Consider the following 51,200-nt stretch of genomic DNA (forward strand, 5'->3'; position numbering starts at 1 on the left):
GGCTGGGGCGGGCCGTGGCCGCGGGTGGCGGTCTGGCACGGCACGGGCGACACCACGGTGGTGCCGGCGAACGCGGCCGAGTCGCGTGACCAGTGGACGGACGTCTGGGGTACGGGTCAGACGCCCGCGGAGACGACGGCGCTGCCGGGCGGCACGACGAGGGCTTCGTACCAGGACGCGTCCGGCCGCCCGGTGGTGGAGACGTACACGGTCTCGGGCATGGGCCACGGCCTGGCCGTCGACCCGGGTACGGCGCCCGGGCAGTGCGGCACCGCGGGCACGTACTACCCGGACCGCATCTGCTCCAGCTTCTACACCGCGCAGTTCTGGGGCCTGCTGTGACACCGGCGCCCGGCGGGCCCGGCCGCCCGGCCGGGCCCGTCACCTCGCCGCCGCGGGCGGGGAGAGCATGGCGTGCACCTTCACCGCCAAGTGCGCCTGGAGCCCGTGGTCGCCATGCCGCCACTGCGGGGTGTGTCCGTTCTATTTACAGTCCCGGATCGAGTTCGGCGCCAGCAGAATGTGCATGGCCCACCGGGTTGAGAGGGGCTGAAGGATGTCGCCAGTGGCTCGGTGGTGGCGGTCATGGATCTTCTGGCGGATGGACTCCGGTTCCTCCGGCGAGGGCCCTGCCCCCGCTGCGGGTCGAGGGCCGCGTCGATCCGCGTCTGCTGGTAGGCGTTGGATCACTGCCTCATGACACTGCCGCCACGGCGAACGGGATGTCCGCGAGCGACGCGTAGCCCTGCTCGCCGTGCACCGTCTCCGCCTTGGGGTGCACCGGCACGATGCGCTTGCCGAAGCGCTGGAGCACCCGCGCCACGGCGTAGGCCGCGCGTGAGGTGTTGTTGGACAGGCCGACCACCGCCCAGGTGTCGCAGGTCGAGGTCAGGATTCTGCGGATGGTCTCCTGGTCTGCGTACATGATCCGTCCAACACCGCCGGCCGGGCCCCGATTCCTCCGGTCGGCCCGGCGCGGGCGCGGGCGGCGGCGGGGCTAGGGTGGCGGGATGCGCGAGGGGTATCAGACCGTCGCCCGGGAGGGCGTGCACGAGACCGAGGTGAACCGCTCCCGGTTCGTGTGCACCCTCGCCCCCGCGGCCACCGAAGCCGAGGCGCAGGCCGTCCTCGCCCGGGTGCGCGCCGCGTACCCGGACGCCACCCACCACTGCTTCGCGTACGTCATCGGCGCCGACGCCGGGGTGCAGAAGTCCGGCGACGACGGCGAGCCCGGCGGCACCGCGGGGCTGCCCATGCTGCAACTGCTGCTCCGCCGCGAGCTGCGCTATGTCGTCGCCGTCGTCGCCCGTTACTTCGGCGGCACCAAGCTCGGCGCCGGCGGGCTCATCCGCGCCTACGGTGGCGCGGTCGGCGCCGCCGTGGACGCGATGGGCACCGTCACGCGGCTGCGGATGCGGCTGGTCACCGTCACCGTCGACCACGGGCGGGCCGGCAAGGTGCTCGGCCACCTGCATGCCGCCGGGCGCGCCGTGCGCGGCGTGGCGTACGGCGAGAACGCCGAGATCGACGTGGCCGTACCCGCCGGGGAACTCGACGAGTTCCGCTCCTGGCTGGCCGACGCCACCGCCGGAAGCGCCGAACTCCGGCCCGGCGACGAGGTGTACGGCACCGGGTGAGACGGCTGGTGCCTGCGCGGGTGTCGTACCGCGCAGATACAGTCGGGCGTCATGCGCTTCCTGCACACCTCGGACTGGCACCTGGGCCGCTCGTTCCACCGGGTCAGCCTCCTCGACGCCCAGGCCGCGTTCCTCGACCACCTCGTCGCCGTGGTGGCCGAGCGCGGCGTCGAGGCGGTGCTCGTCGCCGGGGACGTCTACGACCGTGCCCTGCCGCCGCTGGCCGCCGTGGAGTTGTTCGACGGCGCGCTGCACCGGCTCGCGGAGCTGGGCGTGCCGGTCGTCATGATCTCCGGGAACCACGACTCGGCGCGCCGGCTCGGTGTCGGCGCCGGGCTGCTGGACCGCGCGGGCGTCCATCTGCGCACCGACCCGGCGGGCGTCGGCGAGCCCGTCCTGCTGCGGGACGACGCCGGGGACGTGGCGTGCTACGGGCTGCCGTACCTCGAACCGGCGCTGGTACGCGAGGAGTTCGCCACCCCCCGCGGCGGTCACACCGCCGTGCTCTCCGCCGCCATGGACCGGGTGCGCGCCGACCTCGCCGCCCGCCCGGCCGGCACCCGCTCCGTCGTCCTCGCGCACGCCTTCGTCACCGGCGGTCATGCGTCCGACAGCGAACGGGACATCACCGTCGGCGGCGTCGCCTCCGTGCCCGCCGCCGTCTTCGCCGGCGTCGACTACGTCGCGCTGGGCCACCTGCACCGCTGCCAGACCCTCGCCGAGCGCGTGCGCTACTCGGGCTCCCCGCTCGCGTACTCCTTCTCCGAAGCCGCCCACCGCAAGTCGACGTGGCTGGTGGACCTCGACGCCGACGGCGGCGTCACCGCCGAGCGCGTCGAGACGCCCGTGCCGCGGCCCCTGGCGCGGCTGCACGGCCGGCTGGCGGACCTGCTCGCCGACCCGGATCTGACGCCGCACGAGGGCGCCTGGGTCGAGGCCACGCTCACCGACGCGGCCCGGCCGCACGAGCCGATGGCCCGCCTCGCGGAGCGCTTCCCGCACGTCGTCAGCCTCGTCTTCGCCCCCGAGGCCGCGGACGGCACGGCCGGCGCCGCGTCGTACGCCGCCCGTCTCAGGGGCCGCGACGACCGCCAGATCGCCGAGGACTTCGTGGCGCATGTCAGACCCGGCGCCGCGGCGACGGCGGACGAGCGGGCCGTGCTGCACGCCGCGTTCGACGCCGTGCGGACCGCCGACGCGCGCGAGGAGACGGCCCGATGAGGCTCCACCGGCTCGCGGTCGCCGCCTTCGGCCCCTTCGCCGGCGCGCAGGAGGTCGACTTCGACGCCCTGTCCGGCGCCGGCATCTTCCTGCTGCACGGCGCCACCGGCGCCGGCAAGACCTCCGTCCTCGACGCCGTCTGCTACGCCCTGTACGGCGGCGTGCCCGGCGCCCGCCAGGGCGGCGCGCTGCGCAGCGACCATGCCGAGCCGCACACCCCGACCGAGGTCACCCTCGACTTCACCATCGCGGGCCGCCGGCTGGAGGTCACCCGCAGGCCCGCCCAGCCGCGCCCCAAGCGCAACGGCACCGGCGTCACCACGGAGCGGGCCACCAGCCTGCTGCGCGAGCGCGACCCGGCGGCCGGCGAGTGGCGTGGCCTCAGCCGCTCGCACCAGGAGATCGGCGAGGAGGTCGGCCGCCTGCTGGGCATGACCCGCGAGCAGTTCTGCCAGGTCGTGCTGCTCCCGCAGGGCGACTTCGCGCGCTTCCTGCGCGCCGATGCCGAAGCCCGGGCCAAGCTGCTGGGCCGCCTCTTCGACACCGGCCGCTTCGCCGCCGTCGAGGACCACCTCGCCGAGCTGCGCCGCCGCTCCCAGGAGGCCGTCCGCGACGGCGACGAGCGGCTGCTGCACCTGGCCCACCGCATCCGGCAGGCCGGCGGTCCGGCCGCCGGCGGCGACCCGGACGGCTGGTCACCCGACGCCGCCAAGCCGGGCGAGGCCGATCTCGCCGGCGGCGTGCTCGCGTACGCGGCCGTCGCCCGCGCCACCGCCCGCGAACTTGCGGACGCCGCGGACCTGTCGCTGCGTACCGCGGAGTCCGCCCACGCGGCGGCGGACGGCCACCTTCAGGACGTCCGCGAACTCGCCCGGCTGCAGCGGCTGCACGCCGACGCCCGGCAGCGGCAGCAGGCGCTGGCCGGACGGCAGCAGGAGCGCGCTGCGCTCGGCGAGAAGCTGCGCCGCGCCCGGGCCGCCGCCGCCGTGGCGCCCGCCCTGGACCTGCGCGACCAGGCCGCCGCCGCGGCCCGCCGCGCCACCGGGGCCGAGGAGGCGGCCCGCGCCGCGCTGCCCGGGACCGTCGCCGGCGGCGGCCCCGAGCAGCTCGCCGCGCACGAGGCCCGCAGCCGGCAGGAGCTGGGTGCCCTCGACGCCGCCCGCGCCGCCGAGGCCCGCAGCGCCGAGATCGCCCGTGAACTCACCGTGCTGGACGAGGAGTCCCGCGCTGACGAGGGCGTGCAGCGCGAGGCCGCGGGCTGGCTCGACAACTGGGACGCCCTGCGCGGCGGCCTCCAGCGCCGCGTGGACGAGGCCCAGGGCGCGGCCACGCGCGCGGAACAGCTCGCCGCCGAGCACGAGAGCGCCGGCCGCCGCCTCGACGCCGCCGAGCGCCGCGACGACCTGGACGGCCAGGCGGACGAGGCCCGGCGCGCGCACCTCGACGCCGGCGAGCGCGCCGGGCAGGCGCACGAGACCTGGCTGCGGCTGAAGGAGCGGCGCCTGGACGGCATGGCGGCCGAGCTGGCCGCCCGGCTCGCGGACGGCGAGCCCTGCCCCGTCTGTGGCTCCGCCGCGCACCCGGCCCCCGCCCGCGCCGACGGCGCCCACGTCGGCGAGCGCGAGGAGAACGAGGCCCTGGCCGCGTACTGCGCCGCCGAGCGCGTCCGCGAAGAGGCCGCCCTGCGGCTGGACTCGCTGCGGCAGGCCCGTGACGCCGCCGCCGAGGCGGCGGGCCAGGAGAGCCGGGACGCGCTGGCCGCCGCCGTCGAGCAGGTGGCCGGGGAGCTGCTCAGGGCCCGGGAGCTGGCCGCCGGCGCCCTGGCCGTACGCGAGCAACTGGACCAGGCGCACGAGGAGCACGCCCGCCGCGTCCGCGCCCGGCGGCAGGCCGAGAGCCGCGCCGCCGCCCGCGCGTCCCGGGCCGACGCGCTGACCGCCGAGCGGGCGGCCCGCGACGCCGAGGTGGAAGACGCCCGCGGCGGTGCCGCCGGTGTCGAGGAGCGCGCGGCCCAACTGACCTCGCTGGCCGACCGGCTGGCCGTCGCCGCCCGCGCCGCCCGCGAGGCCGCGGCAGCCGCCGACCGCAGCAAGGACGCCGACGCCCGCGTCGCCGACGCCGCCTACCGCGCCGGCTTCGAGACCCCTGAGGAGGCCGCCGCCGCGCTGCTCGAACTGGCCGCGCTGCGGGAGGTGGAAGCGCGGCTGGAGGAGTGGCAGGCCGAGGAGGCGGCCGTGGCCGAGGCCCTGGCCGAGCCGCGTGCCGCCGCGGCTGCCGCGCGGCCACCGGCCGCCGTCGCCGCCGCCGAGGAGTCGTTCGCCGCCGCGGGCCGCCGGCTGCGTACCACCGCGACCGCCCGTGACAACGCGCGCGAGCGGTGCGACGCCCTGGCCGGGCTCTCCGCCGAGGCCGCCGACCGGGTGCGCCGGCTCGCCCCGCTGCGTACGCGGCACCACCGGGTGTCCCGGCTCGCAGCGCTGGCGGCCGGCACGTCCGCGGAGAACGAGCGGAAGATGAGGCTGGAGTCGTACGTGCTGGCCGCCCGGCTCGAACAGGTCGCGGCTGCCGCGACGGCCCGGCTGGCGCGGATGTCGTCCGGCCGGTTCACGCTGATGCACTCGGACGAGCGGACGAGCGGGCGGGGGCGCCACGGCCTCGGGCTGCACGTCGTGGACGCCTGGACCGGCACCGAGCGGGACACCGCCACCCTCTCCGGCGGCGAGTCGTTCTTCGCCTCCCTCGCCCTGGCCCTCGGGCTGTCCGACGTGGTCGCCGAGGAGTCGGGGGGCGTCAGGCTCGACACCCTCTTCATCGACGAGGGCTTCGGCAGCCTGGACGAACAGACCCTGGACGAGGTGCTGGACGTCCTCGACGCGCTGCGCGAGCGTGACCGCACGGTGGGCATCGTCAGCCACGTGCCGGAGCTGCGCCGGCGGATCCCCGCCCAGCTGGAGGTCGTCAAGGGCCGCTCGGGCTCGTACGTACGGCACCGCACGGCCGCCGACCGCTGACCGGCCGCACGGCTCCGGGCCGCGGAGAGGCATACGGCCGCGACCCCGCAGGGGTCACGGCCGCCGCCTCACGCCGGGTTCACCCGGGCTGCCCGGATTGATCCGCGCTCACCCGGGCTCACCCGGATTCACAGCGCCGACAGCTCGGCTTCCAGGTCGTCCAGCCCGAGCGAGCCCTGCGACAGCGCGGCCATGTGCCACGCCTTGGCGTCGAACTCCGCGCCGCGCGCCTTGCGCGCTGCGTCCCGGCCGCGCAGCCAGGCCCGTTCACCGAGCTTGTAGCCGATGGCCTGCCCCGGCATCGACAGGTAGCGCGTCAGCTCGCTCTCCACGAAGTCCGCGGGCCGCCCGCTGTGCATCCCGAAGAACTCCTGCGCCAGCGCCGGCGTCCACCGCTCGCCCGGGTGGAAGGGGGAGTGGCCCGGGATCGGCAGCTCCAGGTGCATGCCGATGTCGACGATCACGCGCGCGGCGCGCATCATCTGCGCGTCCAGATAGCCGAGCCGCCGCTCCGCGTCGGTGAGGAAGCCCAGCTCGTCCATCAGCCGTTCCGCGTACAGCGCCCAGCCCTCGCAGTTGGCGCTGACCCAGCCGAGCGTCGACTGGTAGCGGGAGAGCTGGTCCTTGACGTACACCCACTGGGCGAGCTGCAGATGGTGCCCCGGCACGCCCTCGTGGTACCAGGTGGAGACCAGGTCGTAGACGGGGAAGCGGGTCTCGCCCATCGTCGGCAGCCAGGTGCGCCCGGGGCGGGAGAAGTCCTCGGCGGGCGGCGTGTAGTACGGCGCGGCGGCGCCGCCGGGCGGGGCGATCCGGGACTCCACCCGGCGCACCGGCCCGGCCAGGTCGAAGTGCGTGCCGTCGAGGGCCTCGATGGCCTCGTCCATGATCCCCTGCAGCCAGTCGCGGACGGCGTCCACGCCCTCGATGTGGGCGCCGTGCTCGTCCAGGTGCTTCAGCGCCTCCCACGGGGTGGCGGCGCCGGGCAGGATCTTGGCGGCCTCGGTCTTCATCTCGCCGAGCAGCCGGTGGTACTCGGACCAGCCGTACGCGTACGACTCGTCCAGATCGAGGTCCGCGCCGTTGAAGAAGCGCGACCAGCGGGCGTAGCGTTCGCGCCCGACGACGTCGGGCGAGCCGGCCGCGGCGGGCGTGTACACGTCGCGCATCCAGTCGCGCAGGGCGCCCACGGCGGCGGTGGCCTCGCCCGCCGCGGCGTCCAGCTCCCCGCGCAGCGACTCGGGGCCGGCGGCGGTCAGGTCGCCGAACCAGCCGCGGCCGTCGCCCGCCCACTCGGTGAGCTGGCCGGTGAACGTCGCGGTCGCCCGCGGCCCGCCGAACAGCCCCTTGCCCACGCCCTCGGCCAGCGACTGCCGGTAGCCCTCGACCGCCGCCGGGACCGCCCGCAGCCGGGCGGCGATGTCCGCCCAGTCGTCCTCGCGGGCGGTCGGCATCAGCGTGAAGCACTCGCGCATCAGGTGCACGGGGGAGTGGATGTTGCTGACGGCCCGCAGGCCCTCCTCCGCGTCGTGGACGGCGAGTTCGGCGGTCAGCCGCTCCCGCAGCAGCCGTCCGCACCGCCGCTCCGCGTCGGTGTCCGCGCCGGGCAGCCGCTCGGCCTCGTCGAGGGCCGCAAGGGTGGCGCGGCCCAGCTCGGCTACGGCCTGCTGGCCGTCGGGGGAGAAGTCGGGGAGGGTACGGGAACTCTCCGGCACGCCGAGCATCGTGCCGCTGATGGGGTCGAGGTCGATCAGGTCGTCGACGTAGGCGTCCGCCACCTGCCGGGGCAGTCGCTGGTTCGTGGAGTCGGGCATGCGGGCCATCCTCGTACACGGGGGCAGGCGGCGTCATCACCGAAACGGCGTCACGCCTGCGGAGGCAGCAGCGGACCGCACTCCCAGTGCTGGAAGACCAGCCGCGTCTCCACCCGGACCACCTCCCGGCGGGAGGTGAACTCGTCCAGCACCAGACGCTGCAGGTCCGCCGCGTCGCGTACGGCGACGTGCAGGAGGTAGTCGTCCGGCCCGGTGAGGTGGAACAGCGCGCGGGACTCGGGCAGCGAGCGGACCCGTTCGACGAACGGGCCGATCAGGTCGCGGCGGTGCGGACGCACCTGCACCGACAGCAGCGCCTGAAGACCGCGGCCGAGCCGCGCCGGGTCGAGCGCGAGCCGGTGGCCGGTGATCACGCCGGCGCGGCGCAGCCGGGCCACGCGGTCCAGGCAGGTGGACGGCGCGACGCCCACGGCGGCGGCCAGATCGCGGTTGGTGGTCCGGGCGTCGTTCTGCAGCACCCGCAGAATCTCCAGGTCCACCGGATCGAGAGCAGGCGAATCGGCCATCGGCCGAACGTAGCACGGGCCTCACCCGCACCAGCCCGTACCAGCTTCAGCATCGGGGCATGGAGATCCCGACGCGTTCACTCGCCACCGAGGCCGTGCACGCGGGCCGCGACGACCTCGCCGCCCTCGGCCTGCACGCCGCCCCGCTCGACCTGTCCACGACCTACCCCTCCCGTGACAGCAAGGGCGAAGCCGCCCGTATCGACGAGTTCGCCGCCACCGGCGCTCCGCTCGAAGGACCGCAGGTCTACGGCCGGCTCGGCAATCCCACCGTCGCCCGCTTCGAACAGGCCCTTGCGCGGCTGGATGGCACCGAGTCCGCCGTCGCGTTCGCCAGCGGGATGGCCGCGCTCAGCGCCTGCCTGCTGGTACGGGCCGGCCTCGGCCTGCGGCACGTCGTCGCCGTCCGGCCGCTCTACGGGTGCAGCGACCACCTGCTCGACAGCGGGCTGCTGGGCACCGAGGTGACCTGGACAGAACCGGCGGGCGTCGCCGACGCCATCCGCCCGGACACCGGCCTGGTGCTCGTCGAGACCCCGGCGAACCCCACGCTCGCCGAGACGGACGTGAGGGCCGTCGCGTACTCCTGCGGCTCGGTCCCGCTGCTCGTCGACAACACCTTCGCCACCCCCGTCCTGCAGCGCCCCGCCGAGCACGGCGCCCGGCTGGTGCTGCACAGCGCCACCAAGTACCTCGGCGGCCACGGCGACGTGATGGGCGGGGTCGTCGCCTGCGACGGGGAACTGGCCGGCGCGCTGCGCCGGATCCGCTTCTCCACCGGCGGCGTGCTGCACCCGCTCGCCGGCTACCTGCTGTTGCGCGGCCTGTCGACCCTTCCGGTACGGGTACGGGCCCAGTCCGGGGCCGCCGCCGAACTGGCCCGCCGGCTCGCCGGCCACCCGGCGGTGACCCGGGTGCGCTATCCGCGGCTCGGCGGCGCGATGGTCGCCTTCGAGGTGCGCGGCGACCCGCACGCGGTCATCGCCGCCGTGCGGCTGATCACCCCGGCGGTGAGTCTCGGCAGCGTCGACACCCTCATCCAGCACCCGGGTTCGATCAGCCACCGCATCGTCGACCCCGCCGACCGCCGCTCTGGCGGGATCGGCGAGCGGCTGCTGCGGATGTCGGTCGGGCTGGAGGACGTGGACGACCTGTGGGCGGACCTGAGCGCGGCGCTCGACGCCGCCGCGGACCCGCGGGCGGAGGGGACTGACGGCGCTGACACCGCTGAAACCGCCGCCGTCAGCGGTGCCCGGCGGGACGCGCCGCGGGGCTGAGCCGCTCGTCCAGATGGGCGGTGACGATCAGCGTCGCGCCGTCCACCTGGTACTCCAGCGGTACGCCCGCCTTGCGTACGGTGGCGGCCAGGGCGGCGTCCAGCGCCCGCGCCACCACGTACACGGTGCCGTAGCCCATGCCCGCCGCCGTCGCCAGCAGCCGCCGCAGCAGGTCCGTGCCGAGGCCGCGGCGCTGCCAGGCGTCCTCCACGAGCAGCGCCACCTCCGCCTCGTCGCCGTCCCACAGCAGGTGGCCGAGGGCCACCAGCCGGCCGCCGGCCGTCTGCACCGCCAGCGTCCGGCCGAAGTGCGGGCTCAGCAGGTGCCGCAGATAGCCGTCGGCCTCGCCCGGCGGGCCCTGGTAGCGCATGGCCAGCGTCCGCCGGGAGCAGCGCCGGTGCATCGCCACCGCGGCGTCGTGGTCCTCCGGCCCCGCCTCGCGGACCGTGAGCAGGCGGGTGGCGCGCGGCCCCGTCGCGTCGCGGCGGCGCGGCGGGCGCACCCGCGGGCGGCGGTCGGGCAGGGGGTGGTCGCCCGGCCGGGCCACGGCGGCGGCCGGGTACGGGCCCGGCGCTGCGGGCACGCGGCGCGGGCCCTCCGTCGGTGCGGTGTGATCGGCCATGAACTCCAGCTTTCCGGACGGGTATTGCGTGATCAAGAACGAGCTGTGGCCGGATGGTAAAGGGCGAATCGGACCCGTGGGGTCGGTTTTCAGCCGTCGTTCGTGAGCCGCCGCAGTACCCGGCCGCAGCGCCGTGCGTACGCGCGCTGGAAGACGCCCAACAGCGGCCCCATGGTTGCCACCCACCGCGCGGCCGGCCGGCTGTACGCCGTGACGGTCAGCCAGACGGCGCCGTCCTCCGCCCGCTCCACGACGAACGCCTCCTCACCCGTCTCCGGGTGCCCCGCCAGCGTCCCGTACCCGAAACCGGCGCGCCGCTCGCCCTGCTCCGCCCACACCACGCGGCAGGGCGCGAGGATACGCAGCGGGCGCCGGCCGAGGCCGACGACGAGCCGCACGCCGGGCGCGGCGCGCGGCTCGTCCGCGTCGATGGTGACCCCGACCGCCCGGTGCATCCGGAACGTCAGCACCGCCTCGGTGGCCGCCCGGTACGCCGCCGGGCCCGAGCCGACGCGGGTGCGTACCGCGAAGGCGTCGAAGCCCGCCAGCGTGCGGCCCTCGCGGGTGGCGCCGACCGGGGCGTACGTGAAGTCGTCCACGTCCCGCAGCGTACGTGCCGTCCGGCGGCCCGCCGCCGGACGGCACGCAGCCGCTCCGGCTACTGCCCCACGAGCCCCGGCCGCAGCACCTTCGTGAACAGCACCGCGCCGCCCTCCTCGCGCAGCCGCACCGTCAACTCGCGGCTGCCGCCGTCGATCTGCACCTCGCCGTAGAACTGGAAGCCCTGGCTCGGCGCCACGTTGGCCGTCTCCGGCGCCTTGAGGAACACCCGCTCAGGACCGAACGTGCCGTCCAGCGCGCTGCCGGGGAACGCGCCCGCGTGCAGCGGCCCCGTGACGAACTCCCAGAACGGCGCGAAGTCCGTGAACCCCGCCCGCGCCGGGTCGTAGTGCTGCGCCGAGGTGTGGTGCACGTCGGCGGTCAGCCACACGGTGCCCGTGATCCGCCGGTGCTTGATGTGCCGCAGCACCTCGGCGATCTGCAGTTCCCGGCCCAGCGGTGCGCCGGGGTCGCCCTGCGCGACCGCCTCGACGTTCGTGCCGTCGAGCACCACCAGGCCCAGCGGCATGTCGGAGGCGATGATCTTCCACTCCGCGCGGGAGCGCTCCAGCTCCCGCTTCAGCCAGGCCAGTTGCTCGCGGCCGAGGATGCCGTGGACGTCGTCGGGGGCGAGCCCGTCGGAGTTGGCGTTGCGGTACGTGCGCATGTCCAGCACGAAGACGTCGAGCAGCGGGCCGTACGAGACCCTGCGGTAGATCCGGCCGGCGCCGTCGGCGCGCAGCGTGGGCACCGGGAAGTACTCGGCGAACGCGCGCCGGGCGCGGGCCGCGAGCACGTCGGCGCGGCGCTCCGTGTAGCGCTCGTCGGTCAGGATCTCGCCCGGATACCAGTTGTTGACCACCTCGTGGTCGTCCCACTGCGCCACGATTGGCACCTGCGCGTTGAAGCGGCGCAGGTTCCCGTCGAGCAGGTTGTAGCGGAAGTTGCCCCGGTACTCCGCGAGCGTCTCGGCGACCTTCGCCTTCTCCTCGGTGACCAGATTGCGCCACACCGTGCCGTCCGGCAGCGGCACTTCGGCGCTCAGCGGCCCGTCGGCGTATACGGTGTCGCCGCTGTGCAGGAAGAAGTCCGGATCGAGCCGCTGCATCTCGGAGAACACGCGGTAGCCGCCGCGGTCGGGGTTGATGCCCCAGCCCTGGCCGGCGACGTCGCCGGACCAGACGAAGCGCACGTCCTGGCGGTTCCCCGGGGCCGTACGGAACGTGCCCGTGACCGGTTCGCCGGAGCGGCGCGGGTCGGCCGCGTCCTCCAGCACCACCCGGTAGTGCACCTGCTCGCCGGGCGGCAGCCCGTGCAGACGTACGGTGCCGGTGTAGTCGGTGTCCGGGCCGAGCAGCGGTCCGGGGCGGCGCTGCACCGTGCGGAAGGACTCGGTCGCGGAGGTCTCCACGACCATCCGCGCCGGGCGGTCGGCCCGTACCCACACGGTGCCGCCCTGGGCCGTCACATCGCCCACCTGCACGCCCCACGCGGCCTCCGGCCGGCCCGCGAGCGCCTGTGCCGGAGCGCTGCCGGACAGCGCGGGCACCGCCAGCGCGGCGGATGCGGCGAGGCCGCCGCGCAGCACTGAACGGCGCGCGGTGCCGCCGGTCGCTCTGTCTCCCGTGTTCACGTGGTCTCCCGTCGACGTGCGGATCTTCGTGCGCCGTCAGACCTACCGGCATGTGTTGCCCATGACACGAACGACAAGTGAACAACTGCCCTGGGACACGGGGGAAGTGCGCCGCGCGGGGAGGGGATCCACGAGCGGCCGGGATTGGACAGGTGGGCATCTCATCAGGTGATATGGAGGGGTGGCATACGGCACCGAAGTCGACGTCTTCGAGGAGCACCGATCCGTCCTGATGGGCGTGGCGTACCGCATGCTCGGCGCGTTCGCCGACGCGGAGGACGTGGTGCAGGACACCTGGCTGCGCTGGTCGGCCGCGGACCGCGACCGGGTCCGCGACGCGCGCGGCTATCTGGTGCGGATCGTCACCCGCCTCTCCCTCGACCGGCTGCGCCAGACGCAGGCCCGGCGGGAGGCGTACGTCGGCTCCTGGCTTCCGGAGCCGCTGGCCACCGACGTCCGCGGCGACTCGCTGCCGGACAGCTCGGAGCGCGCCCTGCTCGACGAGTCGGTGACGCTGGCGATGCTCGTGGTGATGGAGTCGCTGTCGCCGCTGGAGCGGGCCGTCTTCGTGCTCCGGGAGGCGTTCGGCTTCCCGTACGCGGAGATCGGCGCGATGCTCGACCGCTCCGACGAGGCCGTGCGCCAGCTCGCCGGCCGGGCCCGGCGGCATGTCACGCAGCGCAAGCCGCGCTTCGACGTGGACACCACCGCGCAGCGCGACATCACCGAACGGTTCCTCGAAGCCGCCTCCGGCGGCGACATGGAGGGGCTGATGGCGCTGCTGGCCACGGACGTGGACGTGGTCTCGGACACCGGCGGCAAGGCGAAGGCGCCGAGGCGCGTGATCGAGGGCGCCGAGCACACCGCACGGCTCTTCATCGGCGGTTCGCGCGGCACCACCTACCCGGTGCCGGAGCCGCAGTTCGTCTTCCGCGAGATCAACGGCCAGCCCGGGCTGCTGGTCCTGTCGAAGGGCGAGCCGGACACGGTCATGGTGCCGCAGCTCCGGGACGGCCGGATCGCGCGTATCTACGTCATGCGCAACCCGGACAAACTAGGCGGTGTCCGCATGTGACGAACGGCCGCTAGAGCCCGCCGGCGACCCGCAGCACCGCACCCGTGGTGTACGACGCCTCCCCGGACAGCAGCCACGCCACCGCGCCGGCGATCTCCTCGGGTTCCCCGGGCCGGCGCATCGGCACCCGCTCCGGGTTGCGCCACGGGCGCTCGGGGTCGCCCATCGCCGCGTGCATGTCGGTGACGGTCATCCCGGGCTGCACGGAGTTCACGCGCACGCCCTCGGGGCCCAGCTCCTTGGCAAGCCCGAGGGTCATGGTGTCCACGGCGGCCTTGCTCGCCGCGTAGTGCACGTACTCGCCGGGGCTGCCGAGGGAGGCGGCGCCGGAGGAGATGGTGACGATCGCGCCGCCGCCGCCCCCGTGCCGGGTGGACATCTCGCGCACCGCGCGCCGGGTGCAGATGAAGGTGCCCATGACGTTGACGTCCAGCACCCGGCGCATCACGTCGAGGGACGTCTCGTCGAACCGGCCCAGCGGCCCGGTGATCCCGGCGTTGTTCACCAGCCCGGTGACCGGCCCCAGCCGCTCGCGGGCGGTGTCGAACAGCGCGTCCACCTGCTCGGCGTCGCTGACGTCGGCGCGTACGGCCACACACGCCACCCCTTCGGCCCGCGCCTCGGCCGCGACCCCCTCCGCCGCGGCCTCCGCCCGCTCGTAGACGAGCGCGACGGCGTGACCGGCGCGGGCCAGCCTCCGCACGATCGCCGCGCCGATGCCGCGGCTGCCCCCGGTAACCACTGTGACCTGGTCCATCGCTGCCTTTCCGCCGTCCATCGGATCGCCGGACGGACCGTACCGCAGAGGCATTGGTCTTGACCAAGTCCGGGTGGCGTCCTACTGTCGGCGAGAGATACTGCAACAACCTTTCATAAACAACCGCGCATAAAGGCGGCCAGGCCGACGGGGATTGCGAGGATCAGGTGGGGACCACGCAGCCGGACACCGTGACCGAGCTGAAGTACTGGCATCTCAAGGGCGTCATCAGCGAGGCGCTGGAGTCCGAGTTCTCAGTGGGGGAGATCCTGCCCAACGAGCGCGAGCTGGCGGCCCGCTTCGGCGTCGCCCGCGCGACCCTGCGGCAGGCGCTCGACCAGCTGGAGCTGGAGGGCCGGCTGCAGCGCAGGCGCGGCGTCGGGACGACGGTCGCGCCGCCGCGCGTCGGTGTGCCGGTGGGCTCCCCGCGGCAGATGTGGCCGGGTGAGGGCGACGACGGCTGGGAGGCCGTCGACGCCGCCGCGGTCGCCCCGCCCGCGGCCGTCGCGCGCATGCTCGGCACGGACGCGACGGAGCCGGTGCACCGGGTGCACCGCTCGCGCAGCCGCAACGGGCAGCCGGTCGCGGCTGAGCTGATCTACGTGCCGGGTGTCTCCGCGCCCGGCTTCAGCCGCGGCGACACCTCCGCCGGCGCCATCCGCGCCCGCGCCGTGCTGCGCGAGCTGTACCGGCTGCCGCTGGAGGGCCAGGACCGCACCGTCGAGCTGGGCTCGGCGCGCGCGGAGGACGCCCGCGAGCTGGACCGGCTGCCGGGCGCACCGGTGCTGGTGGTCACGACGCGCTACGTCTCCGGGGGGCGCACCGCCGCCGTCGCGGTCTCGACGTACCGCGCGGACACCTGCCGGCTCACCCTCGACGCCGACGAGCCGGTGCTGGCGAGCTGAGCCGCCGCCCCCGTCGTACGGACCGGGCGGGCGGCTCCGCGCGGAGCGGGAGAACGCAGGCAGCAACTCAGGCAGCGGGGTGGGCCGGGCGCGCACACCCCGCCCGGCCGGTCCGTCACCGGCGTGCCGTGACCGTGCTCTCCACGGCGAACAGCTCCTCGTCGAGGTGGTCCAGGGCCAGCCGCAGCGCGCCCGTGGCCACCGCCGCCTCGCCCAGCAGCGACAGCACGACCTCCGGCGGCCTGAGGCAGTAGCGGGCCAGCTCGGTGTGGAGCGGCTCCAGCACGTCGTCCACGCCCGCCGCCCAGCCGCCGATCACCACCAGCTCCGGGTCCAGGGCCAGCACCAGCGCGGCGACGTCGTGCACCAGCCGCTGCATGAACCGGTCCACGGCCCGGCGGGCCCGCTTGTCGCCGCCCTGCGCCAGCGAGAAGACCTCGGCCACCGCCGGCTCGTCCAGCGGGTGCAGCGGCTCCCCGGTGACGCTCAGCAGCTTCTCCGGCGTCGCCTCCCGGCCCAGCAGGTGCAGTGCCCCGATCTCGCCCGCCGCGCCGCCGAAGCCGCGGTGCAGCCGCCCGCCGATCAGCGACCCGGCGCCCGGGCTCAGCCCGGCGCGGACGAAGACCACGTCCGCCGAGTGCCGGGCGGCGCCCTTCCAGTGCTCGGCGACGGCAGCGGTGTTCGCGTCGTTCTCCACCAGCACCGGGCAGCGGAACGAACGGCCCAGCCGCTGGGCGAGGTTGATGCCCGTCCAGCCGGGCAGCGCCGCGCTCAGCCGCACCATGCCGTCCGCCTCCACGATGCCGGGGCTGCCGACGCCCACCGCGCGCAGCGTGCTGCGCGCCACGCCGGTCCGCCGCAGCACCTCCTGCACCACGGTCCGCACGGCCGCCAGCCGGTCGTCGGCCTCCGCGGTCTCGGCCACGGTGCGCGACGCCGAGCCGCGCAGCCGGCCGTCGAGGTCGGAGAGCAGGACGGAGACCCGGTGCGGGCCGATCTCGATGCCCAGCAGATGGCCCGACTCGGCGTGGAAGCGGAACGTGCGGGCGGGCCGGCCCTGGCGCCGCGTCGTGCCCTCCTCGGCGGCGGCCTCCACCACCAGGCCACTGGCGGCCAGGCCCTCCAGTACGCCGTCCAGGGTGGGCCGCGACAGCCCGGTGGTACGCACCAGCTCGGTCAGCGTCGCCGGGCCCTCGTCGCGCAGCGCGCGCAGGACGACGGCGGAGTTGATCCGCCGCAGCAGGGACGGATCCCCGCCGGTGAGCCGAGCCAACGTCAGCCTCCCTGAGCGTGCTTCGGATAGCGGATCGTATCCGCTATCCGCCCGCGCCGGGAGCGACAAAGCCCGACTCGTACGCTGTGATCACCGCCTGTGTCCGGTCCCGGGCTCCCAGCTTTGCCAGCAGCGCACTGACGTGCGATTTGACCGTCTCGGTGCCGAGCACCAGCTCCGCGGCGATCTCGGCGTTGGTCAGGCCGCGGGCGATGAGCCGCAGCACGTCGCCCTCCCGGTCGGTCAGCCGCGCCGCCGCCACCGCCGCCCGCGCCTCCTCGTTGCCGCGCCCGGCGGCCAGCGACCGCAGCGCGGCCGGGAACAGCAGCGACTCGCCCTCGGCGACGAGCCGCACGGCGTGCACGATCTCCGCCGGCCGGGCCCGCTTGAGCAGGAAGCCGTCGGCGCCGGCGCGCAGCGCCCCGTACACGTACTCGTCCTCCTCGAAGGTGGTCACGACGAGGATCTTCGGCGGCGAGGGGAAGGCGCGCAGCACCGCGCGGGTGGCCTCGATGCCGTCCATCAGCGGCATCCGTACGTCCATCGCGACGACGTCCGGCGCCAGCGTGCGCACCAGCGGGATCACCGCGGCGCCGTCGGCCGCCTCGCCGGCCACCTCGATGTCCGGCTGTGCTTCGAGGATCGCCCGCAGTCCGGCGCGGACCAGGGCGTCGTCGTCGACGAGGAGGACGGAGACGGGCACGGCGTCACTGTATCGGCAGCGTGACCCGCACCCTCCACTCGCCGTCGCGGGGTCCGGCGACGGCCTCGCCGCCGAGCAGCGCGGCCCGTTCGCGGATCCCGCGCAGCCCGCTGCCGCCGGGTCCGGAGGCCGCGGCCGCCGCTCCGGCGCCCGTGACCGGAGTCGCCGCCTCGGCGGCCAGCTTGTTGCACACCTGCAGTTCCAGCCCGGTCGCCGAGGCCGTGATACGTACCGTGACCGGCACCGGGCCCGCGTGCCGGAGCACGTTCGTCAGGCACTCCTGCACGATGCGGTAGCCCTCACGGGACACCGGCCCCGGCACCGTCTCCAGCGGGCCCTCGATCTCCGCGCTGATCGCGGCGCCGGCGCCGCGCGCGGACGCCACCAGCCGCTCCACCTCGGCCAGTCCCGGCCGGCGGGACGGCGGCGTGCCGTCCTTGCGCAGCAGCCGCAGCACCCGCTCCAGGTCCTCCAGCGCCTCCCGGCCGGTGTCCTCGATCGCGGTCAGCGCCCGCTCGGTGAACTCCGGCGACCCCGCCGCCCGGGCGGCCCCCGCCTGCACCACGGCGACGGTCAGGGCGTGCCCGATGGTGTCGTGCAGCTCGCGGGCGAGCCGGTTGTGCTCCAGCAGCCGTTCGGTGCGCTCCTCCAGCGCTGCCAGCCGCTCGGCGGCCGACGGGCCGAGCAGCCGGAGTGCCAGCGCCGCGATCAGCGTGCCGAACGCCCAGCCGACCACCAGCAAGGCCGCGACCGCGACCGGGACGAGCAGCGGGTACGACCCGTGCCATGCGCCGGGCAGCGGCACGACCTCCGCGTCGAACGACCGCCACAGGTCCGCGGTGGTCAGCGCGGTGGTCAGGAAGACGCCCTGGACGGCGACCACGGCGGCCAGCAGCCCCAGCCACATCCGCAGCACCAGCCAGACGAACACCCGGCCGCGGTCGGCCCACGAGACGGCCGGCGTGTGTGCGAGCCGCGGCTCCTGTTGCCCCTGTGCGCCGTGCGGGCCGGGGAACAGCAGCAGCCGGGCCTGCATCGTCTCCAGGACCCGGGTGGCGGGGATGGCCGCGGCGACGGCGAGCAGCGGCACCGGGGCGACGGCGAGGACGCCGTAGCTGACCAGGGGCGGCTGGTTCTCCGTACCCCAGATGAAGGCGCCCAGCAGTGCCAGCGTGGCGGCGATGAACAGATGCAGCCACCGGGTGTACGTCACCGCACGCAGCACCGGTCGCAGCGGGCGGGGGAGGTTCCGGGCAGCACGTGGCACGCCGTCCATCGTGCCAGCGCGGCGCGGGTGCCGGCTCCCCCGTACGGGGGAGGGCGAACCCGCGCGCGGGGGAGGACCCGGTACGGCCCCGGCCGGCAGCGTGGCCCGTATGACAGCACCAACAGCCATCGAGGTCCGCGAACTGACCAAGGACTACGGGGACGTCCGGGCGCTCGACGCCGTGACGTTCACCGTCCGGCCAGGCCGGGTCACCGGCTTCCTCGGCCCCAACGGCGCCGGCAAGTCCACCACCATGCGTCTGGTCCTCGGCCTGGACCGGGCCACCTCCGGCACCGCCACCGTCGGCGGCCGTCCGTACCCGGAGCTGACCGACCCGCTGCGCCACGTCGGCGCGCTGCTCGACGCGCAGGCCGCCCACGGCTCCCGCTCCGGCCGCGATCACCTGCGTGCGCTGGCCGCGAGCAACGGCCTGCCGGACGCCCGCGTCACCGAGGTGCTGCGGCTGACCGGGATCGAGTCTGCCGCGGGCCGGCGGGTGCGGACGTACTCGCTGGGCATGCGCCAGCGCCTCGGCATCGCCGCCGCGCTGCTCGGCGACCCGCCGGTGCTGCTGCTCGACGAGCCGTCCAACGGGCTCGACCCCGAGGGCATCGTGTGGATCCGCGGGCTGCTGCGCAAGCTGGCCGGCGAGGGCCGCACGGTGCTCGTCTCCAGCCATCTGATGGCGGAGACCGCGGCGTTCGCCGACCACCTCGTGGTGCTCGGCCGCGGCCGGCTGCTCGCCGACTCGCCGCTGGCGGAGTTCGTCGAGGGCCAGACCGGCCTGGAGGAGGCGTACCTCCGGCTGACCGCCTCCGCGGCGGAGTTCACCAGCGAGACCGGGGAGGTCTGAGAGATGAATGCCACCGCCGTTCTCCGCGCCGAGTGGATCAAGATCACGACGCTGCGCGGCACCGTGTGGTCGCTGGCGTGCGTGCTGCTCGTCACCGCCGGCTTCGGGATCCTCGCCAGCGGTGTCCAAGGCGGCGCCGAGACCGTCGACGGCGACTTCGACCCGCTCTTCTCCGTCCTGACCGGGGTGGGCCCAGGTCAGATCGCCGCGATCGTCTTCGGCACGCTCGCGGTGTCGTCCGAGTACCAGAGCGGGCTGATCCGCGCCACGCTGGCCGCCGTGCCCCGGCGCGGACTGCTCTACGCCGCCAAGCTCGCCCATGTCGGCGGGCTCACGTTCGCCGTCGCGCTGCCCACGACGCTCCTGTCCTTCCTGGTCGGCGGCGCCGCGCTCGGTGACCGGGCCCTGGGGCTCGGCGACGACGGCGCGCTGCTCGGCGTGGTGGGCGGCGCCGTCTACCTCACGCTCATGGCGCTGCTCGCCGCGGGGCTCGCCGCCGTGCTGCGCAGCGGCATCGCGGTGCTGGGCATCCTGATCCCGTTCGTGCTGGTGGTGTCGATGGTGCTCGGCGTCGGATCGTCGGCGGGAGTCGCGGACTACCTGCCGGACCGCGCCGGGCAGCAGGTGCTCTTCGCCGACCCGCCGACGGACGTCCCCCCGCTCGCCGGCCTGGCCGTCACCGCCCTCTGGGCGGGGGCCGCGGTGCTGGCCGGCTGGTGGACGCTGCGCCGGCGGGACGCGTAGCCGGGGAGCACAGGAATGCTACGGGGCCGGGGCGGGCCGCGTCACAGGATCGCCCCGGGCGCGTACCCCGCCGCCTCCGGATGCCGCTTGACGACCTCCTCGACCCGTGCCGTCACCGCCGCCACCTGCTCCTTTGCCGCGCCGGTGAACGACAGCCGGTCGGCCATCAGCGCCTCCAGCCCGGCCCGGTCCAGCGGGATGCGGTCGTCGGCGGCGAGCCGGTCGAGGAGTTCGTTGCGCTCGGCGCCGCGCTCGCGCATCGCCAGGGCCGCGGCGACCGCGTGCTCCTTGACGACCTCGTGCGCCTCTTCCCGGCCGACCCCGGCCCGTACCGCCGCCATCAGCACCTTGGTGGTGGCCAGGAACGGCAGATAGCGGTCCAGCTCGCGGGCGATCACCGCCGGGAAGGCGCCGAACTCGTCCAGCACCGTCAGGAACGTCTCCAGCAGCCCGTCCAGCGCGAAGAACGCGTCCGGCAGCGCCACGCGGCGCACCACCGAGCAGGACACGTCGCCCTCGTTCCAGGTGTCGCCCGCCAGCTCCGCGGTCATCGAGGCGTACCCGCGCAGGATCACCATCAGGCCGTTCACGCGCTCGCAGGAGCGGGTGTTCATCTTGTGCGGCATCGCGGACGAGCCGACCTGGCCCGGCTTGAAGCCCTCGGTGACCAGCTCGTGGCCGGCCATCAGCCGGATCGTCTTCGCCAGCGACGACGGCGCGGCGGCGACCTGCACCAGGGCCGCGACCACGTCGTAGTCCAGCGAGCGCGGGTAGACCTGGCCGACGGAGGTGAAGGCGCGGGCGAAGCCGAGGTGGCCGGCGACCCGGCGCTCCAGCTCCGCCAGCTTCGCGGCGCCCTCGGTGCCGCCGCCGAGCAGGTCGAGCATGTCCTGCGCGGTGCCGACGGGGCCCTTGATGCCGCGCAGCGGATAGCGCGCGAGCAGGTCCTCCACGCGGCCGTACGCGGTCAGCAGCTCGTCAGCGGCGGTGGCGAACCGCTTGCCCAGCGTGGTGGCCTGCGCGGCGACGTTGTGCGAGCGGCCGGCCATCACCAGCGCGGCGTGCTCGCCGGCCAGCCGGCCCAGCCGGGCCAGCACCGCGACGGCGCGGTCGCGCACCAGCTCCAGGGACTGCCGCACCTGAAGCTGCTCCACGTTCTCGGTCAGGTCCCGGGAGGTCATGCCCTTGTGGATCTGCTCGTGCCCGGCGAGCGCGTTGAACTCCTCGATACGGGCCTTCACATCGTGCCGCGTGACCCTCTCGCGCTCGGCGATCGAGGCGAGGTCGATGTCCTGAAGCACCCGCTCGTAGTCGGCGACGGCGCCCTCGGGCACCTCGATCCCCAGATCCCGCTGGGCGCGCAGCACGGCGAGCCACAACTGCCGCTCCAGGACGGCCTTGTGCTCGGGGGACCAGAGGGCGGCCAGCTCAGCGGAGGCGTAGCGGGCGGCCAGGACGTTGGGGATGCGCGGCTTGTTCACGTGGGGAGATTCTACGGGGCCGGGCGGGCGGGGTGCGGACGGCGGCCGGTGGGGGCCGTACGGGGGCGGGCGGGTGCGCCCGCGCGCGGGGCAGGCGTCAGGCGTCGTACGGCAGCAGCTCCGGGCGCTTCGGCGCGCGGCCGTCGCCGGACGAGCGGCCGGTGAGCCGGCGGTGCACCCACGGCAGCAGGTGCGTACGGGCGAAGCGGACGTCCGCGGCCCGGCGGGTGAGCCACGGCGGCTGCGGCCCCGGCGGGGGCAGCGGGCCGGCCCAGTCGCAGGCGGGAGCGCCGCCCAGCGTCTGCCACACGGCCTCGCCGACCCGGCGGTGGCCCTCGGGCGTCAGGTGCAGCCGGTCGTCGGCCCACAGGCGCACGTCGCTGAGCACATCGGCGCCGTAGAGGTCGACGACCAGCGCGCCGTGCCGCGCGGCGAGGTCGTCCACGTGCGCGAAAAGCCGCTCCATCCGCGGCCTGACCCGCTCCAGCACCCGGCCGTCGCGCCCCGGGCTGCGCATCAGCACGAGCTGCTTGCAGCTCGGCGCCAGCCGCGCCACGGCCTCTTCGAGCAGGCCGCACACCCGGTCCATGTCGCAGCGCGGCCGGATCGCGTCGTTGAGGCCGCCGACGAGGGTGATGACGTCGGCATCCATGGCGGCGGCCCGGTCGACCTGCTCGTCGAGGATCTGGCGGATGAGCTTGCCGCGGACGGCCAGGTTCGCGTACCGGAAACCGGGCTGCGCAGCCGCGAAGCGGGCCGCGAGGAGGTCGGCCCAGCCGCGGTAGGCGCCGTCGGGCTGCAGGTCGGACATGCCCTCCGTGAAGGAGTCGCCGACCGCGACGAAACTGGTGTAACGGGCATTCACGTCCATCGATCCTACCCGCCGCCCAGGGCTGCCCCTCCGGCGGCCGGGCGCAGGTCAGGACTCCAGGCCGACCAGCTCGCGCAGCACGTCCTCCATGGTCACCAGCCCCGTCACCCGGTCCTCCGCGCCGGTGACCGCGGCCAGGTGGGTGCGGCTGCGGCGCATGGCGGTCAGCACGTCGTCCAGCGGCGCGCTCGCGCGCACCCGGGCGATGCGGCGCATGGCCGTGCGGGGGAAGGGCGTCTCCCGGTCGGCGGCGCCGAGGGCGTCCTTGACGTGCAGATAGCCGAGGATGCGGCCGTTGTCGTCCACCACGGGGAAGCGGGAGAAGCCGGAGTCCACGGCCAGGGCCTCCAGCGCCTGAGGGGTGACGCCGACGGGCGCGGTCACCACGTGCCCGGTGGGCACCACGACGTCGCCCACCGGCCGGCGGCCCAGCTCCAGGGTGTCGCGCAGCCGCTCCGCGGAGCGGTCGTCGAGCAGCGCCGCCTCCGCGGAGTCCGCCACCATCCGGGCCAGGTCGTCGTCGGAGAACGACGCGGCGATCTCGTCGCGGGTCTGCACCCGCAGCAGCCCGAGCAGCCCGTTGGCGAAGGCGTTGACGGCGAAGACGACGGGGCGCAGCGCGCGGGTGAGCGCGACCAGCGGCGGGCCGAGCAGCAGCGCGGAGCGCACCGGGTCGGCCAGCGCCACGTTCTTCGGCACCATCTCGCCGAGCAGCATGTGCAGGTACGTCGCCGCGGCCAGCGCGATCGCGAAGGAGATCGGGTGCACCAGCCCGTGCGAGATGCCCACGGCGTCGAAGAGCGGCTCCAGCAGGTGCGCGATGGCCGGCTCGGCGACGATGCCGAGGACCAGCGTGCACAGGGTGATGCCGAGCTGCGCCGACGCCATCAGCGTGGAGACGTGCTCCAGGCCCCAGATCACGCGGTGCGCACGGCGGTCGCCGTCCTGGGCGTACGGCTCGATCTGGCTGCGCCGCACCGAGATGAGGGCGAACTCCGCGCCCACGAAGAAGGCGTTGAGCACCAGCGTCAGCAGGCCGACGAGCAACTGGACGAGCGTCATCCGGGCTCCTTCCGCCCGGTCGCCGCACCGCCGCCTCTGCCGCCTCTTTCCCTCTTGCTGCCGGGGTCGCCGGTGCCGGGGCCGCCCGCGCCGTCGCCGTCGGGCTCCGTGCCCGGCGGCGGGGCGTGCAGCAGCACGCGCGCCGCGCGGCGCCCGGCCGCGTCCACGACGTCCAGCCGCCAGCCCCCGACGTCCAGCGCATCGCCGTCGACGGGGATGCGGCCCAGCTCGGTGGCGACCAGCCCGGCCAGCGTCTCGTACGGGCCCTCGGGCACCCGCAGGCCGATCTCCGCCAGTTGGTCGGGGCGCACGCCGCCGTCAGCGTCGAAGAGCATCCGCCCGTCGGGATCCGCGCCGCTGCGCAGCAGGTCGGGCGTCTCCAGCGGGTCGTGCTCGTCGCGCACCTGACCGATGACCTCCTCCACGACGTCCTCCATGGTGACCACACCGGCGGTGCCGCCGTACTCGTCGATCACGACCGCCATGGAGCGCTTGTCCGTGAGCCTGTCCATCAGATGGTCGACGGGCAGCGTCTCGGGCACCAGCACCGGGTCCCGCAGCAGCCGGGTCAGCGGGTGGCGGGCGCGGCGGTCGGCGGGGACCCCGAGGACGTCCTTGACGTGCACGTAGCCGAGGACGGTGTCCAGGCTGCCGCGGTAGACGGGGAAGCGGGACAGGCCGGTGGCGCGGGAGGCGCTGACGACGTCCTCGACGGTCGCGTCCGCCTCCAGCGCCACGACCTGCATCCGGGGCGTCATCACGTTCTCCGCGGTGAGGTCCGCGAGCCCCAGGGTACGGACGAACAGCTCGGCGGTGTCGGCCTCCAGCGAGCCCTTCTTCGCCGAGTGCCGGGCCAGCGCGGCCAGTTCCTGCGGGCTGCGCGCGGAGGCCAGTTCCTCGGCCGGCTCCAGGCCCATCAGCCGCAGCACCCGGTTGGCGGTGTTGTTCAGGTGGCGGATGAACGGGCGGAAGACGGTGCTGAACGTGCTCTGGAAGGCCGCGACGCGCTTGGCCATCGCCAGCGGGCGGGAGATGGCCCAGTTCTTGGGCACCAGCTCGCCGACGACCATCAGCACGACGGTCGACAGCGCCGTGCCCAGCACGAGGGCGACGCTGGAGGTGGCCGACTCGGGGACGCCCACCGCGCGCAGCGGGTCGCGGAGCAGGGCGGCGATGGACGGCTCGGCGAGCATGCCGACGACGAGGTTGGTGACGGTGATGCCGAGCTGCGCGCCGGAGAGCTGGAAGGCCAGGCTGCGTACGGCCTGCAGGGCGCCGGCCGCGCCGCGGTCGCCGCGGTCCACGGCTCGTTCCAGCTCGGCCCGCTCCACGGTCGTGAGCGAGAATTCGGCGGCCACGAACACGCCGCAGGCCAGGCAGAGTGCCAGGGCCAGGGCCAGCAGCAGCACTTCCGTCATCGGGTCACCTCCGTCTCATGATCACGCAGGGCCGCGGCGGTCGCGCGGCGACCGCGGTCAGCCGGCCGCAAGCGGCTTGACCCAGCGGCTCCACTGCTCCTGGCGTACGTAGCCCCCGGCCTGCCAGGCGCGGTGCGCCCGCTCGTTGCGGTTCAGCACCATCGCGTCCGCACGCCGGCCGCCGAAGGCGGCGAACCGCCGCTCCGCCGCGGCCAGCAGCGCCGTGCCGACGCCGCGGCGCCGGTGGCCGGGGTGCACGGCGAGCCGGTACAGGTGGCAGCGCCAGCCGTCGAACCCGGCGATGACGGTGCCTACCAGCTCCCCGCCGCGCTCGGCCAGCAGCAGCGCGCCCGGGTCGCGCTCCAGCAGCCCCGTGACGCCCGCCTCGTCGTCGCTGACGGATGTGCCCTCCGCCGCCGCCTTCCAGAACGCGAGTACGGCCGGCACGTCTGCGGGCTCCGCGGCCCGGATCTGGAGATCGTCCATGACCGGCATCCCATCACCGCGGGCCTGCCCGCGTCGACCGGATTCGGCTCGGGCCCGGGCCACTGCCGCCCGGCCGTGGTCACTCGTGCGCGATGGCCGCCAGGACATTGAGCCGGGACGCCCGCAGCGCCGGGAGCAGGGCGGCCAGCAGGCCGACCAGCACCGACCCGATCACGACGGCGAGCTGCATCGTCCAGTCGATCGCGAAGGCGCGCATGCCCTCCAGCGCCAGCACCTCGTGCACGCCCGCGCCCCACGCCAGGCCCAGCACCAGGCCGAGCAGCGCGCCGAACACGGCGATCACGACGGACTCCAGCCGGATCATCCGCCGGGTCTGGCGTCTGGACAGCCCGATGGCGCGCAGCAGGCCGATCTCCCGGGTCCGCTCCACCACCGACAGCGCCAGCGTGTTCACCACACCCAGCACCGCGATGACGATCGCCAGCCCCAGCAGCGCGAAGACCAGATAGAGCAGGACGACGATCTGCTCGCGTATCAGCTCCTTGAAGTCGGCCTGGTCGCGGACCTTGACCTGCGGGAAGTCCTCAAGCCCGCGCTCCAGCGACGACCGCAGCCTGTCGACGTCGGTGCCGCCGGCGGCGTTGACGAACACGACCGCCTCCTGGCCGCCGGGCAGGTACTCCTCCAGGGTCTCCATCCCCAGGAAGAACCCGCCCGCCGCGCCGAACCCGCCGCTGGTCTCCTGCTTGGTGAGCGCGCCGACGGTCAGCTCCGCCTTCTTGCCGTTGAGGAACTGCACCTGGAGCGTGCTGCCGAGACGAATGCCGTGGTCGCGCGCGAACTGCCGCTGCAGGCCCACGTGCCCGGGCGCGAGCGCGGCGCCGGTGTCCCCCGCGGCATACTCCAGCCGGCTGACCTGGTCCAGCTCCTTGTCGAAGGCTCCGGCGCTGGTGCTGGTCTTCTCGCCGTCGGGCAGGGTCACCCGCAGCGGCGCGAACCGCTGGCGGACGACGAGGCCCACGCCGTCCGCCTCCTTGACCCGCTCGGTGACCTCGCGGGGGAACGGGCCGAAGTTGTCGCTCTGCACGAGGAAGTCGGCGCCCAGCGTCCGGTCGATCTCCTCGTCGAAGGACTTCGTCATCGAGGCGGCGGCCACCGACATGCCGCCGACCAGGGCCAGGCCCACCATCAGGGCCACGGCCGTCGCACCGGTGCGCCGCGGGTTGCGCAGCGCGTTGCGCTGGCTGAGGGCGCCCACGGAGCCGAAGATCCGCGGGAACCAGCCGCCCAGCACCCGGATCACCGGCCGCACCAGCAGCGGCCCGGCCGCCACCACGGCGAGCATCGTCAGCACCACGCCGCCCACCAGGTAGACGGCGGAGTCCCGGGTCCGGTCGGCCGTGGCGCACAGGTAGAACGACACCGCCCCGAGGACCCCGAGGACCGAGCCGAGCACCGCCCGCACCCGCATCGGCCGGCCGACCTCCGAGATCTCCAGATCGGCGAGCGCGGCCATGGGGGAGACCCGCGCCGCGCGCCGGGCCGGCAGATACGCCGCGACGAACGTGACGCCCACGCCCACCGCGTACGCGAAGACCGGAGTGACCCAGCTCACCACCATCTCGGCCGCGTCCAGGTTCATGCCCAGCAGGCCCATGGTCTCGATGAGCCCCGCGGCCAGGCCGATGCCGCTGAGCAGCCCGAGCGTGGAGCCCACCAGCCCGAGCAGCAGGGCCTCGGTGAGGACCGAGCGGCGGACCTGCCGCCGGTCCGCGCCCAGCGCGCGCATCAGGCCCAGCTCGCGGGTGCGCTGCGCGATGAGCATCGAGAACGTGTTGACGATCAGGAAGATGCCCACCAGCACGGCGATCCCCGCGAAGCCGAGCATCACGTACTTGATGATGTCGAGGAACGTGCCCAGCTCCTCCGCCGCCGACTTCGCCTGCTCGTCGGCGGTCTGCACGGTGTACTTCCCGTCGAGCGCCTGCTTGACGCGCTTCTTCAGCTCGGCGTCCGACACCCCCGGTGCCGCGTCCACGGACACCGAGGTGGCCAGTGCGATGTCCTTGAGCTCGGGGTTCTCCAGCAACTGGCGCTGCGCGGCAGCCGTGTCGAGATAGACCACCGTCGCGCCCGGGTTGGTGGTGGTGAACTTCGCGATGCCGACGACCTCGACCTTGAACGCGCCGGGCTGCGCGAGGACGTTGAGCGTGTCGCCGATCTCGACGTGCTTGCGGTCGGCGGTGTCCTTGTCGAGCAGCGCCTCGCCGGCGCCGTCCGGCTCGCGGCCGTCCGACAGCTCCACCGGGCTGCGCTCGGAGACGTACCAGTTGCTGGCGATCGTCGGGGGGCCGGTGGTCCGGCCGAGCGGCTCGTTCTCCGCGTCGGTGACGGTGAGGTTCTCCACCTCGACGTCGAGGTGGACGTCCTGCACCCCCGGCACCTTCGCCACGTCCTCGCCGACCGACGCGGGCAGCGTCGGCACCAGCCCGGAGGAGAAGCCGTGGTTCTGCTCGAACGCCTCCTTCGGGGAGACCGCGACGTCGGCGGCCGTGGAGGCGAAGAGCCGGTCGAACGTGCGGCTGACGGTGTCGGAGAAGATGAGGCTGCCGGAGACGAACGCCACCGACAGCACCACGGCCAGCGCCGACAGCAGCAGCCGCCCCTTGTGCGCGAAGAAGCTGCGCAGAGTCGCCTTGAGCACGCCGCCTCAGCTCTTCCCGATGCCGTCGAAGCGCTTCATGCGCTCCAGCACCGCCTCGGCCGTAGGCTGCGGCATCTCGTCCACGATCCGGCCGTCGGCCAGGAAGAGGACCAGGTCGGAGTGGGCGGCGGCACCCGGGTCGTGGGTGACCATCACCACCGTCTGCGCCAACTGGTCCACCGCCTCCCGCAGGAAGCCCAGCACCTCGAGGCCGGAGCGCGAGTCGAGGTTGCCCGTCGGCTCGTCGGCGAAGATCAGCTCGGGCCGGGAGGCCAGCGCCCGCGCGCACGCGACCCGCTGCTGCTGGCCGCCGGAGAGCTGCGAGGGCCGGTGGCCGAGCCGGTCGCGCAGGCCGAGCGTGCCGATCACCCGGTCCAGCCACTCGGGCTCGGGGCTGCGGCCGGCGATGTCCATCGGCAACGTGATGTTCTCCAGGGCGTTCAGCGTGGGCAGCAGGTTGAACGACTGGAACATGAACCCGATCCGGTCGCGGCGCAGCCTTGTCAGCTCCCGCTCGCCCAGGCCGGTGATCTCCGTGTCGCCCAGCCAGACCCGCCCCGAGGTCACCGTGTCGAGCCCGGCGAGACAGTGCATCAGCGTGGACTTGCCCGATCCCGACGGGCCCATGACCGCCGTGAAGCGGGCGCTCTGGATCTCCACGTCCACCGCGTCGAGCGCCACGACCGCGGTCTCGCCGCTGCCGTACGTCTTCGTCAGCCCGTCGGCCCGGGCCGCGACCCCGGCCGGTGGTCCCGCGTCGCGTCTGTCGATTGCCGCCGGTGTGGACAATGCCGTTCCCCCATCGGGCCGTGATCCGGGCGCTGGGCGCGCGTTCGTGTCTCCCCGCCGTGCGCCGTGCGTGCCCGCGGGGACCTGCCAGGCCGCGCGATCGATCAGAGCGCGCCGCCTGCCAGCGAGACTAGGCCGCCGCGGAACCCCGCGCATCCCTCCCGGGTGGCACCTGTGGATAACCCGCTACTCCCGCGGGAGGACCGCCTGCTCCTGTCCGCGGCGCAGCGGTGGTCAGCCTCGGAGCGCAGTGCCCAGGACGTGGTACGAGGCCGGGGTGGGAGGGCCCTTCTCCGGCATCCGCACCCGCCGGAAGGCGCCGAGCTCGAAGCCGGCGGCGGTCAGCTCGCCGAGCACGTCGCGGCCGGAGTGGCAGCCGCCGAGCAGCAGCGGCCACACCGTGCGGTCCGCCGCCCGCTGCACCGCCCGCATCACCCGCCCCTCGGCCCGCCCGTGCTCGTAGAACCGCAGTTCCCCGCCCGGCCGCAGCACCCGGCGCACCTCGGCGAGCGCCTGCGGCACGTCGGCGACCGAGCACAGCACCAGCGAGGCGACGGCGGCGTCGCACGACCCGCTTTCGAGCGGCAGCGCCTCCGCCGTCCCCGGCATCACGTCCACCGGCACGTCCGCGCGCAGCGCCGCCGCCGCGGCGAGCTGCCGCAGGTGGCGCTCCGGCTCGATCGCCACCACCTCCGAGACCGCGGCCGGGTAGTGCGCGAAGTTCAGCCCGTTGCCCGCGCCGATCTCGACGACCCGGCCGGAGAGGCCGGTCAGGAGTTCCCTGCGCAGCTCGGCGACGCCGCCGCGCTCGTCGGCGGTGACGCTGAGGCGGGCGTAGAAGCGCGCGAAGTACGGGTGGTGCACGGTGTCCTTCGCGGCGCGCGGCGGTGACGGCATACCGGCCTCCAGAAGAGCGGGGTCAGTGCGATTGTCTCCTCTCGTACCCGGCCGGGGCCTGCCGGGCGCGGAACTCGTCCGCGTCCCAGTGCCCGCCGAGGGCGGGCGCCAGCCACCCCGGCGCCGCCGCGCCGAACGCCTCGGGACCGTACCCGCCGACGCCCTCCGGCACGGCGCCCAGCAGCGGCACCCGCGCCGTGGCCGGCAGGTCCGCCAGGTTGCACCGGGCCGCCAGGTCCGGCGCCGCCGGCCAACTGCCCACCACCGCGCCCGGGCATGCCAGGCCGCGGCGGCGCAGCGCCTCGGTGGTCAGCTCGGTGGCGTTGAGCGTGCCGAGCCCGGCGGTGGCCACGACCAGCACCGGCGCCGCCACCAGCCGGGCCACCTCCGCCAGCGTGCCGCCCGCGTCGTCCAGCCGCACCAGCAGCCCGCCCGCGCCCTCCACGAGCACCAGGTCGTAGTCGTGCCCCAGCTTCTCCACCATCCCCGCCGCGTCCGCCGCCGTCAGCGGCGGCAGCCCCGCGCGGCGGGCCGCCGTCGCGGGCGCCAGCGGCTCGGGGAAGCGGGCCAGCTCCACGGCCTGTATGCCCGGAACCAGGCGCGCCGCCTCGGCCGCGTCGCCGGGCTCGTCGGGCGCCACCCCGGTCTGCGCCGGCTTGAGCACGGCCACCGAGCGGCCCCGCGCCATCGCCGCGGCGGCCACGGCTGCGGTGACGATCGTCTTGCCCACCCCGGTCGACGTGCCGGTGACCACGAGCACACTGCTCATCGCGTCGCCCCCTCCCGCCGGTCAGCCGGCCGCCGCCGCGGCGCGCACGGCGGTGCAGATGCGTGCGATGTCGGCGTCCCCTGTCACGTACGGCGGCATGGTGTAGATCAGATCCCGGAACGGCCGCAGCCACACCCCCGCTCCGACCGCGGCCCGGGTGGCGGCGGACAGGTCCGCGTGGTGGTCGAGCTGTACGACGCCGATGGCGCCCAGGACCCGTACGTCCACCACACCCGGCAGCTCCGCCGCCCCGGCCAGCCCCTCCCGCAGTCCGCTCTCGATGCGCTTGACGTCCTGCTGCCAGCCGCCGTCGGCCAGCAGGTCGAGCGAGGCCAGGGCGACGGCCGAGGCCAGCGGGTTGCCCATGAACGTCGGGCCGTGGGCGAGCACCGGAACCTCACCCGCCGAAAGGCCCTCCGCGATGCCGGGTGTGCACAGCGTCGCGGCCATCGACAGATAGCCGCCGGTCAGCGCCTTGCCGACGCACATCACGTCCGGCGCGACGCCCGCGTGGTCCGCGGCGAAGAACGCGCCGGTGCGGCCGAAGCCGGTGGCGATCTCGTCGAACACCAGCAGCACGCCGTGTGCGTCGCACGCCTCGCGCAGCACCCGCAGATAGCCGGGCGGGACGAAGCGCATGCCGCCCGCGCCCTGCACGACCGGCTCCACGATCACCGCGGCCAGCTCGTCCGCGTGCCGCGCCACCAGGCCGCGCAGCTCCCGCTCGTACGCCCCGTCCACCGGCGCGTCGAAGCCCGCGGGCGGCACCCCGGCGAACACCTGCTGCGGCAGCACGCCGGACCACAGTCCGTGCATGCCGCCTTCCGGGTCGCAGACCGACATCGGCTGCCAGGTGTCGCCGTGGTAGCCGCCGCGCCACGTCATCAGCCGGCGCTTGGCCGGCCGGCCGCGTGAACGCCAGTACTGCAGGCACATCTTGACCGCGACCTCGACCGACACCGAGCCCGAGTCGCTGAGGAACACGTGCCGCAGCGGCTCCGGCGTGACCTCCACCAGCCGCGCCGCGAGCCGCACCGCCGGCTCGTGGGTGAGCCCGCCGAACATCACGTGGCTCATCCGCTCCAACTGCCCGCGGGCGGCGGCGTCGAGTGCCGGGTGGCGGTAGCCGTGGATCGCCGACCACCACGACGACATCCCGTCGACCAGCTCGTCCACGCCCCACGCCGGCTCGGCCAGCCGCAGCCGTACGCCGTCGGCGGAGTCGACGACCAGCGGCTCCTGCCGGCCGGGCATGGGCCCGTACGGGTGCCAGACGTGCTCGCGGTCCAGGTCGAGCAGGCGCCGGGGCGGCAGCGGCTCAGGCATTGGGCGGCAGCTCCGTGCCGGCTCCGCGGCGGCGTACGGCGACGAGGTCCGTACGCGCCGCCTGCGCCGCCCGCGCCGGCCCGGCCGCGGGCGCGGCGGCCGGTGCGGTCCCGTCGTCCGGCACCGGCGCCTGGGCCCGGTGCGGCGGCAGCGTCGTCGTCCCCGCCTCCTCCACCTCGAACCCGGCGTCCGCGATCATCTCCAGGTCCGCCTTGCCCGCCTGCCCCTCGCTGGTCAGGTAGTCGCCCAGGAAGACCGAGTTGGCCAGATGCAGGGCGAGCGGCTGCAGCGTGCGCAGGTGGATCTCCCGGCCGGCGGCCAGCCGTACCTCCACGTCCGGGCAGACGAACCGCACCATGGCGAGGATCTTCAGACAGCGCTGCGGCGTGAGGGCCCACTCCCCGGCCAGCGGGGTGCCCTCGAACGGGATCAGGAAGTTCACCGGCACCGAGTCCGGGTCCAGCGCGCGCAGCGCGAAGACCACGTCCACCAGGTCCTCGTCGCTCTCGCCCATCCCCGCGATGAGCCCGGAGCACGCCGACAGCCCGGCAGCCTGCGCCTGTTGCACGGTCTCCACCCGGTCGGTGAAGCCGTGCGTGGTGCAGATGTCCGCGTAGGTCGCCTCTGAGGTGTTGAGGTTGTGGTTGTACGCGTCCGCGCCCGCCGTCTTCAGCCGCTCCGCCTGGCCGTCGGAGAGCAGCCCGAGGCAGGCGCACACCTCCACGTCCGCGTGCCGCTCCTTGATGGCGGCGATGGTCTCCGAGACCCGGTCGACGTCCCGGTCCGTGGGCCCGCGCCCGCTGGCGACCAGGCAGACCCGCTTGGCGCCGCCCGCCACCCCGGCCGCCGCGGCCTCGGCCGCCTGGTCGGCCTTCAGCCACGTGTACTTGAGGACCCCCGCCTCGGAGCCCAGTCGCTGCGAGCAGTACGAACAGTCCTCGGGGCACAGCCCCGACTTGAGATTGACCAGGTAGTTGAGCTTCACCCGGCGGCCGAAGAACTCCCGGCGCACCTTCCCGGCCGCGGCGACGACGTCGAGCACGTCCTCGTCCGGGGTGCGCAGCACGGCCAGGGCCTCGTCACGGGTGGGCGCCTCGCGCCGCAGCCCCTTGTCCACCAGCGTCGAAAGCAGGTCCATGGCGCCGATCCTCGCCCACCGCACCCGTCCGGGCCAATGGGGTACCGCACAACCGCCGTCCACGTCTTCTGTGCTCATCGCCACACCACCGCGCGCCCGCGCACGCACTACGGTGCACAAACAGACCGCCGAGCCGAGGAACCGCATGCCCCGACACGCCTTCGACTGGATCGACGCGCAGGCCGAGGAGCGGCGGCGCGCCGGTCTCGTACGCACCCTGCGCCCCCGTGCGCACGACGCCCGGCTGCTGGACCTGTGCGGCAACGACTACCTCGGCCTCGCCCGCCACACCGAGGTCACCGCCGCCGCGGCGGAGGCGGCCCGCCGCTGGGGCGCGGGCGCCACCGGCTCCCGGCTCGTCAGCGGCAGCACCGCACTGCACGCGGAGCTGGAGGCCGAACTCGCCGCCTTCTGCGGCTTCGAGGCCGCGCTCGTCTTCTCTTCCGGTTACGCCGCAAACCTCGCCGCCGTCACCGCTTTGAGCGATCGCGGCACCCTCGTGGTCTCGGACGCGGGCAACCACGCCTCCCTCATCGACGGCTGCCGGCTCTCCCGGGCCGACGTCGCCGTCGTGCCGCACGCCGACGCCGACGCGGTGGCCAAGGCGCTCGACGGCTTCGCCGGGCACGCGCTGGCGGTCTCCGACGGCGTCTTCTCCGTCGACGGCGATGCCGCGGACCTGCCCGGACTCGCGGCGGTCTGCCGCGCGTACGGGGCCGGGCTGCTGGTGGACGACGCGCACGGGCTCGGCGTGCTCGGGGCCGGCGGGCGCGGCTCGCCGCACGCGGCGGGCCTGGCGGGCGCGGATGACGTCGTCGCCACCGTCACGCTGTCGAAGGCGCTGGGCAGCCAGGGCGGCGCGGTGCTGGGCCCGGCGCGCGTGATCGCGCACCTGGTCAACACCGCGCGCACGTTCATCTTCGACACCGGCCTGGCTCCGGCCGCCGCGGGCGCCGCCCTCGCCGCGCTGCGCCTGCTGCGCCGCGAGCCGCAGCGGGCGGCGGCGGCCCGGCAGGCGGCGGCGGCGCTGCACGGCGGGGTGACGGCCGCCGGGCTGACGGCCGTACGCCCCGACGCCGCGGTGGTGTCGGTGCGGGCTCCAGCGCCCGAGGCGGCCGTGGCGTGGGCGGCGGCGTGCCGCGAGGCGGGCGTGGCGGTCGGCTGCTTCCGCCCGCCGTCGGTGCCCGACGGCATCTCGCGGCTGCGCCTGACCGCCCGCGCGGACCTGACGGAACAGCAGGTGGCCACCGCGGTCGACACCGTCGTCCGCACGGCGCCCGCAGACCCGGTGAGCGCGCGTTAGGCGTACGCCACCCGCGCGCCTCCGGCGAACTCGCCGTCCTTGACCGCCGCGACGAACGCCTGCCACGCCTCGGCCCGGAACAGCAGCGCCGGCCCCTCCACGTGGGTGGAGTCCCGCACGGCGAGCAGCCCGGCGGATTCCGGCCCCACGGGATGGGCCGCCTCGACGCAGTTGTTCGCCCCCGTGCTGTGCGAACTGCGCCGCCAGTGAAGGCCGTCGAGTGCCGTACTGGAGGAGACGTACCGAGGCATGGGCGTCATGGTGCCTCCCTTGCACCCGCGCCGAGCGCGGCTATGAACGACATGGACTCCTCGTGCGAAAGGGCGCTTGCCTGCAGCGAAGCAAAGGCAGTCACATACGCCCGTAAGTCTTCTTTCCTTTCTAGGTGAAGGCTACTCATCAAATGGTCGACAACGACCACGTCGAGATCAGAACTGCGCGAATAGGAGAAGATAACGAAAGGCCCGGTCAGGCCGACGTGCTCACCGGCGGAAAAGGGCAGGATCTGGACGCGTACGTGCGGAAGCATGCCCATCCGCCGCAAGTGCCGCAACTGCTCCGCCATCACGCCCGGCCCGCCCACGTGCCGCCGCAGCACCGCCTCGTCGAGCACCGCGTGCAGGTGCAGCGGGCGCGCGGAACGCAACACCGCCTGCCGGGCTATCCGCACCTCCACCAGCGACTCCACCTCGCGCGCCGCCGCGCCGGCGACCGCCGCCCGGGTCACCGCCAGCGCGTACCGCCGCGTCTGCAGCAGCCCCGGGACCACCGACGTCTCCAGCGTGCGCACCGCGGACGCCTCCGCCTCCAGGCTGATGAAGTCGCGGTACGCGGGCGGCAGCAACTCGCGGTACTCGCTCCACCAGCGGTCCTCGCGACCGCCGCGCGGGGCCGTGGCCAGCGTCTCCAGCAGCGTCCGCAGCCCGGGGTCGGTGACCCCGTACGCGTCCAGCAGCCGCGCGACGTCGGCGGCCTTGGCCGCCGACGTGCCCGTCTCTATCCGGCTGATCTTCGATTGGTGCCAGCCGACCAGCTCCGCCGCCTTCCCGCTGGTCAGCCCGGCCCTGCCGCGCAGCCGGCGCAGCTCCGTGCCCAGCTTGGCGCGGCGTACCGCCGGCTCATTGCGCATGACGCCCCTCCCGGCCCGCTCGGCCGAACGCGTAACAACTGGCCAGTCTGCCGTCCAAATACAGTCTCTCGCGGCAGAGTTCACCGCTTCGAGCGACAGATATATGCATAACGTGGTGGAGGGATCGCGCTGTGGGCACGATCGATGGCACCGTGGCGCGAACAACAACCTGAAGCGGTCCTCGACTTCACCGGGCACGCGTCGGAGTCCGGCACGCGCGTGCGAAAGGGACGGCGTCGCAATGGCAGACCAGCAGGAAGCAACCATCACGCTGCCGAGTGAGGCTGCTTCGGTCACGCGTGCGCGTAAATATGTCACTGACATTCTCGGGAAATGGGGACAGCCGGAAGGCACGGATGCGTCGGACACCGTCCGGCTCGTCGTCTCCGAGCTGGCCGCGAACGCCGTCCAGCACACCGCCGGCCGGTCGCCGACGTTCACCGTGCGGATGCTGCTCGTACGGGAGCAGTTGCGCGTCGGCGTCAGCGACAGCCACCCGCGCTGGCCGCGCCGGCTGCCGGCCGCCGTCCAGCAGGACAACGGGCGGGGACTGGTCATCATCCGGTGCCTGGTCGCGGAGTCGGGCGGGCGGCTGTCCGTGACCCCGGCGGAGGACGGCGGCAAGACGGTGTGGATCGCCCTGCCCTGGCAGGCGGCCCGGGTGTTCTGAATCACCCGCCCCGGGCCGCGCCCGCGGACCCCGCTGGTCCACCCTGGAGACATGACAGACCAGCCCATCAGCCACGAGGACGTCCACGCCGCCGCACAGCGCATCGCGGGAGGCGTCCGCCCGGTCGCCGTCGCGCCCGCGGGAGCCGAGGTGGCACCGGACGCCCAGGTGTGGTTCGCACTCGAGTTCCTCCAGCACACCGGCTCCTTCAAGGCGCGCGGCGCCCTGAACTTCACCGCCGCCCACGCCGCCGCCGGCACCATGCCGGACGCCGGCGTGCTCATCGCCTCCGGCGGCAACGCCGGCCTCGCCTGTGCCTGGGCCGCCGCCCGCCACGGTGTCCCCGCGCACGTCTTCCTGCCCGCCACCGCGCCCGAGTTCAAGGTCGAGCGGCTGCGCGGCCTCGGCGCCGACGTACGGCTGACGGGCCGCACGTACGGCGAGGCGCTGGCCGCGTCCCGCGCGATGGCCGCGGAGACCGGTGCACTCGCCTCGCACGCCTACGACCACCCGCTGATCTCCGCCGGCGCCGGGACGCTCCTGCCGGAGATCGCCGCGGCGGTGCCCGGCGGCATCGACACCGTCGTGGTCGCGGTCGGCGGCGGCGGGCTGTACGCGGGGGTGGCGGCAGCCGCCGCGCGGCAGGGGATCGGGGTCGTCGCCGTCGAGCCGGAGAACTGCCGGGCGCTCAACGCCGCGCTGGCGGCCGGCGAGGTGGTGGACGTCCCGGTCGACTCCGTCGCCGCGGACTCCCTGGGCGCGTCCCGTACCTCGCGTGACGCGCTGGCCTGGGCGCAGCGGCCGGGCACCACCTCCGTGCTCGTCGCCGACGCCGACATCACGGCGGCGCGGCGGCGGCTGTGGGAGGAGCACCGGCTCGTCGTCGAGCACGCCGCGGGCACGGCGCTCGCGGCCCTGACCACGGGCGCGTACAAGCCGCGGGCGGGAGAGCGGGTGGCCGTCGTCCTGTGCGGCGCGAACACCGACCCGGGCACGTACTGACGCCGGGCTCAGCCCCGCCGCTCGTCCCGCCTCGCCGGGTCCCGTTTGGCGGCGTCCTGCTCCGCTGGGTCCTGCCTCGCGGTGTCCTGCCCTGCGGTGTCCTGCCTCGCCGCGCGCGCGGCGAGGCCCCTGCTCAGGCCCCACGGCAGCACCGCCCAGAGCGCCGCGATGAACGCCAGCACCGACGCGCCCGCCGCGAGCCCCGCCGCGCGCCCCAGGACGACGTCCACCACGAGCAGCACAGCGCCGGACAGCGCGAACGCCAGCACGCCAAGACCCGCCGCCGCCAGCCGCGAGGAGACGTCGACGACACGCCGTTTCGCCTGGCGCCGGAACAGCCCGCGGTGCACCGCCGCGGGGGCGGTGAGCAGCACCGCCGCGGCCACGGACAGCAGCAGCGTCGTCACGTAGGTCCCGCGCTGGAGCCCGTCCAGCTCGGTGAAGCGCTCGGTGAAGGCGAGGGTCAGCAGGAAGGCGAAGAGGATCTGTACGCCCGTCTGCGTCACCCGCAGCTCCTGGAGCAGTTCCACGAAGTTGCGGTCGGCCCGCTCCAGCGGGGTCTCGCGGCGCGCGTACGGAGCGAGCGCCGCCGCCTCCGCCGCAGGCGCGCCCACCGGCGTCGGCGCGCCGCGCCCGTCCTCGTTCCGGTCTCGCTCCATGCCCTTCCCGGGTTGCCCGATCCGCCCGCCCTACTCCTCGTCTACCACCAGCAGCGCCTCCGCGCCCACCGGCCGGAACCCGGCGGCCAGAAACGCCCGTACGCTCGCCGCGTTGCCCGGCGCCACCTGCGCCCACAGCGGTTCGCCCGGCGGCACCAGATGCCGGGCCGCCGTCGCCAGGTGCCGCCCGAGACCGCGCCCCCGGGCGCCCGGCTCCACCTCGACGGCGACCTCCCAGCGCCCGGCGACGCCGCGGCCGAGGAGCACGGTGGCGCTGGGGACGGTCCAGGCGCGTACGTCGTCGCGGTGGCGCAGGGCGCGGCGCAGCCGCGGGTGGGTGCCGTCGGTGTCGGGGGCGAGGGGGAGCGGCGGCGGGCCGGGCAGGGGATCGGCGACCAGGAGGGCGTCGACGTTGTTCACGGAGCGGCCGAGGCGGGCGGTCAGGGCGCCGAGGAACGGCGGGTTGAGAGGCGCGGACAGGTCGTCCGCCGGCAGCAGGGTGCGTATCCACGCCGGGTCGGCGTCGGCGAAGACGACGTGGCAGCCGGTGAAGGCGATGACGCCCGCGTCCCGGGGCGAGGGCTGCGGGAGCACGGTGAGCGCGCCGTCCGGCGGCGGGAAGCCGCCGCGGGCGGCGGCGGCCAGCAGCGCGGCGAGCCGGCCGCCGTCCGGCCCGCCCGTTCCGTACGCGAGCGTCGTCGTGGACACGGGATCACCGGGCTGCGGACACATGGCGGCTGCTCCTGGGGGCGCGGCGGGCGGAACGTGGCCAACCTACCCGCCCACGCCACCCGCCCGCGCTCCCGTCACGGCGCCCCGTCGGGCTCCCGCGGTCCCGGCGGCACCGCCACCAGCCGGCTGCGCCGCTCCCCGTCGAGCACCCGCAGGGCGCGCGCCATCGTCGCGGCGTGGATCCGGGTCTCCCGCCGCTCGTGCATCAGCGCCAGCGCGTCGCGCAGCCCGACCGCGGTGGCAACGAGCGCCTGGGCGGCCCGCAACCCCGCGTACGTGTCCGCGCCGCGCGCCGGGTTGATCCGGCCCAACTGGTCGACGGCCTCCAGATAGCGGTCGATCACCTCCGCCTCCGCGCGCGTGAGCGCGGGCAGCGGCGGCAGTTCGGGGGGCAGCACGGTCCGTCACCTCCCGTAGTGCGGCGTGCCCGTGCCCTTGCGGCTCTCGGTCAGCCGGTCGGCCAGCCCGTACGCGATGGCCGCCCGGGCGTCGAGGATCTTGTCGCGCTCGATGTCCTCACGGATCTGCTCGATCGGTGTCCCCGAGTGCTTGGCGAGCAGCTCCTCCAGCAGTGCGCGATGCCGCAACAGCTCCCGTGCGTGGATCTCCAGGTCGGTCGCCTGCCCGCGCACCGGCTCCGCGAACGACGGCTGGTGGATGAGCACCCGCGCCCCGGGCAGCACGTACCGCTTGCCGGGGGTGCCCGCGGCCAGCAGCACGGCGGCGGCGGAGGCCGCCTGCCCGAGGCAGACGGTCTCGATGTCGCTGGTGACGAACTGCATGGTGTCGTAGATGGCGGTCATCGCCGTGAACGAGCCGCCGGGCGAGTTGATGTACAGCGAGATGTCCTGGTCGGGTGCTGCGTGCTCCAGATGCATGAGCTGGGCCATCACGTCGTTCGCCGACGTGTCGTCGACCTGGGTGCCGAGGAAGACGATCCGCTCCTCCAGCAGCTTCGAGTACGGATCCTGCGTGCGCACCCCGCTGCTCGTCCGCTCGGTGAACTCCGGCAGTACGTAGCGCGCCGTGGGGGTGTCCATAGCCGTCAGCACCTCTCCCTCTCGCCTGCATGGTCTTCCGTGCAAAATGTACAGGACGTACATCCGGTTATGCTGGGAGCATGGCGTATGAAATTCCGGTGACGCAAGCTCGCGCAGAACTGGCCGACCTGATCAACCGCGTGGTCTACGGCGGCGAGCGGGTCGTGGTCACGCGCCACGGCCGGCCCCTCGTGGCCCTCGTCTCCGCTGCCGACCTGGAAAAACTCGACGATCTGGAGAACGCGCCGGCCGAGGAGCAGGTGATCACCACGGTCTCCGGGGTGCGCCCTGTCCACCCCGCCGGATCTGCCACGGGCGAACGCCGCTTCGGCATCGCAGCCGAACACCGCACCCCCGGCTCCCGCCTGAGCAGCGAGGGACCCTCGCAGCCCTCCGCCTAGCCGCGGCCTGGGCACTGTCCGGCGGATCTTGTGGCTGCCTGCCTCTGCGGCGCGCCTTCCAGCGGTATGGCCCTGTGGACGATCTCGCGGTGCCCTCCCGCGTCGACTCACCGATGGGCGGGGCGGCGACGGGGCCGTCCACCAAAGTGGACAGCCCCAGGGGCACAGGGCCTGGCCGAGACGCGCGACCGCCGGGCCGGGCTTGGTCAGGGAGCGAGCACGACCGTCTTGCCGGGCAGCCGCCCGGCGCCGGCGTCCTCGTGTACGGCAGCCAGCTCTGCTACCGGGCGGCGCCCGGCGACGTGGAGCCGGAGCTTGCCGGCGTCCACCTTGCCGACCAGTTCGGCCAGTTGCGCTCCGTCGCTGCGGACCCACAGGCTCGCGCTGCGTACCCCCCGGGCGGAATCCTCGGGAATCGGGCCGGCCGTGCTCGCGGCGACCCCGCTGTCAGCGACGTAGGCCGTCAGCTGTGCGAGTTCCTCCGGTGAGACGCGCACGTGGTTCACCACGACGTGGAACGGACCGCCCAGGGCGCCGGGGCCCGCGGCGAGGTCGAGGGGGCCGGCGACCCGGTGCGCGCCGTAACGCCGAAGGCGGTCGGCATGCTGTGACGCGTCCACCGCGGTCACCTGCGCTCCCGCGTCAACGGCGAGCTGCACCACGAGGCTGCCCACCGCGCCCCCTGCCCCGTTGACCAGGACGGACTGACCGGACCTCAGTTCGGCGAGCTCAAATGCCGTCTGCCAGGCAGCCAGGCCGGTCAGCGGCAGCGCAGCGGCGTCGACCAGCTCGATCGTCCGGGGCGCCGGGGCCAGGGACTCGGCCGGGGCGAGCACGTATTCGGCGGCGCCGCCGGCGGAGTCGAGGGGCAGCATCGCCACGACACGGTCGCCGACGGCCAGGCCCGTCACGTCCGCGCCGAGTGCTTCGACGGTGCCTGCCAGGTCGATCCCCGGCACGTAGGGGAGAGAGATCGGGATCATCTCGGCCAGGACGCCGGCGCGGATGTGGTCGTCGACCGGGTTGAACGACGTGGCCGCCACCCGCACCAGTACCTGCCCGGCGCCGGGAACCGGACGGTCGACGTCCTCGTAGCGGAGGACCTCGCTGCTGCCGAATTCGTGGAAACGTACTGCCTTCATGGCTCTTTCCTCCAGGATGTACTGACGCTGTCACCAAGGGGTGAGGCGATCGGGCGGGAACGAGAAGCACGTCAAGGTGCTCAGGTCAGCTGCACCGACCGGGTGGAGTTGCCCATCACCATGCGGTCGATGGCACTCACGGCGCTGCCGGGGTCGTCGGCGGCACCGACGGCGACCAGCAGCGGGACGAAGTGCTCGGCCGTCGGGTGGGCGATAGCGGCGCCGGGTGCCTTGTCGCGGTAGTCGGCAAGTGCGTCGGCGTCGCCCCGGGCGAGGGCGTCGACAGCCCACTGGTCAAAGAGCGGGGTACCGGCAGCGGTCGCGGATATCGCGACCGGGGCCTGTTCCCAGTGGGCCGAGATGACGACGACCGCCCGGGGTTTGGGCATCGACTGGGCCCATTCGAAGAGGTCGCCCAGCCACTGCGGGTCGAGGGTGAACGGGGCCCCGTGGCTGACGAAAAGGCCAGGCAGAGGACCGTCCGACGGGTTCCACACCTGCTGCCGGCGCGCCTGTGGCAGAACCCGGGCCAGAAGGTCGTCGTACGCCGCGGCCGGAGCAGGGGATGGAACGGGGGAAGCCGGGCCGTCCGGGGAGGCCAGGCCGCTCATGGGGATCATTGAAATGGACTCCTTCACATGCCCAGGCAAGTGCTGTGACTTGCTCAGGCAAGTGAAAGGTAGCTGATGATGACTTGCCTGGGCAAGTGATGTGGCTTGCTCAGGCAAGTGATGCGACTTGCCCGGGCAAGTATGATGGGGCTCATGGACACCCAGTCATCCTGGCTCGACGACGACCAGCAGGACCTGTGGCAGGCGCTCCTCACCGTCGTCATCGCCCTGCCGGCGGCCCTCGACCGTCAGATGCAGCGGCAGTCGGGTATCTCCAACTTCGAGTACGGGGTTCTGGCCCGGCTCTCCATGGCCGACGAGACCACGATGCGACTCAGCGACCTGGCCCGGGACTGCGACAGCACCCAGCCCCGCCTGTCGAAGGTGATGGACCGCTTTGAAGCCCGCGACTGGGTCGCCCGCCGACCCGATCCCGGAGACGGCCGATACACCCTCGCCACCCTGACGGACGCAGGCCGGCAGAAGCTCGTCGAGAGCGCACCGGAACACGTCGCACAGGTCAAACGGCTGGTCTTCGATCCGCTCACCGCCGCCCAGCGCCGCCACCTCGGGACCGCACTTACCCGCATAGCAGCCACCGTGCGCCGGGAACTCGAAGAAGGCTGAGTGCCGTCCTCAGTCGGGGCCTTCCGTCCGGTCGTGCCGCACCGCCGACGCCCTGGCCGGGCTTGCTGGCGGCCGAGGAGGGCGACGCCGAGCCTGCCGTGGCGCAGCCTTGCCACGCGCTTCAGAGGTGAGCGGCGTCGTCCGGTGCGTCACAGGTGACCAGTCCGTGGACGGTCTCCATGGCTTGGGATGCCCTGGGGTATCCGAGGTAGATGGCCAGGAGCGCCATCAGTGCGGTGAGCGCCTCGTGGTTCAGGCCGTGCTCCTTGGCCAGCCGCAGGTGGGTGACCAGACGGTCTCCCGTGACTCCTTGGGCGGTCAGAGAGGCGATGACCGCAATATCGCGGTCGCGGGGGGTGAGAGCCGGGTTATCCCACGCCGCCCCGCCGGCCGCCTGCAATTGCTCTTCAGCGAACGGCAACCCGACCCGTACGGCGAAGGCGGCGGGTACGTCCTGCTCGGGCACGTCGAAGATCTCGGCGTAGACCGAGAGGCCGCGCTCTCTTCGTCCAAAGGGTTCCGATGCCACGGCGTCGTCTGCGCCCGGCTCGATGCGTGTGCTCATGCGGTGGGATTCCTTCAACTGGCCTGGGTACCACGTGGTGGGGCGTTCTGGAGGTGCGCCGAGGTCTCAAGCCGTGGGGGCTGCGTCGTAGAAGGCCCGGGCAGCCGAGCTGATCCACTCGGGCCGCTCCCAGGTCTTCCAGCGGGCGCGGGCGTCCACATCGATCGCGGCCGCCGCCTCTTCGGCCGGGAGTCCCTCGGCCTTCAGACGACCGGCTTGGTCACGGACGCACCGCAAGAACTCGCGGACTTCGCCGATCAGCGAGACATCGGTGACCTCGCCGTGCCCGGGGACAACGACCTCGGGGCCGAGGGCGATGAGCTCGTCGAGCACGCTGATCCAGCGGATCGGGTCGACGTCGGTGTCGTGCGGCGGGAAGTACGGCGTGATCGGAAAGATCCGGGTCTCGACGAGGTCGCCTGCGAACAGCACCCGGCCGTCGACCAGCACGACCTGGTCGGAAGCGGTGTGGGCCGGGCCCACTGTGCGCAGCACCGCCGTGCGGCCACCCAGGTCGATCTCGGCTTCACCGTCGTAGACCAGGTCGGGGTCGACGAGTTCGGCACCTTCGAGTATGTCGGCGATGTTCGTCCCCAAGCCGCGGAACATGCCGAGGTAGCCGGAGCCCTTGCGGTGGAGTTCCTCGCGCTGCCCGCGGTTGTAGACGATCGTCGTGGCACCCTTGAACGCCTGCGCTCCGAAGCCGTGCTCGGGGTGGAAGTGCGTGACCGTCAGGTACAGATGCCGATCGCCTGCGAGGCGCCGGGCCTGCTCCAGGACGTAGGCGCCATTGGCCGCGCCCATGCCTGTGTCGATGACCAGGACAGCCTTCTCTCCGACAACGATGCCGACGTTGGGGACAAGCTCCACCCGCTGATCGGGGATCACGTAGACGCCGTCGGTGACCTGAACGGGTTCACCGCGCACGATCGGCGCCGGCCCAGTGCTCACATCGGGCGCACCCTGCACTGCCGGCTCGCCGTTCGAGGGGCCGGGTGAAGTTTCGGTGCCGGACATACCCGCACTCCAATCTAATCAGTGTTCAGATTCGACGCTGTCACCGTACCACGGATCTGACCACTGTTAAGATCTGGTTATGGCCAAGAGTCGATACCACCATGGAGAGCTGCGGAACGCCCTGCTGGACGCCGCAGAGGCGATGGTCAGCGAGCATGGAGTTACTGGCTGGTCATTGCGCGAAGCGTCGGCCCGCGTCGGCGTCAGCCCGAGCGCCGCCTACCACCACTTCGCCTCACGCGACGCACTCGTCACCGCGCTGTCGGTACGAGTGCTCGCGAGACTCGGGGAGCGCATGAGCAGCGCCGCCGCGCAGGCGGTCAGTACGGGCGGCGACGCCCAGCAGCCGATCGTCGCGGCAGGCTGCGCCTACGTGCGCTGGGCCATGGAAGCCCCGGCGATAGCCCGCCTGGCGTTCGGATTCGGGGCCGCCCAGGACCCGGAAGAAGCTATTACGCCGCATCCGCACGACGTCATCGAGGCCGAGCTCGACCGGCTCGTCGACACCGGTGCCTTCGCCCCTGCGGCCCGCCCGGGAGCTGAGTTCGCTGTCTGGGCGGCAATGCACGGGCTCGCCACCCTCCTCGCCGACGGGCTCATGATCCTCGACAGTCCTGAGACTGCCGGCCTCCAGACCGAACGCCTCCTGCGGGCCGTCATCACCGGCCTGCCGCACGAGACCACCCCCGCCCAGGGCTGGCCGACAGCGCGCTCTCCGCATACCGAGCGCCGGACCAGAGGACAAGGCGACAGCGCCGTGGACGAGTCGTCGGCAGGCACGGCGGCGCAGCAGCGATAACACCCCGGTGCGAGGCCAGCGAGTGACACCGACCCGTCCCGGCGTCGGGCGCCTTGATGGAGTTCGGGCTTGAGGGAGGCGTGCTAGCCCGCGTACGAGCCCGTCACCGCGTCATGGTCGCCACCCGGGTGGACGCCCACCGTGCTCTCCCGGGCTCTGAGGGCGAAGTCGGCGACGACTTGGCGGGCCGGGGCGGTCGGCGCCCTCGATGCGTTCCATGAGCATGGAGACCGCGCTGCGGGCGATAGTCCGCTTGTCCGGCGCGATGCTGGGCAGCGGCGACGTGGAAAGGCGGGCAGCCTCGATGTCGTCTACGCCGATGACGGCGACATCGTCCGGCACCCGTACGCCGCTGGAGGCCCAGGGTGCGCAGGGTGGCCAGGGCCGTGCGGTCGTTGAAGCAGAAGGCGGCGTCCGCCGGGGCAGGCAGCGGGAGCAGGTGGTCTACTGCGTCGGCGACATCCTGGGGGGCGTTCAGCCCGTGGTGGACCTGCAGCGCCGGGTCGGGCTCGATGCCGGCGGCGGTGAGGGCGGAGCGGTAGCCGTCGAGCCGTCGCCGCGGCTCGGGCGGGGTGTGGGCGTGCCGCCCGAGCCGCGGGCCGATCAGCGCGATCCGCTGGACGAACGCGGTCTTCTCCCAGAGGGAGCAGGCGGAGGTGCACCCTGGCGGACGCACTCTTCTACGCGGGTGTCTTCCACACCCTGCACCGCACCTGCGCGCTGCCCGTGCCGATGGCCAACACGGTCAACCTGGTCAACGCGACCGGTGACAGCCGCGGACCGGACGGCACGTTCGCCACCCGTCCCGGCGTCGTGGCCGACCTCGACGCGAACGCCTCGCGGTCGGCCGACGGCTGCAATCTCCACCTCGCGGTCGTCAACCGTCACCGCGACAGAGCGCCGTCGGCCCGCCTCATCCGCGACGGCGACCCCGGCGGCCTTCCCGCCGTGGCCGAGGTCCGCGACCTGGGCGCGGACCTGGGCGACGTGCTGGCCGCCAACACCCTGAGTGAGCCGGACCGCGTCGCGGTGCGCCACCGCCGCGCAGTGAAGACCCCGGACGGCTGCTACACGTTCCCGGCGCACTCGATCACGGTGCTCGCCTATGACCTGACGTAACGCCCGTCATCTCACCACCGCCGTCACGAGGCCGTGGCGCCGGCCGGTCCCTGCGCCCGGCCCGGAACCGGGCCGCACGGCCGCGCGCTCAGCCGTTGGCACCCGGCCGGCCGGACAGGGGTCTGCCGGGAGCGAGTGCCTCCGCCTCGCGGCAGGCCGCCGCAGGGGCCGGCCCGTGCCGGGGCGCGCTCGCGGTGCGACCCTGGACAAGGAGGGTCTCATTGGCCGCGACCGGCCATGGAGGGCAGGCATGGAATCCAGTGACCAGGGCCGGGCGCCGGACCCGTCCGCAGCGTCCTCGGGCTCCTGGGCGGATCGTGCCGACGGCGGAAGCGGAGAGTGGCAGTCCGGTCGCTCTCTGGTGGGACAGTTCATGGCCCGGTCCCCGGTCGGCATGGCCGTCCTGGACACCGACCTGCGCTATGTCTGGATCAATGACGCCTTGGAGCAGCTCGGGGGTGTGCCCCGTGAAGAGCGGCTGGGCAAGCGTCTGGGTGATGTGCTGCCACGGCTTGACGCGGACGCCATCGAGTCGGTCATGCGGGAGGTGATGGAGACCGGGCGGCCCGCGGTCGATGTCGAGTACCACGGTCGCACGCGCGCTGACCCGGACCGGGAGCACGCGTACTCCACGTCCTTCTTCCGGCTGGAGGACGACTCGGGCGTCGTCCGGGGGGTGTGCTACATGGTCCTTGATGTCACCGACCGGTGGCGCGCCCTGGAGCGTGTCGACCTGCTGAGCAGAGCGGGAGCGTGGACGGCCAGGACTCTCGACGTCTTCCGCCTCGCCGAGGGCCTGGCCGAGGTCTGTGTTCCGGACCTGGCCGATCTGATCACCGTGGACCTGCTCGACTCCGTCCTGCAGGGCGAGTCGCCTGACAGGGTGCTGTCCGGGGGCCAGCGGCTGCGGCGGGTCGCTGTCCGCAGCGCCGACGGCAGCATCCCGGAGGGGGTCGCAGAGGTCGGGCGTCCGGTGCAGTTCCCGCCGGGTTCACCGGGTGCACGCTGCCTGGCTGGTGGAACCCCGCACACAGGGGCTGTGTCCGGGCAGGAGTGCGCCGGCTGGATCGCCGCCGATACCCAGCTCGGCCCGGCCGCACCGGACTTCGGCCCGTGCGCGCTGATGCAGGTTCCGGTGCGGACGCGGGGCTCTGTGGTGGGGATGGCGACCCTGCTCCGTTGCGCCCCGCGCGAGGCGTTCGACGAGGATGACCTCCTCGTCGCCGACGAGATCGTCGGACGGGTCGCGCTCGGCGTCGAGAACGCCCGCCAGTTCACCCGCGAACGCAACACCGCGCTGGCGTTGCAGCGCTTCCTGCTGCCGCGCCGGATCGCGGCGAAGACGACGGCCGAGGTGGCGACCCGCTATCTGCCTTCGGGCGGAGGCGTGGGGGGCGACTGGTTCGACGTCATCGCGCTCTCCGGGGCCCGGGTCGCCTTGGTGATCGGTGATGTGGTCGGACACGGCATCAACGCGGCGGCCTCGATGGGCCGGCTGCGCACCGCCGTACGCACCCTTGCCGACCTCGACCTGCCGCCCGAGGAGGTCCTGGCCCATCTCGACGACCTCATGCTGGGGCTCATCGCCGAGGAATCCCAGGAAGACCGCGTACAGGAACCCTCGGAACTCGGCGCGACGTGCCTGTACGCGGTCTACGATCCGGTGGCCCGCACGTGTGCCATGGCGCGGGCGGGTCATCCACCGCCCGTCGTCGTCGGCCCCGACCGGTCGGTGGTCTTCCCCGATCTCCCCTCGGGCCCGCCGCTCGGTCTGGGAGGCCTGCCGTTCGAGTCCGCGGAGATCGAGCTGCCGGAGGGGAGCCTGCTCGCCCTGTACACCGACGGCTTGTACGAGGTCCGTGGACAGGACCCGGACGTCGGTCTGGAGCGGCTCTGCGCGGCCCTGGCAAATCCTGACCGGCCTTTGGACGACATGTGCGGTGAGGCGCTGGGCCCGCTGGACGTCCAGCGGCCGGACGACGACGTGGCCCTGCTGATCGCCCGCGTCCACGGGCTCGACGCGGACCGGGTAGCCTCCTGCGACGTACCCTTGGACCCGGCGGCCGTGTCCAGCGCCCGTGCCTTCGCCAAGCGGTGTCTTGAAGCCTGGGACCTGGGCGACATCGTTTTCACCACGGAACTTCTGGTGAGCGAGCTGGTCACCAACGCCATCCGCTACGCCTCGGGCCCCATCCGCCTGCGGCTGATCTGCGAATCTGTCCTGACCTGCGAGGTTTTCGACACAAGCAGTGTTTCGCCGCGGCTGCGGCATGCCCGGACCCTGGACGAGGACGGGCGTGGCCTGCTCCTCGTGGCGCAACTGTCGCGACGCTGGGGCACGCGCTACACCCCGGACGGCAAGATCATCTGGGCGGAGCAGGAGTTCCCGTAGGCCAAGTCCGTCCGTGCAGCGAAACCGGCCGAGTGAAGGCTCGGTCTAGAGCCGTATCGGCAGCACAGTCGCCGGCGACAGAGGCAACCTCAGCGGCCTCTCCCTCGTGGGCTCCCTGTGCCGCCACAACTCCACCGGCTGCCGAACTGATCGCCGGGTGAGGTGCCGCTGGTGGCTGTAGGGGAGGGCCACCGGCGACGGCTTGGTCGTGCCCGGAGTGGCGGGGGCGTTCCGCGGGTAGGTGACCGCTGGCATCGGGCGGGTCTGCGAGGGGAGCGGATGACGTCCTCCGCAGGCGACGGCGACAACGGCGCGCTGCCGCAGCCGGATGGCGCCAGGACGGTGGATGACCTGGTGTCCCGGTTGCGGGAGTTACGCGCCTGGGCAGGTGTGTCGGAGCGCGAGGTGCACCGGCGGGTCTGCCGCGCGCGAGCCGATCGCCGGGTGCCCGAGGTGCCTGCCTTCGACACTGTGCACCGGTGCTTCCAGCCGGGCCGCCGACGGCTCGACGCGGACTTGCTGGCCGACGTGGCCGAGGCACTGATGGTCGGGGGAGCCGCCCGGTGGCGGGCGGCCTACGCGCGGGTGGTCGGCGGGTCGGCTGACGCCGGGGTGGTCACGGTGGCGGGTACGCCGCCCGACGACTTGCCCGGGTTCACCGGTCGTGCGGCCGAGTTGGCCGCGTTGCTGGCGCCGAGCGTGGCCCCGCGGGTGACGGTCGTGGAGGGCATGGCGGGGATCGGCAAGACCACCCTGGCCGTGCGTGCCGTTCACCTGCTGCTGCGGCGCGAACGGTTCGGCGCGGTGCTCTGGGTCAACCTCCGCGGGCACGCTCCCGACCTGCCGCCGGTCGCCCCGGAGGAAGTGCTCGAAGGGTTCCTGCGGCGGCTGGGGATGTCCGCCGACCGCATCCGGCTGCTGGACGCGGCCGGATGCGTACGGGAGTTCCGCCGCCGGGCCGCCCGGCTGCGGACCCTGGTGGTGCTGGACGACGCGGGATCGGCGGCGCAGGTGGCGCCGCTGCTGCTCGGAGAGGGCTGCCGGACCCTGGTCACCAGCCGCCATCGGCTGACCGGACTGACCGGCGCCGAGCGGCTGCCCCTTGAGGTGTTCAGCCCTCGCGAGTCGCTGGACCTGCTGCGCAGGACCGCAGGCGCGGAGCGTGTAGATGCTGACCCGGCGACCGCCGCGCTGATCGCCGGCTCGGTCGGCCACCTACCGCTGGCGCTCGGGGTGGTGGCCGGGCGGATCCGGGACCGGTTCGGCTGGACCCTCGCCGACCACCTGGAACTCCTCACCGGGCAGCGGACCCGGCTGCGCTGCGAGGACAGCGTCGAGCTGGCGCTCCGGCTTTCCTACGAGAGCCTGGCGCCGGCCTGCCAGCGACTGTTCCGGCTGCTGGCCTGCCACCCGGGCCCCGATGTGGACTCCTGGACCGCCGCCGCGCTCACCGGGACCGACCGGTCGGCTGCCGCGGCCGGGCTTGCCGCCCTGCACGCCGCCCACCTCCTGCGCCAACCGACACCCGGGCGATACGAGTTCCACGACCTGGTACGCGTCTACGCGACGGCTCGTGCCCACGACGAGGAACCGGCGCGGACCCGAAGGGCCTCGTTCGACCGGCTGTTGGCCTACCACCGGCACGCCGCTGCGCGGGCGATGGATGTTCTGGCGCCCTACGAGCGCCACCGCCGTCCGGCGCCTGGCCCCGGTGGCCCAGACCTGCCCCCGCTGCCCGATCGACGGGCCGCCGCGGTATGGATGGATAGCGAACGGGACGGCCTGCTCGCCGCCGCCGTAGCCGAACGGAGTGGCGCGCAGCGAGGCGGCGCGCAAAGGGTCGGCGCCGGTCACGTAGGAGTGCTCTCCGGGCTGCTTGCCCGGTACCTCGACACCGCCGGCCACTATCCGGAGGCCGAGGCGCTGCACGGCCTGGCCGCCCAGGACCCGGACCCCGCCACCCGGGCCGTCGCGCTGGCCCGACTCGGCGCGGTGCACTGGCGGTTGGGCCGCTTCCCTCGGGCCGAGGCCCGCTTCCGACAGGCGCTGAGGGGTTTCCGCACACTGGGCGACCGGGCGGGCGAGGGCTGGGCACTGGGCAACCTCGGCGAAGTGCTTCAGCACCAAGGCCGATACCGAGAGGCCCGCCATCACTACACGGCGGCGCTGGCCATCGCCCGGGAGCTGGCCGCGTCGCACGGCGGGCGGGAACGGCTGGGTGCGCACGGGGTGCTGTATGAGCCACTGGGCCGGTTCGCGGAGACGTTCGAGACCGGCGCCGAGATTCTGGCCATGAACCAGGAGATCCTGACGGTCGCGCGGACGGTGGGCGATCGGGTCAGCGAGGCCAACGTGCTGGGCAGCATCGGCTCCATCGAACGGCACACCGGGCGTTACCCGGCGGCTCTGACCGCCATCCACCAGGCGCTTGAGGTGGTCCGGGAGATCGGCCACCGCAACGCCGAAGTGACGCTGCTCAACGAGCTGGGCACAACACTGCGGGTCTCCAGCGGGGCTGCGCAGGCCCAGCAGGCGTTGGAATGTCACCGGCTCGCCGCCGACCATGCCGCGGAACTGGGCGACCGGTACCAGCAGGCGCGGGCCCTGGAGGAGACCGGCCACTGCCACCGGCTGCTGGCCCAGCCGGACGCGGCCCGCGCCTTTTGGCAACGGGCCCTGGAACTGTTCGGCGAACTCGGCACCCCCGAGGCCGCCGCGCTTGGCACGCTGCTGTCCGAGGAAGCCAGCACGACCGCAGCGGGACCCCGTCATCCTGACGCCGACGATCATCTCCCGCTGCCGAAGACGAACCTGAGCACGGCGGTGACGACCTCCCCTGCGCCAACAGAGCAGATCCGACAGTCCCCGATCCGGCTCGCACCGACTCGAAGATCTTTACGGGACACGACCTAGGTTGTGTCCGCAATGTCAGGGGAGCCAGAGTTGTAGGCAGGCGATGGTGACCAGGGCTTCGTAGTGGCGGGCTCGTTTGTCGTAGCGGGTGGCCAGGGCCTTGTTGTGCTTGAGCTTGTTGAAGCAGCGTTCGACGAGGTTGCGGCGGCGGTAGGTGGCCCGGTCGAGGCGGCAAAGGCTCTCACCTCGGCGGACACGGCCGTTGATCTGGTCGATCCGCTCCGGAATCACTGCCTTGATGCCTCGCCTGCGCAGGTA

The 51,200-nt window shown here is 74.0% G+C and carries 48 protein-coding genes and 4 pseudogenes; 18 read left to right on the top strand and 34 right to left on the bottom strand.

The features are described from left to right. The coding region (locus B124_RS29765) for an alpha/beta hydrolase family protein (RefSeq protein ID WP_496506088.1) at positions 1–342 on the top strand (342 nt) is incomplete at its 5' end. Between the two features lie 358 nt (positions 343–700). On the opposite strand, the pseudogene B124_RS29770 reads toward B124_RS29765, so the two are convergent. Then, a pseudogene (locus B124_RS29770) lies at positions 701–925 on the bottom strand (CoA-binding protein); the annotation flags it as partial. Between the two features lie 85 nt (positions 926–1,010). Between B124_RS29770 and B124_RS29775 the strand changes: the two are divergent. The 3 genes from B124_RS29775 to B124_RS29785 are packed head-to-tail and all read left to right on the top strand — an operon-like array spanning position 1,011 to position 5,869. Beyond that, the gene (locus tag B124_RS29775; RefSeq protein ID WP_496506089.1) at positions 1,011–1,637 is read left to right on the top strand and encodes a YigZ family protein; all 627 of its coding nucleotides are present in this window, start codon (positions 1,011–1,013) and stop codon (positions 1,635–1,637) included. A 51-nt stretch (positions 1,638–1,688) separates the two neighbouring features. Beyond that, a complete protein-coding gene (locus B124_RS29780) occupies positions 1,689–2,858 on the top strand; it encodes an exonuclease SbcCD subunit D (protein WP_496506090.1) in 1,170 nt (389 codons plus the stop codon). Then, positions 2,855–5,869 (top strand): AAA family ATPase, encoded by a 3,015-nt coding sequence (locus B124_RS29785; RefSeq protein ID WP_496506091.1) that lies wholly within the window; start codon positions 2,855–2,857, stop codon positions 5,867–5,869. Before B124_RS29780 ends, B124_RS29785 begins: the two co-directional genes overlap by 4 nt. A 128-nt stretch (positions 5,870–5,997) precedes the next feature. On the opposite strand, the gene B124_RS29790 is transcribed toward B124_RS29785, so the two are convergent. Next, on the bottom strand, positions 5,998–7,683 hold the full coding sequence (locus tag B124_RS29790; RefSeq protein ID WP_496506092.1) for a DUF885 domain-containing protein: 1,686 nt from the start codon (positions 7,681–7,683) through the stop codon (positions 5,998–6,000). A gap of 50 nt (positions 7,684–7,733) precedes the next feature. Beyond that, entirely contained in the window at positions 7,734–8,210 is a 477-nt protein-coding gene (locus B124_RS29795; protein ID WP_496506093.1) for an Lrp/AsnC family transcriptional regulator, read from the bottom strand. A 59-nt stretch (positions 8,211–8,269) separates the two neighbouring features. Here B124_RS29795 and B124_RS29800 point away from each other — a divergent pair, with 59 nt between their 5' ends. Continuing rightward, a complete protein-coding gene (locus B124_RS29800) occupies positions 8,270–9,487 on the top strand; it encodes a trans-sulfuration enzyme family protein (RefSeq protein ID WP_496506094.1) in 1,218 nt (405 codons plus the stop codon). On the opposite strand, the gene B124_RS29805 is transcribed toward B124_RS29800, so the two are convergent. The 3 genes from B124_RS29805 to B124_RS29815 all read right to left on the bottom strand — a co-directional run bounded on the left by B124_RS29805 (position 9,453) and on the right by B124_RS29815 (position 12,297). Continuing rightward, positions 9,453–10,109 carry a GNAT family N-acetyltransferase gene (locus B124_RS29805; protein ID WP_496506095.1) on the bottom strand — a complete coding sequence of 219 codons (657 nt, stop codon included), beginning with the start codon at positions 10,107–10,109 and terminating at the stop codon, positions 9,453–9,455. The two genes, B124_RS29800 and B124_RS29805, sit on opposite strands and share 35 nt — an antisense overlap. An 89-nt stretch (positions 10,110–10,198) precedes the next feature. Further along, positions 10,199–10,708, bottom strand: coding sequence for a DUF1990 domain-containing protein (locus tag B124_RS29810; protein WP_496506096.1), 510 nt, complete (start codon positions 10,706–10,708; stop codon positions 10,199–10,201). 59 nt (positions 10,709–10,767) lie between these two features. Further along, positions 10,768–12,297 carry an alkaline phosphatase D family protein gene (locus tag B124_RS29815; protein ID WP_496506133.1) on the bottom strand — a complete coding sequence of 510 codons (1,530 nt, stop codon included), beginning with the start codon at positions 12,295–12,297 and terminating at the stop codon, positions 10,768–10,770. Between the two features lie 277 nt (positions 12,298–12,574). Here B124_RS29815 and sigJ point away from each other — a divergent pair, with 277 nt between their 5' ends. After that, positions 12,575–13,417 (top strand): RNA polymerase sigma factor SigJ, encoded by an 843-nt coding sequence (gene sigJ, locus B124_RS29820; protein WP_496506134.1) that lies wholly within the window; start codon positions 12,575–12,577, stop codon positions 13,415–13,417. Between the two features lie 10 nt (positions 13,418–13,427). Here sigJ and B124_RS29825 read toward each other — a convergent pair whose 3' ends face one another. Next, complete coding sequence (locus B124_RS29825; RefSeq protein ID WP_496506097.1) at positions 13,428–14,174, bottom strand: SDR family oxidoreductase; 747 nt, start codon at positions 14,172–14,174, stop codon at positions 13,428–13,430. 167 nt (positions 14,175–14,341) lie between these two features. On the opposite strand from B124_RS29825, the gene B124_RS29830 reads away from it, so the two are divergent. Beyond that, complete coding sequence (locus tag B124_RS29830) at positions 14,342–15,079, top strand: GntR family transcriptional regulator (protein WP_496506098.1); 738 nt, start codon at positions 14,342–14,344, stop codon at positions 15,077–15,079. Between the two features lie 115 nt (positions 15,080–15,194). On the opposite strand, the gene B124_RS29835 is transcribed toward B124_RS29830, so the two are convergent. From B124_RS29835 to B124_RS29845, 3 genes are read right to left on the bottom strand one after another with little or no spacing between them, the layout of a single operon-like run. Continuing rightward, positions 15,195–16,352, bottom strand: coding sequence for an ROK family protein (locus B124_RS29835; protein ID WP_496506099.1), 1,158 nt, complete (start codon positions 16,350–16,352; stop codon positions 15,195–15,197). Between the two features lie 43 nt (positions 16,353–16,395). After that, the gene (locus B124_RS29840) at positions 16,396–17,055 is read right to left on the bottom strand and encodes a response regulator transcription factor (protein WP_496506100.1); all 660 of its coding nucleotides are present in this window, start codon (positions 17,053–17,055) and stop codon (positions 16,396–16,398) included. 4 nt (positions 17,056–17,059) lie between these two features. Further along, entirely contained in the window at positions 17,060–18,331 is a 1,272-nt protein-coding gene (locus B124_RS29845) for a sensor histidine kinase (protein WP_496506101.1), read from the bottom strand. 100 nt (positions 18,332–18,431) lie between these two features. Here B124_RS29845 and B124_RS29850 point away from each other — a divergent pair. Together B124_RS29850 and B124_RS29855 are read left to right on the top strand one after the other, a co-directional pair. Next, positions 18,432–19,100, top strand: a pseudogene (locus B124_RS29850) (ABC transporter ATP-binding protein); the annotation flags it as partial. 78 nt (positions 19,101–19,178) lie between these two features. After that, a complete protein-coding gene (locus B124_RS29855) occupies positions 19,179–19,919 on the top strand; it encodes an ABC-2 transporter permease family protein (RefSeq protein WP_496506102.1) in 741 nt (246 codons plus the stop codon). 41 nt (positions 19,920–19,960) lie between these two features. Here the strand turns inward: B124_RS29855 and purB are convergent, their stop codons facing one another. The 11 genes from purB to bioB all read right to left on the bottom strand — a co-directional run bounded on the left by purB (position 19,961) and on the right by bioB (position 32,821). Next, entirely contained in the window at positions 19,961–21,400 is a 1,440-nt protein-coding gene (gene purB / locus B124_RS29860) for an adenylosuccinate lyase (protein ID WP_496506103.1), read from the bottom strand. Between the two features lie 97 nt (positions 21,401–21,497). Further along, positions 21,498–22,271 (bottom strand): SGNH/GDSL hydrolase family protein, encoded by a 774-nt coding sequence (locus B124_RS29865; protein WP_496506104.1) that lies wholly within the window; start codon positions 22,269–22,271, stop codon positions 21,498–21,500. 48 nt (positions 22,272–22,319) lie between these two features. Beyond that, the gene (locus B124_RS29870) at positions 22,320–23,333 is read right to left on the bottom strand and encodes a hemolysin family protein (protein ID WP_496506105.1); all 1,014 of its coding nucleotides are present in this window, start codon (positions 23,331–23,333) and stop codon (positions 22,320–22,322) included. Beyond that, positions 23,330–24,751, bottom strand: a complete 1,422-nt coding sequence (locus B124_RS29875; RefSeq protein WP_496506106.1) for a hemolysin family protein — start codon at positions 24,749–24,751, stop codon at positions 23,330–23,332. Before B124_RS29875 ends, B124_RS29870 begins: the two co-directional genes overlap by 4 nt. Positions 24,752–24,808: 57 nt before the next feature. Then, positions 24,809–25,246 (bottom strand): GNAT family N-acetyltransferase, encoded by a 438-nt coding sequence (locus tag B124_RS29880; RefSeq protein ID WP_496506107.1) that lies wholly within the window; start codon positions 25,244–25,246, stop codon positions 24,809–24,811. Between the two features lie 70 nt (positions 25,247–25,316). Beyond that, entirely contained in the window at positions 25,317–27,902 is a 2,586-nt protein-coding gene (locus tag B124_RS29885) for an FtsX-like permease family protein (RefSeq protein ID WP_496506108.1), read from the bottom strand. 6 nt (positions 27,903–27,908) lie between these two features. Beyond that, positions 27,909–28,691 carry an ABC transporter ATP-binding protein gene (locus tag B124_RS29890; protein ID WP_496506109.1) on the bottom strand — a complete coding sequence of 261 codons (783 nt, stop codon included), beginning with the start codon at positions 28,689–28,691 and terminating at the stop codon, positions 27,909–27,911. 234 nt (positions 28,692–28,925) lie between these two features. After that, a complete protein-coding gene (locus B124_RS29895) occupies positions 28,926–29,588 on the bottom strand; it encodes a class I SAM-dependent methyltransferase (RefSeq protein ID WP_496506110.1) in 663 nt (220 codons plus the stop codon). A gap of 22 nt (positions 29,589–29,610) precedes the next feature. Beyond that, positions 29,611–30,357 (bottom strand): dethiobiotin synthase, encoded by a 747-nt coding sequence (bioD, locus tag B124_RS29900; protein WP_496506111.1) that lies wholly within the window; start codon positions 30,355–30,357, stop codon positions 29,611–29,613. A gap of 21 nt (positions 30,358–30,378) precedes the next feature. Further along, entirely contained in the window at positions 30,379–31,683 is a 1,305-nt protein-coding gene (locus B124_RS29905) for an adenosylmethionine--8-amino-7-oxononanoate transaminase (RefSeq protein WP_496506112.1), read from the bottom strand. Beyond that, positions 31,676–32,821, bottom strand: a complete 1,146-nt coding sequence (bioB, locus tag B124_RS29910; RefSeq protein ID WP_496506113.1) for a biotin synthase BioB — start codon at positions 32,819–32,821, stop codon at positions 31,676–31,678. The genes B124_RS29905 and bioB overlap by 8 nt, the downstream gene beginning before the upstream one ends. 145 nt (positions 32,822–32,966) lie before the next feature. On the opposite strand from bioB, the gene B124_RS29915 reads away from it, so the two are divergent. Next, the gene (locus tag B124_RS29915; protein ID WP_496506114.1) at positions 32,967–34,124 is read left to right on the top strand and encodes an 8-amino-7-oxononanoate synthase; all 1,158 of its coding nucleotides are present in this window, start codon (positions 32,967–32,969) and stop codon (positions 34,122–34,124) included. Here B124_RS29915 and B124_RS29920 read toward each other — a convergent pair. Continuing rightward, positions 34,121–34,384, bottom strand: coding sequence for a DUF397 domain-containing protein (locus B124_RS29920; protein ID WP_496506115.1), 264 nt, complete (start codon positions 34,382–34,384; stop codon positions 34,121–34,123). The genes B124_RS29915 and B124_RS29920 overlap by 4 nt on opposite strands. Then, positions 34,381–35,253: a helix-turn-helix domain-containing protein gene (locus B124_RS29925; RefSeq protein ID WP_496506116.1), complete on the bottom strand. Its 873-nt coding sequence runs from the start codon at positions 35,251–35,253 to the stop codon at positions 34,381–34,383. Before B124_RS29925 ends, B124_RS29920 begins: the two co-directional genes overlap by 4 nt. 241 nt (positions 35,254–35,494) lie before the next feature. On the opposite strand from B124_RS29925, the gene B124_RS29930 reads away from it, so the two are divergent. Both B124_RS29930 and B124_RS29935 read left to right on the top strand, forming a co-directional pair. After that, on the top strand, positions 35,495–35,923 hold the full coding sequence (locus B124_RS29930) for an ATP-binding protein (protein ID WP_496506117.1): 429 nt from the start codon (positions 35,495–35,497) through the stop codon (positions 35,921–35,923). Positions 35,924–35,974: 51 nt separating this feature from the next. Next, on the top strand, positions 35,975–36,925 hold the full coding sequence (locus tag B124_RS29935) for a serine/threonine dehydratase (protein ID WP_496506118.1): 951 nt from the start codon (positions 35,975–35,977) through the stop codon (positions 36,923–36,925). Between the two features lie 8 nt (positions 36,926–36,933). Here the strand turns inward: B124_RS29935 and B124_RS29940 are convergent, their stop codons facing one another. From B124_RS29940 to B124_RS29955, 4 genes are all read right to left on the bottom strand, one after another. Beyond that, complete coding sequence (locus B124_RS29940) at positions 36,934–37,584, bottom strand: DUF6328 family protein (RefSeq protein ID WP_496506119.1); 651 nt, start codon at positions 37,582–37,584, stop codon at positions 36,934–36,936. Between the two features lie 30 nt (positions 37,585–37,614). After that, positions 37,615–38,292: a GNAT family N-acetyltransferase gene (locus B124_RS29945; protein ID WP_496506120.1), complete on the bottom strand. Its 678-nt coding sequence runs from the start codon at positions 38,290–38,292 to the stop codon at positions 37,615–37,617. Positions 38,293–38,390: 98 nt separating this feature from the next. Further along, positions 38,391–38,714 carry a hypothetical protein gene (locus tag B124_RS29950; protein ID WP_496506121.1) on the bottom strand — a complete coding sequence of 108 codons (324 nt, stop codon included), beginning with the start codon at positions 38,712–38,714 and terminating at the stop codon, positions 38,391–38,393. A gap of 6 nt (positions 38,715–38,720) precedes the next feature. Beyond that, positions 38,721–39,356, bottom strand: a complete 636-nt coding sequence (locus B124_RS29955; protein ID WP_496506122.1) for an ATP-dependent Clp protease proteolytic subunit — start codon at positions 39,354–39,356, stop codon at positions 38,721–38,723. Positions 39,357–39,436: 80 nt separating this feature from the next. Here B124_RS29955 and B124_RS29960 point away from each other — a divergent pair, with 80 nt between their 5' ends. Next, positions 39,437–39,757, top strand: coding sequence for a type II toxin-antitoxin system Phd/YefM family antitoxin (locus tag B124_RS29960; RefSeq protein ID WP_496506123.1), 321 nt, complete (start codon positions 39,437–39,439; stop codon positions 39,755–39,757). Positions 39,758–39,963: 206 nt separating this feature from the next. On the opposite strand, the gene B124_RS29965 is transcribed toward B124_RS29960, so the two are convergent. Then, complete coding sequence (locus B124_RS29965) at positions 39,964–40,899, bottom strand: NADP-dependent oxidoreductase (protein WP_496506124.1); 936 nt, start codon at positions 40,897–40,899, stop codon at positions 39,964–39,966. An 80-nt stretch (positions 40,900–40,979) separates the two neighbouring features. Then, positions 40,980–41,519, bottom strand: coding sequence for a class III extradiol ring-cleavage dioxygenase family protein (locus B124_RS29970; protein WP_496506125.1), 540 nt, complete (start codon positions 41,517–41,519; stop codon positions 40,980–40,982). A 144-nt stretch (positions 41,520–41,663) separates the two neighbouring features. On the opposite strand from B124_RS29970, the gene B124_RS29975 reads away from it, so the two are divergent. Beyond that, positions 41,664–42,137 (top strand): MarR family winged helix-turn-helix transcriptional regulator, encoded by a 474-nt coding sequence (locus tag B124_RS29975; protein WP_496506126.1) that lies wholly within the window; start codon positions 41,664–41,666, stop codon positions 42,135–42,137. 121 nt (positions 42,138–42,258) lie between these two features. Here the strand turns inward: B124_RS29975 and B124_RS29980 are convergent, their stop codons facing one another. Next, a complete protein-coding gene (locus tag B124_RS29980) occupies positions 42,259–42,702 on the bottom strand; it encodes a carboxymuconolactone decarboxylase family protein (RefSeq protein WP_496506127.1) in 444 nt (147 codons plus the stop codon). Between the two features lie 66 nt (positions 42,703–42,768). Then, complete coding sequence (locus tag B124_RS29985) at positions 42,769–43,653, bottom strand: MBL fold metallo-hydrolase (RefSeq protein WP_496506128.1); 885 nt, start codon at positions 43,651–43,653, stop codon at positions 42,769–42,771. 145 nt (positions 43,654–43,798) lie between these two features. On the opposite strand from B124_RS29985, the gene B124_RS29990 reads away from it, so the two are divergent. Then, a complete protein-coding gene (locus B124_RS29990) occupies positions 43,799–44,518 on the top strand; it encodes a TetR/AcrR family transcriptional regulator (RefSeq protein WP_496506129.1) in 720 nt (239 codons plus the stop codon). Positions 44,519–44,629: 111 nt separating this feature from the next. Here the strand turns inward: B124_RS29990 and B124_RS29995 are convergent, their stop codons facing one another. Together B124_RS29995 and B124_RS30000 are read right to left on the bottom strand one after the other, a co-directional pair. Then, positions 44,630–44,860, bottom strand: coding sequence for a substrate-binding domain-containing protein (locus tag B124_RS29995; RefSeq protein WP_496506135.1), 231 nt, complete (start codon positions 44,858–44,860; stop codon positions 44,630–44,632). Positions 44,861–44,882: 22 nt separating this feature from the next. Then, a pseudogene (locus tag B124_RS30000) lies at positions 44,883–45,194 on the bottom strand (hypothetical protein); the annotation flags it as partial. Between the two features lie 56 nt (positions 45,195–45,250). On the opposite strand from B124_RS30000, the gene B124_RS30005 reads away from it, so the two are divergent. The 3 genes from B124_RS30005 to B124_RS30015 all read left to right on the top strand — a co-directional run bounded on the left by B124_RS30005 (position 45,251) and on the right by B124_RS30015 (position 50,942). Beyond that, positions 45,251–45,637: a hypothetical protein gene (locus tag B124_RS30005; protein ID WP_496506130.1), complete on the top strand. Its 387-nt coding sequence runs from the start codon at positions 45,251–45,253 to the stop codon at positions 45,635–45,637. A gap of 250 nt (positions 45,638–45,887) precedes the next feature. Further along, positions 45,888–48,029: a SpoIIE family protein phosphatase gene (locus B124_RS30010; RefSeq protein WP_496506131.1), complete on the top strand. Its 2,142-nt coding sequence runs from the start codon at positions 45,888–45,890 to the stop codon at positions 48,027–48,029. A gap of 279 nt (positions 48,030–48,308) precedes the next feature. Then, a complete protein-coding gene (locus B124_RS30015) occupies positions 48,309–50,942 on the top strand; it encodes a tetratricopeptide repeat protein (RefSeq protein WP_496506132.1) in 2,634 nt (877 codons plus the stop codon). 15 nt (positions 50,943–50,957) lie between these two features. On the opposite strand, the pseudogene B124_RS30020 reads toward B124_RS30015, so the two are convergent. Further along, a pseudogene (locus B124_RS30020) lies at positions 50,958–51,200 on the bottom strand (IS5/IS1182 family transposase); the annotation flags it as partial.

Source organism: Streptomyces sp. CNP082, from assembly GCF_059570535.1.

What these genes read in the sequence shown, in the direction of transcription:
- sigJ (WP_496506134.1), top strand. Translation starts at nt 12,575, where the DNA reads ATGGGCGTGGCGTACCGCATGCTCGGCGCGTTCGCCGACGCGGAGGAC.
- B124_RS29965 (WP_496506124.1), bottom strand. Translation starts at nt 40,899, where the DNA reads ATGAAGGCAGTACGTTTCCACGAATTCGGCAGCAGCGAGGTCCTCCGC.
- B124_RS29930 (WP_496506117.1), top strand. Translation starts at nt 35,495, where the DNA reads ATGGCAGACCAGCAGGAAGCAACCATCACGCTGCCGAGTGAGGCTGCT.
- B124_RS29905 (WP_496506112.1), bottom strand. Translation starts at nt 31,683, where the DNA reads ATGCCTGAGCCGCTGCCGCCCCGGCGCCTGCTCGACCTGGACCGCGAG.
- B124_RS29990 (WP_496506129.1), top strand. Translation starts at nt 43,799, where the DNA reads ATGGCCAAGAGTCGATACCACCATGGAGAGCTGCGGAACGCCCTGCTG.
- B124_RS29785 (WP_496506091.1), top strand. Translation starts at nt 2,855, where the DNA reads ATGAGGCTCCACCGGCTCGCGGTCGCCGCCTTCGGCCCCTTCGCCGGC.
- B124_RS29975 (WP_496506126.1), top strand. Translation starts at nt 41,664, where the DNA reads ATGGACACCCAGTCATCCTGGCTCGACGACGACCAGCAGGACCTGTGG.
- B124_RS29790 (WP_496506092.1), bottom strand. Translation starts at nt 7,683, where the DNA reads ATGCCCGACTCCACGAACCAGCGACTGCCCCGGCAGGTGGCGGACGCC.
- B124_RS29960 (WP_496506123.1), top strand. Translation starts at nt 39,437, where the DNA reads ATGGCGTATGAAATTCCGGTGACGCAAGCTCGCGCAGAACTGGCCGAC.
- B124_RS30005 (WP_496506130.1), top strand. Translation starts at nt 45,251, where the DNA reads ATGGCCAACACGGTCAACCTGGTCAACGCGACCGGTGACAGCCGCGGA.
- B124_RS29855 (WP_496506102.1), top strand. Translation starts at nt 19,179, where the DNA reads ATGAATGCCACCGCCGTTCTCCGCGCCGAGTGGATCAAGATCACGACG.
- B124_RS29795 (WP_496506093.1), bottom strand. Translation starts at nt 8,210, where the DNA reads ATGGCCGATTCGCCTGCTCTCGATCCGGTGGACCTGGAGATTCTGCGG.
- B124_RS29875 (WP_496506106.1), bottom strand. Translation starts at nt 24,751, where the DNA reads ATGACGGAAGTGCTGCTGCTGGCCCTGGCCCTGGCACTCTGCCTGGCC.
- B124_RS29825 (WP_496506097.1), bottom strand. Translation starts at nt 14,174, where the DNA reads ATGGACCAGGTCACAGTGGTTACCGGGGGCAGCCGCGGCATCGGCGCG.
- B124_RS29780 (WP_496506090.1), top strand. Translation starts at nt 1,689, where the DNA reads ATGCGCTTCCTGCACACCTCGGACTGGCACCTGGGCCGCTCGTTCCAC.
- B124_RS29775 (WP_496506089.1), top strand. Translation starts at nt 1,011, where the DNA reads ATGCGCGAGGGGTATCAGACCGTCGCCCGGGAGGGCGTGCACGAGACC.
- B124_RS29800 (WP_496506094.1), top strand. Translation starts at nt 8,270, where the DNA reads ATGGAGATCCCGACGCGTTCACTCGCCACCGAGGCCGTGCACGCGGGC.
- B124_RS29870 (WP_496506105.1), bottom strand. Translation starts at nt 23,333, where the DNA reads ATGACGCTCGTCCAGTTGCTCGTCGGCCTGCTGACGCTGGTGCTCAAC.
- B124_RS29980 (WP_496506127.1), bottom strand. Translation starts at nt 42,702, where the DNA reads ATGAGCACACGCATCGAGCCGGGCGCAGACGACGCCGTGGCATCGGAA.
- B124_RS29915 (WP_496506114.1), top strand. Translation starts at nt 32,967, where the DNA reads ATGCCCCGACACGCCTTCGACTGGATCGACGCGCAGGCCGAGGAGCGG.
- B124_RS30010 (WP_496506131.1), top strand. Translation starts at nt 45,888, where the DNA reads ATGGAATCCAGTGACCAGGGCCGGGCGCCGGACCCGTCCGCAGCGTCC.
- B124_RS29895 (WP_496506110.1), bottom strand. Translation starts at nt 29,588, where the DNA reads ATGCCGTCACCGCCGCGCGCCGCGAAGGACACCGTGCACCACCCGTAC.
- B124_RS29920 (WP_496506115.1), bottom strand. Translation starts at nt 34,384, where the DNA reads ATGACGCCCATGCCTCGGTACGTCTCCTCCAGTACGGCACTCGACGGC.
- bioB (WP_496506113.1), bottom strand. Translation starts at nt 32,821, where the DNA reads ATGGACCTGCTTTCGACGCTGGTGGACAAGGGGCTGCGGCGCGAGGCG.
- bioD (WP_496506111.1), bottom strand. Translation starts at nt 30,357, where the DNA reads ATGAGCAGTGTGCTCGTGGTCACCGGCACGTCGACCGGGGTGGGCAAG.
- B124_RS29970 (WP_496506125.1), bottom strand. Translation starts at nt 41,519, where the DNA reads ATGATCCCCATGAGCGGCCTGGCCTCCCCGGACGGCCCGGCTTCCCCC.
- B124_RS29805 (WP_496506095.1), bottom strand. Translation starts at nt 10,109, where the DNA reads ATGGCCGATCACACCGCACCGACGGAGGGCCCGCGCCGCGTGCCCGCA.
- B124_RS29935 (WP_496506118.1), top strand. Translation starts at nt 35,975, where the DNA reads ATGACAGACCAGCCCATCAGCCACGAGGACGTCCACGCCGCCGCACAG.
- B124_RS29940 (WP_496506119.1), bottom strand. Translation starts at nt 37,584, where the DNA reads ATGGAGCGAGACCGGAACGAGGACGGGCGCGGCGCGCCGACGCCGGTG.
- B124_RS29880 (WP_496506107.1), bottom strand. Translation starts at nt 25,246, where the DNA reads ATGCCGGTCATGGACGATCTCCAGATCCGGGCCGCGGAGCCCGCAGAC.
- B124_RS30015 (WP_496506132.1), top strand. Translation starts at nt 48,309, where the DNA reads ATGACGTCCTCCGCAGGCGACGGCGACAACGGCGCGCTGCCGCAGCCG.
- B124_RS29845 (WP_496506101.1), bottom strand. Translation starts at nt 18,331, where the DNA reads ATGGACGGCGTGCCACGTGCTGCCCGGAACCTCCCCCGCCCGCTGCGA.
- B124_RS29925 (WP_496506116.1), bottom strand. Translation starts at nt 35,253, where the DNA reads ATGCGCAATGAGCCGGCGGTACGCCGCGCCAAGCTGGGCACGGAGCTG.
- B124_RS29865 (WP_496506104.1), bottom strand. Translation starts at nt 22,271, where the DNA reads ATGGACGTGAATGCCCGTTACACCAGTTTCGTCGCGGTCGGCGACTCC.
- B124_RS29955 (WP_496506122.1), bottom strand. Translation starts at nt 39,356, where the DNA reads ATGGACACCCCCACGGCGCGCTACGTACTGCCGGAGTTCACCGAGCGG.